Origin of the sequence: Fodinicurvata sp. EGI_FJ10296, assembly GCF_040712075.1 — a bacterium.
Taxonomy (GTDB): Bacteria; Pseudomonadota; Alphaproteobacteria; order DSM-16000; family Inquilinaceae; genus JBFCVL01.
On record NZ_JBFCVL010000003.1, the window covers coordinates 514,880 to 564,869 of the forward strand.

Annotated in this window: 46 protein-coding genes and 2 pseudogenes (1 of these 48 only partly in view); 26 read left to right on the top strand and 22 right to left on the bottom strand. The window is 61.2% G+C overall.

Annotation, left to right across the window (positions count from 1 at the left end; translation table 11 throughout):
* A protein-coding gene (locus ABZ728_RS08575) for an HTH domain-containing protein (protein ID WP_366655676.1) crosses the window boundary here: on the bottom strand, positions 1–1,209 show its 5' portion. 168 nt of this gene lie to the left of the window's left edge; the window shows 1,209 of its 1,377 coding nt (coding positions 1–1,209); the start codon lies at positions 1,207–1,209; the stop codon falls past the left edge of the window.
* A 305-nt stretch (positions 1,210–1,514) separates the two neighbouring features.
* Between ABZ728_RS08575 and ABZ728_RS08580 the strand changes: the two genes are divergently transcribed.
* Positions 1,515–3,506: an autotransporter outer membrane beta-barrel domain-containing protein gene (locus tag ABZ728_RS08580; protein ID WP_366655677.1), complete on the top strand. Its 1,992-nt coding sequence runs from the start codon at positions 1,515–1,517 to the stop codon at positions 3,504–3,506.
* A gap of 69 nt (positions 3,507–3,575) precedes the next feature.
* Here the strand turns inward: ABZ728_RS08580 and ABZ728_RS08585 are convergent, their stop codons facing one another.
* Positions 3,576–4,532: a hypothetical protein gene (locus tag ABZ728_RS08585; RefSeq protein ID WP_366655678.1), complete on the bottom strand. Its 957-nt coding sequence runs from the start codon at positions 4,530–4,532 to the stop codon at positions 3,576–3,578.
* Positions 4,533–4,754: 222 nt separating this feature from the next.
* Here ABZ728_RS08585 and ABZ728_RS08590 point away from each other — a divergent pair, with 222 nt between their 5' ends.
* Positions 4,755–6,044 (top strand): FAD-dependent oxidoreductase, encoded by a 1,290-nt coding sequence (locus ABZ728_RS08590; protein ID WP_366655679.1) that lies wholly within the window; start codon positions 4,755–4,757, stop codon positions 6,042–6,044.
* Here ABZ728_RS08590 and ABZ728_RS08595 read toward each other — a convergent pair.
* From ABZ728_RS08595 to ABZ728_RS08605, 3 genes are read right to left on the bottom strand one after another with little or no spacing between them, the layout of a single operon-like run.
* Positions 6,041–6,541, bottom strand: coding sequence for a TRAP transporter small permease (locus ABZ728_RS08595; RefSeq protein ID WP_366655680.1), 501 nt, complete (start codon positions 6,539–6,541; stop codon positions 6,041–6,043). The genes ABZ728_RS08590 and ABZ728_RS08595 overlap by 4 nt on opposite strands.
* Positions 6,542–6,575: 34 nt before the next feature.
* On the bottom strand, positions 6,576–7,562 hold the full coding sequence (locus tag ABZ728_RS08600) for a TRAP transporter substrate-binding protein (RefSeq protein WP_366655681.1): 987 nt from the start codon (positions 7,560–7,562) through the stop codon (positions 6,576–6,578).
* Between the two features lie 58 nt (positions 7,563–7,620).
* Positions 7,621–8,898: a TRAP transporter large permease gene (locus tag ABZ728_RS08605; RefSeq protein ID WP_366655682.1), complete on the bottom strand. Its 1,278-nt coding sequence runs from the start codon at positions 8,896–8,898 to the stop codon at positions 7,621–7,623.
* Positions 8,899–9,076: 178 nt separating this feature from the next.
* Between ABZ728_RS08605 and ABZ728_RS08610 the strand changes: the two genes are divergently transcribed.
* The 9 genes from ABZ728_RS08610 (at position 9,077) to ABZ728_RS08650 (ending at position 19,019) form a co-directional block, all read left to right on the top strand.
* A complete protein-coding gene (locus ABZ728_RS08610; protein WP_366655683.1) occupies positions 9,077–9,745 on the top strand; it encodes a GntR family transcriptional regulator in 669 nt (222 codons plus the stop codon).
* 69 nt (positions 9,746–9,814) lie between these two features.
* Positions 9,815–10,795: a sialic acid TRAP transporter substrate-binding protein SiaP gene (locus tag ABZ728_RS08615; RefSeq protein ID WP_366655684.1), complete on the top strand. Its 981-nt coding sequence runs from the start codon at positions 9,815–9,817 to the stop codon at positions 10,793–10,795.
* A 102-nt stretch (positions 10,796–10,897) separates the two neighbouring features.
* Positions 10,898–11,395: a TRAP transporter small permease gene (locus ABZ728_RS08620; protein WP_366655685.1), complete on the top strand. Its 498-nt coding sequence runs from the start codon at positions 10,898–10,900 to the stop codon at positions 11,393–11,395.
* A gap of 11 nt (positions 11,396–11,406) precedes the next feature.
* Positions 11,407–12,687 carry a TRAP transporter large permease gene (locus ABZ728_RS08625; protein ID WP_366655686.1) on the top strand — a complete coding sequence of 427 codons (1,281 nt, stop codon included), beginning with the start codon at positions 11,407–11,409 and terminating at the stop codon, positions 12,685–12,687.
* A 16-nt stretch (positions 12,688–12,703) separates the two neighbouring features.
* On the top strand, positions 12,704–13,375 hold the full coding sequence (locus tag ABZ728_RS08630; protein WP_366655687.1) for an RraA family protein: 672 nt from the start codon (positions 12,704–12,706) through the stop codon (positions 13,373–13,375).
* Positions 13,376–13,386: 11 nt separating this feature from the next.
* Positions 13,387–14,496, top strand: a complete 1,110-nt coding sequence (locus ABZ728_RS08635) for an enolase C-terminal domain-like protein (RefSeq protein ID WP_366655688.1) — start codon at positions 13,387–13,389, stop codon at positions 14,494–14,496.
* Between the two features lie 35 nt (positions 14,497–14,531).
* Positions 14,532–14,855, top strand: coding sequence for a UxaA family hydrolase (locus ABZ728_RS08640; RefSeq protein WP_366655689.1), 324 nt, complete (start codon positions 14,532–14,534; stop codon positions 14,853–14,855).
* A complete protein-coding gene (locus ABZ728_RS08645; protein WP_366655690.1) occupies positions 14,852–16,057 on the top strand; it encodes a UxaA family hydrolase in 1,206 nt (401 codons plus the stop codon). The genes ABZ728_RS08640 and ABZ728_RS08645 overlap by 4 nt, the downstream gene beginning before the upstream one ends.
* A 475-nt stretch (positions 16,058–16,532) precedes the next feature.
* Positions 16,533–19,019 (top strand): glycosyl hydrolase family 65 protein, encoded by a 2,487-nt coding sequence (locus ABZ728_RS08650; protein WP_366655691.1) that lies wholly within the window; start codon positions 16,533–16,535, stop codon positions 19,017–19,019.
* A 115-nt stretch (positions 19,020–19,134) separates the two neighbouring features.
* On the opposite strand, the gene ABZ728_RS08655 is transcribed toward ABZ728_RS08650, so the two are convergent.
* Positions 19,135–19,320, bottom strand: coding sequence for a transposase (locus ABZ728_RS08655; RefSeq protein ID WP_366655732.1), 186 nt, complete (start codon positions 19,318–19,320; stop codon positions 19,135–19,137).
* Positions 19,321–19,474: 154 nt separating this feature from the next.
* Positions 19,475–19,735: a hypothetical protein gene (locus ABZ728_RS08660; RefSeq protein WP_366655692.1), complete on the bottom strand. Its 261-nt coding sequence runs from the start codon at positions 19,733–19,735 to the stop codon at positions 19,475–19,477.
* A 436-nt stretch (positions 19,736–20,171) separates the two neighbouring features.
* Between ABZ728_RS08660 and ABZ728_RS08665 the strand changes: the two genes are divergently transcribed.
* Positions 20,172–20,903: a Crp/Fnr family transcriptional regulator gene (locus tag ABZ728_RS08665; protein ID WP_366655693.1), complete on the top strand. Its 732-nt coding sequence runs from the start codon at positions 20,172–20,174 to the stop codon at positions 20,901–20,903.
* A 700-nt stretch (positions 20,904–21,603) separates the two neighbouring features.
* A complete protein-coding gene (locus tag ABZ728_RS08670; RefSeq protein WP_366655694.1) occupies positions 21,604–22,584 on the top strand; it encodes a hypothetical protein in 981 nt (326 codons plus the stop codon).
* Between the two features lie 182 nt (positions 22,585–22,766).
* Here the strand turns inward: ABZ728_RS08670 and ABZ728_RS08675 are convergent.
* From ABZ728_RS08675 to ABZ728_RS08700, 6 genes and pseudogenes are all read right to left on the bottom strand, one after another.
* Positions 22,767–22,901: pseudogene (locus ABZ728_RS08675) on the bottom strand (Hsp20/alpha crystallin family protein); the annotation flags it as partial.
* Between the two features lie 208 nt (positions 22,902–23,109).
* Positions 23,110–23,419: pseudogene (locus ABZ728_RS08680) on the bottom strand (transposase); the annotation flags it as partial.
* Positions 23,420–23,862: 443 nt separating this feature from the next.
* On the bottom strand, positions 23,863–25,449 hold the full coding sequence (otsB, locus tag ABZ728_RS08685) for a trehalose-phosphatase (RefSeq protein WP_366655695.1): 1,587 nt from the start codon (positions 25,447–25,449) through the stop codon (positions 23,863–23,865).
* Positions 25,446–28,382 (bottom strand): cation-transporting P-type ATPase, encoded by a 2,937-nt coding sequence (locus ABZ728_RS08690; protein ID WP_366655696.1) that lies wholly within the window; start codon positions 28,380–28,382, stop codon positions 25,446–25,448. Before ABZ728_RS08690 ends, otsB begins: the two co-directional genes overlap by 4 nt.
* A 26-nt stretch (positions 28,383–28,408) precedes the next feature.
* Positions 28,409–28,804 carry a phosphoglycerate kinase gene (gene pgk, locus ABZ728_RS08695; protein ID WP_366655733.1) on the bottom strand — a complete coding sequence of 132 codons (396 nt, stop codon included), beginning with the start codon at positions 28,802–28,804 and terminating at the stop codon, positions 28,409–28,411.
* A 369-nt stretch (positions 28,805–29,173) separates the two neighbouring features.
* A complete protein-coding gene (locus ABZ728_RS08700) occupies positions 29,174–29,413 on the bottom strand; it encodes a hypothetical protein (protein WP_366655697.1) in 240 nt (79 codons plus the stop codon).
* Between the two features lie 100 nt (positions 29,414–29,513).
* On the opposite strand from ABZ728_RS08700, the gene ABZ728_RS08705 reads away from it, so the two are divergent.
* The gene (locus ABZ728_RS08705) at positions 29,514–30,008 is read left to right on the top strand and encodes a hypothetical protein (RefSeq protein WP_366655734.1); all 495 of its coding nucleotides are present in this window, start codon (positions 29,514–29,516) and stop codon (positions 30,006–30,008) included.
* Positions 30,009–30,116: 108 nt separating this feature from the next.
* On the top strand, positions 30,117–30,572 hold the full coding sequence (locus tag ABZ728_RS08710) for a hypothetical protein (protein ID WP_366655698.1): 456 nt from the start codon (positions 30,117–30,119) through the stop codon (positions 30,570–30,572).
* A 30-nt stretch (positions 30,573–30,602) separates the two neighbouring features.
* On the opposite strand, the gene ABZ728_RS08715 is transcribed toward ABZ728_RS08710, so the two are convergent.
* Positions 30,603–30,782: a hypothetical protein gene (locus ABZ728_RS08715; RefSeq protein ID WP_366655699.1), complete on the bottom strand. Its 180-nt coding sequence runs from the start codon at positions 30,780–30,782 to the stop codon at positions 30,603–30,605.
* A gap of 139 nt (positions 30,783–30,921) precedes the next feature.
* Complete coding sequence (locus tag ABZ728_RS08720; protein WP_366655700.1) at positions 30,922–32,367, bottom strand: ATP-binding protein; 1,446 nt, start codon at positions 32,365–32,367, stop codon at positions 30,922–30,924.
* Positions 32,368–32,737: 370 nt separating this feature from the next.
* Here ABZ728_RS08720 and ABZ728_RS08725 point away from each other — a divergent pair, with 370 nt between their 5' ends.
* The 5 genes from ABZ728_RS08725 (at position 32,738) to ABZ728_RS08745 (ending at position 37,912) form a co-directional block, all read left to right on the top strand.
* Positions 32,738–33,319, top strand: a complete 582-nt coding sequence (locus ABZ728_RS08725; protein WP_366655701.1) for a TetR/AcrR family transcriptional regulator — start codon at positions 32,738–32,740, stop codon at positions 33,317–33,319.
* Between the two features lie 74 nt (positions 33,320–33,393).
* Complete coding sequence (locus ABZ728_RS08730) at positions 33,394–33,969, top strand: carboxymuconolactone decarboxylase family protein (protein WP_366655702.1); 576 nt, start codon at positions 33,394–33,396, stop codon at positions 33,967–33,969.
* 388 nt (positions 33,970–34,357) lie between these two features.
* Entirely contained in the window at positions 34,358–35,431 is a 1,074-nt protein-coding gene (locus tag ABZ728_RS08735; protein ID WP_366655703.1) for a hypothetical protein, read from the top strand.
* Positions 35,432–35,544: 113 nt separating this feature from the next.
* Positions 35,545–35,877, top strand: coding sequence for a high-potential iron-sulfur protein (locus ABZ728_RS08740; RefSeq protein ID WP_366655704.1), 333 nt, complete (start codon positions 35,545–35,547; stop codon positions 35,875–35,877).
* 106 nt (positions 35,878–35,983) lie between these two features.
* Positions 35,984–37,912 carry a glycoside hydrolase family 15 protein gene (locus ABZ728_RS08745; protein ID WP_366655705.1) on the top strand — a complete coding sequence of 643 codons (1,929 nt, stop codon included), beginning with the start codon at positions 35,984–35,986 and terminating at the stop codon, positions 37,910–37,912.
* A gap of 67 nt (positions 37,913–37,979) precedes the next feature.
* On the opposite strand, the gene merA is transcribed toward ABZ728_RS08745, so the two are convergent.
* On the bottom strand, positions 37,980–39,410 hold the full coding sequence (gene merA / locus ABZ728_RS08750) for a mercury(II) reductase (RefSeq protein WP_366655706.1): 1,431 nt from the start codon (positions 39,408–39,410) through the stop codon (positions 37,980–37,982).
* A 1-nt stretch (position 39,411) separates the two neighbouring features.
* A complete protein-coding gene (gene merF / locus ABZ728_RS08755) occupies positions 39,412–39,660 on the bottom strand; it encodes a mercury resistance system transport protein MerF (protein WP_366655707.1) in 249 nt (82 codons plus the stop codon).
* A gap of 172 nt (positions 39,661–39,832) precedes the next feature.
* Here merF and ABZ728_RS08760 point away from each other — a divergent pair, with 172 nt between their 5' ends.
* From ABZ728_RS08760 to ABZ728_RS08785, 6 genes are all read left to right on the top strand, one after another.
* Positions 39,833–40,246 (top strand): helix-turn-helix domain-containing protein, encoded by a 414-nt coding sequence (locus tag ABZ728_RS08760; RefSeq protein WP_366655708.1) that lies wholly within the window; start codon positions 39,833–39,835, stop codon positions 40,244–40,246.
* 292 nt (positions 40,247–40,538) lie between these two features.
* Complete coding sequence (locus tag ABZ728_RS08765; RefSeq protein WP_366655709.1) at positions 40,539–41,009, top strand: DUF6789 family protein; 471 nt, start codon at positions 40,539–40,541, stop codon at positions 41,007–41,009.
* 329 nt (positions 41,010–41,338) lie between these two features.
* Positions 41,339–41,878 carry a peroxiredoxin-like family protein gene (locus tag ABZ728_RS08770; protein ID WP_366655710.1) on the top strand — a complete coding sequence of 180 codons (540 nt, stop codon included), beginning with the start codon at positions 41,339–41,341 and terminating at the stop codon, positions 41,876–41,878.
* Positions 41,879–42,033: 155 nt separating this feature from the next.
* On the top strand, positions 42,034–42,219 hold the full coding sequence (locus ABZ728_RS08775; RefSeq protein ID WP_366655711.1) for an SDR family oxidoreductase: 186 nt from the start codon (positions 42,034–42,036) through the stop codon (positions 42,217–42,219).
* Between the two features lie 90 nt (positions 42,220–42,309).
* Entirely contained in the window at positions 42,310–43,056 is a 747-nt protein-coding gene (locus ABZ728_RS08780; RefSeq protein ID WP_366655712.1) for a flavodoxin family protein, read from the top strand.
* 156 nt (positions 43,057–43,212) lie between these two features.
* On the top strand, positions 43,213–44,421 hold the full coding sequence (locus tag ABZ728_RS08785; protein WP_366655713.1) for a cation:proton antiporter: 1,209 nt from the start codon (positions 43,213–43,215) through the stop codon (positions 44,419–44,421).
* Positions 44,422–44,685: 264 nt separating this feature from the next.
* On the opposite strand, the gene ABZ728_RS08790 is transcribed toward ABZ728_RS08785, so the two are convergent.
* The 5 genes from ABZ728_RS08790 to ABZ728_RS08810 all read right to left on the bottom strand — a co-directional run bounded on the left by ABZ728_RS08790 (position 44,686) and on the right by ABZ728_RS08810 (position 49,697).
* The gene (locus ABZ728_RS08790; protein WP_366655714.1) at positions 44,686–45,261 is read right to left on the bottom strand and encodes a hypothetical protein; all 576 of its coding nucleotides are present in this window, start codon (positions 45,259–45,261) and stop codon (positions 44,686–44,688) included.
* Positions 45,262–45,541: 280 nt separating this feature from the next.
* Entirely contained in the window at positions 45,542–45,679 is a 138-nt protein-coding gene (locus tag ABZ728_RS08795; protein WP_366655715.1) for a hypothetical protein, read from the bottom strand.
* 103 nt (positions 45,680–45,782) lie between these two features.
* Positions 45,783–48,470 (bottom strand): Ig-like domain-containing protein, encoded by a 2,688-nt coding sequence (locus tag ABZ728_RS08800; protein WP_366655716.1) that lies wholly within the window; start codon positions 48,468–48,470, stop codon positions 45,783–45,785.
* 47 nt (positions 48,471–48,517) lie between these two features.
* Entirely contained in the window at positions 48,518–49,078 is a 561-nt protein-coding gene (locus ABZ728_RS08805) for a hypothetical protein (protein ID WP_366655717.1), read from the bottom strand.
* Between the two features lie 406 nt (positions 49,079–49,484).
* Entirely contained in the window at positions 49,485–49,697 is a 213-nt protein-coding gene (locus tag ABZ728_RS08810; protein ID WP_366655718.1) for a hypothetical protein, read from the bottom strand.
* Positions 49,698–49,990 lie beyond the last annotated feature (293 nt).

Sequence of the window (49,990 nt, forward strand, 5' to 3'; positions counted from 1 at the left end):
ATAGACATCGGCCGCACTGAAACTGTCGCCGGCAATGAAACGACGGCCTGAGACGGCCTGTGCCAGTGTGTTGACGACAGCGGGCACCGAGCCGTAGCCCACTCGCATTTCCTGTTCCTTCGTCGGCGTGACGCCGAGGCTCTGATCGCTCAGGGCCGCTTCCAGCGGCCCGGCGGCGAAAAACATCCAGCGGTAATAGGCGCCGCGCCGATCCAGTGGCGGGGCCAACCCGGCGTCAGGAAACGCGTCGGCGAGATAGGCGCAGATCGCCGCGGCTTCCGTCACCACGACGTCGCCGTGCTTGATGGCCGGCACCTTGCCCATCGGGTTGATCGCCAGATAGTCCGGCGCCTTCATGGTCGTGCCGTATTCCAGCACCTCGGTTCGATAGGGAGCGCCGACTTCCTCCAGCATCCAGTGGACGATGCCGCCGCGCGACCATGGGTTGGTATAAAAAACGATCTCTGCGCCCATCGGGGCCTCCCTGTGGCTTGGTGCAACCACCGAACAATGCGCCGCCGCACTGTCAGATTCTGGCAGCATGGTGCATTGCCATTCCTTCAACAGCGTATGCCGGCGGCGCGGGTATCGTTCGGCCGAAACCACGGCGTCGCGAATACGATCGGCGCGGAAATAGCGGAAATCCTGCCGCAATTCGCACCATCCAACGACCGTTCGCGCCGACTCGAAGAATGACAGCGCGAAAGGCCAGATCGTCCGCTTTGTTGTGCGGCCCCACTGGTCGCAATAGTCGATCCGCAACTTCCGCTCGTACCGCACGGCACGACGCAGCAGCCCAAGGTCGATGCCCGACGAGAGCGAATGGCCCGGCGGCACCAGCAACGCGGTCTCATCCAGCCGTTGGCGAAGATCGTCCGGCAGCACGGCGGCGATCTTGGTCATGGCGTCACGGGCGGCATCGGCCAGATCGGTGTCCGTTCGCCGGGACACCCATGCGGCGCCAAGCGCCAGCGCCTCGATCTCGTCCGGGGACAGCATCAGCGGCGGCAACATGAAGCCGGGTTTCAGCACATAGCCGACCCCCGGCTCGCCGCTGATCTCCGCACCGATCGCCTGCAACGCCGCGATGTCCCGATAGAGCGTTCGCAACGAGACGCCGGTTTCACGGGCCAGTTCGGCACCGCTGACCGGACGCCGGCGCCGTCGCAGCGCCTGCAGCAGATCGAAGAGACGGTTGGCGCGCGACATGCTCGGGAATTCCCATCGCTGCGGGTCGGGAAGCGTCGATATCGCTCCGATCTCAGTATCCGGCACCCGCCCGACATTGCAACCGCGAAGCGCATTCGCCGCAGCTCAGGAAAAGCTTTGACTCGAATGCTATTAATCATTTTTTAGCCTGTATGCGGGAAATTCGGGGCCTTGCGCCCAACCCAACCGCATCACTTTCTACTTTCTACTTTCTACCAGCGTACAAGTCATCGACGCCCAACGACCGGCGATGGGTCCATCGAGACAACGCCCTCACGCCATCCAGCAAACAAAGGAATTCAACAATGAGTCAGGATCGTCCGTCGGCCGCGAAAGGTCATGTACCAGGGCGCGACCGTGGTTCGCTGGTCAAGCTGGGGCTCTTTGCCTCGGTCGCGCTAGTCGCCTTGAACGGCACTCCGGCCCTTGCTCAGGAGACGACGAATTTCGAGCTGAATGCGGACAACAGCTCCATGAATGAATTCTCGACCAACTTTAGCAGCCTCAGCAAAAACAATTTCGGGCAATTTGATTCCGGGGACAAAGAATTTGAATCCGGAAGCAATACATTTAACTATGTCACAGAATTCTTCACACCTTCCGTTTCGGGAAACTACATATTCGGACAAACCGAGGCGCCTGTCGACACTGTGCTTATCGTATACAAAGGAAGTTTCGACCCGGCCAATCCGGCCCAGAATTTTGTTGCATTCAATGACGATAATACAAGTCACGAGACCGCTGGTTCGACGTGGGATGGCGACGTTCCAGACGGAATAACGGTCGTAACTTGCAGCGAAGGTGATACCCCACTGCCCCAGCGGTGCCCGATCGTCGGCGCCGATCTGGAAGAAGGCGAGCAATATCACGTCGTCATCTCCACCTTTAGCCGTGACAAGGACCTTCCCTTCCCGTTCGGCTTTTTTGTCTACGGCCCCGGCGGGGTGCTGGTCGGCGAACAGGAAGAAGTCGAAGAGGAAATCGAACAGATTTTGACCGGCCTGTTCGAGAAGCCTGTCACCGACCAGCCGCAGCAGCCGGGCGGTGCCTATTTCGACCAGATTGTCGAAATCACAGACCGCGACGGCGACATCTTTGCCGCGCTGGTGCCCTTTGCCGCGCTGAGCGAAGACGAACGCCGCGTCTTCGTGGAAAGCATGAGTTCGAACACCAGCCGGGCCGGGCTGCAGACGTCGAACCGCCAGATGACGCGTTCGACATTGGCAACGCTGGGCAGCCGCCTCAACCGCGCCGGCGGCGCCAGCACATCCACCGGCACCACCACCGCGACGCTGGCGGGCGAGCGCGTTCAGTTCGCGATGGCCGATATTGGCCGCAACGATGGATCGCCAAGCCTGGCAGACGCCCGCATCGGTGACGCCTCGGTCGGCTTCGACGGTCGCGATACGGGCGACCTAGCCGCGCTGGCATCCACCCTGTCGTTCCAGGACGGCTCGTCGGTCGGGCAGATCAGTTCCTGGGCCGAAGGCTATATCGGCCGGGGCGACGGCCCGTCCTTCGACTACGACCTGCACGGCGGTCTGGTCGGTGTCGACTACCGGGTCAGTGAGAACCTACTTGCCGGGGTCTTCTTCGGCATCGGCAGAAGCGTCGTGGAGGGCGGCGACGCAGCGGCCGCCGAAGTCGATACCGACACCACGTCTACTGGCCTGTATGCCGCCTGGTTCGAAGGTCCGGTCAGCCTGAACGCCAGCGTGATCGCCGGTTTCGGGCGCAACGAAAACAGCCGCACCATCGTTGGCGTAACCAACGAGATCGTCGAGGGCACCAACCAAAGCGAGGAGATTTCGATTTCCGCCGGCGGCCGCTATCGCTTCGACGTGACCGAGCAATGGGAAATTGCCCCCACGGTGCAGGCCACCCATAGCTGGGCCCGGCAATCCAGCTATACCGAGCGCGGCGACACACCGCTGGTCATGACCTATGGCAGCCAGAACCAGACCGTCTGGCAGACGAACCTCGGAATCGAAACAGCCTTCTCCGTGATCGACGACGCAGAGACCGCGCTCTCCCTGTTCGGCGGCGCGGGCTGGGGCATGACGGCGCAATCGGGCGGTTCGACCCGGGCCGCGCTGGCCGGCGACACGTCGGGCAACGGTTTTACGCTTCGTCCCGACAACGACACCCGGCACAGCCTTGAACTGAACGCCGGGCTGTCCTGGGAGCAGGCCCTGAACGCCGGCAGCAGCGTGGCGCTGCGCGCCGCTTACGAGGGATCGTTCGGCGAGGACGAGACCGGCCACACCGGGCGGCTCGCCGTCGCCTATCGCTGGTAGCAAATCACGTCCTCCCGGCCTTCGGGCCGGGAGAACGGATACGCCGCCTGAAACCGTTTTCGGCCGACGTTAAAAGGGGCTGAACTCGGAAACGTGGAGCGTCGCCGGCGCGGAACTGTTGTTGAATGTTCCGACCCAGATATCGTACCGGCCGGACATCGGCTGGTCGAATTGCACGGCCGGATCGACGCCGCGATAGTCGTCGTTGCAGTACCACCGGCCGTTCGGGGCATTGACCAGCAACGTCGTATCGGTATTGGACGTGACATAGAAACTGAGCGGCATCATACCCGCACTGTAATCAACCTGAAAATCAGGTGCCGTCGCCACGTAGCCGATGCAACCGGGGCCATACCCCAGGCGACTTGCGTCGTTGCCGCCACCGGCCGTCAGCGACTGGCGCCGGGGATCGTTGGCAAAGCCCGAGCGCAGCGAAAGGCTGCCATAAATCGGCGCAGCGCTCAGATCGAGCCCGCCGGCCCCATATCCACCGGATCCGCCGCTGTTCCCGTATCCGCCGCCACTCGACTCCATGCCGAAGGGCTCAAGCTCGGTAATATGAAGTCTTGCCGACGCGGAGATCTGACCGAAGGTTCCGACCCAGATATCGTATTGGCCGGATTGCGGCTGATTGAATCGGACGGCCGGATCGACGCCGCGCGTGTCGTCATTGCAGTACCACCGACCGTCCGGCGCGTTGACCACGAGCGTCGTGTCGGTGTTGGACGTGGCGTAAAAGCTGAGAGGCAGACCACCAGCAGAATAGTAGACGCGATAATCCGGCGAATTGGCGACATAGCCGGTGCAGGATCCACCGATCGTGTTGCGGACATTCACAGTACCGCCAGCCGTAAGATCGACGGTCCTTGGGTCGCCAGCAAAGGCAGCATTCAGGTTTGTTTGTCCGTAGATCGGCACCCCTGACACGTCCTGAGCGAAAGCCTGCGCCCCGGTCATGCCACCGGCGACGCCGGCCAATGCAACCCCGACGATCGCGCCCCAGAAACGCGAAACTGATTCGACCATTATTTTCTCCAGAAGATCATATGACGACATCCATGTGTTCGAAATTATTACGTCACAAAGTACAAACAGAATGCTAATTCGCCTTGCTGTCCGGCAAATTTGACGGACAGCAGTTGCGTCGTCTCCCGGGCCGGCGCACGGCCTGATGACGAAGCCGATTTCTGTCGATATGGTCGTCTGGACACGACAAATAGCCGGATCGATCACCGGGCGGAGCAGCACATGATATCACTGGAAGCCGACGTTCTGATTGTCGGCGGCGGAATGGCCGGCACCTGCGCCGCTATCGCGGCCGCCCGCAGCGGGTCGCAAACAATACTGGTCGAACGCAACGGCTTTCTGGGCGGGGCTGCGACCGCGGCGGCTGTCGGGCAGTTCGTCGGCTGGGAAACCGAAGCTGGACGGCGCGTCATCGCCGGGCTGGCCGAAGAGGTCGTTGCCCGACTGATCGACAATGACGGCGCTCACGGACACAGCCGTTTCGTCATGTCGACCGGCCATGTCATGGATCGCGTGCAGTACAATCCGGAAATTCTGAAATGCGTCCTGGATTCGCTGGTGGCCGAAGCCGGTGTCGACCTGCTTTTTCATGCCTGGCAGGCCGGTGCAGAGACGCACGGAGCACGGGTTTACGGCGCACGCTTCCTGACCAAGAGCGGTGAAATCAGTATTCGCGCGCGGCAGTTCATCGATGCCACCGGCGATCTCGACCTGCTGCAGGCCGTCAGCGCGCCGATGCTTCGGGCCGACCGGGACAGGCTGCAGCCGGGAACGTTGATGTTTGCCATTGGGCCAATCGACTTTGATCGGTTCGACGCGATCGAACTGGAAGAAAAGGGAGCACTTGCCCGGCGCGGTTTCGAGGAGGGTGCGCTCGCGCGGCCGGCACTGCACTGCAGCCGCGTGCCGGGCAGCGATCATGGCTGGTTCAACGTCACGCGCGTGACCGTAGACGGCAGCGACGCCCGATCGCTGAGCCAAGCAGAGATCGAAGGGCGGCGGCAGGCGCTGGCCGCCGCGCGCTATATCATCGATAAGGTTCCGGGCTGCGAAAATGCGCGCCTGTCGGCGTTCGCACCGCAACTGGGCATTCGCGAAACCCGTCGTGCGCTCGCCGATCATACGATTACCGTCGAAGATCTCGCGTCGGCGCGCCGCTTCGACGACACCATCGCCTGCGGGGCCTATCCGATCGATCTGCACAAGGCCAACAGCGGCGCGCTGACGATCGAGGGGTTCGGCGCCGATCACGCCTATTGCGTCCCGTTGAGGGCGCTGATCGTTCGCGATTTCGACAATCTGCAGGTGGCAGGGCGCGGCATTTCGGCCACCCAGGAAGCCCATGGCGCGTTGCGGGTCATGCCGCTGGCCATGGCGATGGGCCAGGCCGTCGGCACCGCCGCCGCCATGGCCGCAGGCGCGGGTAACGATCCGGCGGTGCGCGACATCGACATTTCCGCGCTGCGCGACCGGCTCTCCCGGGCCGGTGCGATCATCGATCCCGATGCCTAACGACGATCGACCTGCCCCGGACCGAGCAATGACCGGCCCAGATTGACCAGTTCCTGCAGGGCGATCGTTATCAGGCCAACCGCGATCCCCAGCAGGAAGACACCCCGGCTGATGCCCAGAACCGGTGTCGTCAATCGCTCGACAAAGGGCCAGACCGTCCCGATCTGGGCACATATGACAGCGACCAGCACAATCGTGCCCAGACTTACGAGGGATTCGGCAATTCTTCCGGCGATGCCTTCGAGCCGGTCGGAAAGGACGGATACGGTGATGTGGCGCCGGCGCCGGTGGAGAACCGCCGCCATGAGAAAGACCATCCAGATCATGGACAGCGTCGCCACCTCACCGGCCCAGACCATGGACAACGACGTCGCATAGCGAAGCACGGCCTGCGCCCCGATGACGACGACGAGCACGGCAAGCAGGCACTGCGCGCCCCAAAGATAGACACACGATACCCACCCCAACAGCCTGTCCGCCGACTCGATCAACGCCACAGCTCCATTCCCGATTGCACAGGCCTGACTGACCTCAGTTGCGAAGGTCGCGGATCTCCTGCAGCAGTCCGGGGCTCCACAGCCCTTCCTCGGCAAGCTGCTCGCCGGTTTCAGCCAACCGGTCGGCGAAGGCCTCTGTGTTCAGGTGGATCACATAGGCGCCATCGGCGGTGATCGTGTCGATGGTCTCCTGATGCAGTTCCTGAACACGATCGGCGATGAAGGCGTTCGTCGATTCCACAGCCGCCTCGAACGCAGCCTGCTGGTCGGCATCAAGACCGTCATAGCGCCCCTTGTTCATCGCCAGCGACAGAACGCTCTGAACGTGGTTGGTCAGGCTGACATAGGGCGCCGCCTCGTGGAAACCCTGTCCTGCAATCGTGTCGAACGGTGATTCCATCGCGTCCACCGTTCCCTGGCGCAACGCCAGATAGGCCTCGCCCCACGGCACCGATTGCGGATTGGCGCCAAGATTTTCCCATGTCGCGATGAAGGTCCGGATCTCCGGCACGCGGAACCGCAGACCGCCGAGATCCTCGACCGTAAAGATCGGTGTGCTGGAAACCACCGCGCGCGGCAGACGCTGCCATTCATAGGCCAGCAATTCGATGTTCTGATCGGCCAGTTCCGCGCGCATTTCGGCGTGGATGTCCGAGGTCAGGAACTGTTCGAGATGGGCGCGGTCGACGAAGGCGAAGCCCCAACCCAGAATGCCGTAATCGGTCACGAAATCGGAATAGTTGACCAGTTCCTCGACGACGAGATCGATCGATCCGGTCTGCATGCCCACGATCGCGTCACGACCCGTGCCCAACTGACCGGCGGGATGGACGTTCACTGTTACGTCGCCATCGGTGCGGTTCTGCACCTCGTCGGCAAAATGCTGCGCGGCCTGGCAGGTCGGCGTGTCGGCCGCACTGGGGCATGCCAGTCTCAGCGTCGTCTGGGCCGACGCGCCGGCACCGGCCATGGTCATCCCGGCCGTCAGCGCCATGCCGGCCATCAGTATCGCAATTCTCATTGTCGTTTCCTCCCGTAGTCGAAAATGGGGCCGCTCGTTGGCGCCCTTCAGGGTTCGGTCAATCAAAGAAGAAGTCCGCGAGGCCGGTCACCGTCCAGGGCACGTAGGTGATCAGGATCAGGACCGCGATCAGCGGAATCAGAAATGGCAGCACCGCCCGCACCGTTTCCTCGAAGCGGATCTCGGCGATCTCGGTGACGATGTAGAGGCACCAGCCCAGCGGCGGCGTCATCAATCCGATCGTCAGGTTAAGCACCATGACCACACCGATGTGAACCGGATCGATGCCCAGTGTCCCCGTCATCTCGATCAGCATCGGCGTCACGATGATCAGGATCGAAGTCAGCGACATGAAGCAGCCGAGGACGAGCAATACGACATTCAACAGGGCCAGAAACGCGTATTGGCCGAGACCGGTTTCCAGAAAATAGACCCCCAGAAGTTCCGGGATCCGCTCGGTGGTGATAAGCCATCCAAAGACGACCGAAAGCGCAAGGATGAACAGAATCTGTCCGGTAACGACCAGTGTGTTTTCCAGAATCTCCGGAATCATGCGCAGCGTCAAGCCGCCGTAGAGGAACGAGATGCCGGCGGCATAAATGGCCGTGAAGACACCGGCCTCGGTCGGCGTCACCACGCCGGCAACCAGGGCCGTCATTACCAGGACCGGCGTCAGCAGCGGTGGCAGATTGACGATTAGCGATCGCAGGATACCCCTTAGTGGTGTGCGGGGATCGACGGGAACACCCAGACCGCGGGCGACCACCGTCACGTAGATCATCATTGCCACCGCCAGCAGAAGGCCGGGCACCAATCCGCCGGCGAACAGCTTCCCGATCGAGACATCCGCCATGGTTCCATAAAGGACCAGCATGATCGATGGCGGGATTATGGGGCCGACCGCGCTGGAGGCGGCCGTCACCGCCGCGGCGAACGGCGCGGGATACGAGGCCTCGCGCATTGCCTTGATCTCGATCCGGCCCAGCCCGGCAGCGTCGGCGACGGCCGATCCCGAAATGCCGGCAAAGAACAGCGACGCCAGTATGTTCACATGCGCGAGCCCGCCGCGGACATGCCCCAGAAGCTTGCGCGCGAAATCGAAAATACGGTGCGTGATCCCGCCGGTGTTCATCAACTCGCCGGCCAGGACGAAAAACGGAATGGCGAGCAGCGGTACACTGTCAAGACTGGCGAGCAGCCGGAGCGCCAGAATTGAAAACTGGACCGAATCGGAGAACACGAGAAACCCGATGGCCCCCAGACCAAGGGCGACGGCAACCGGCGCACCGGCAAGCAGGAAAACGAAAAATACGGCGAACAGGGAAAGCAGTTCCAAGGATCGGCCCTATCATGCAGCCGGACAGGATGCGTCGGCGCGGGAGCGCCGGTTCGGCATTGGGATTAGCCCGATTGTGGCAGAACGTCGCTCAAACTCAATAGCCGCAGCCCTTGCCTTTGAAATTGACGCATCCAATAGAATGTGAAATATCAGATATTAGAAAGAAAAGGATGCAATGATTCTGGTCCGCGATTCACTTGCCGAACAAATCCGCATCGAACTGCGGACACGCATCCTTTCGGGCCGATATGCTCTGGGAGAACGGATCAATGTGGACCTGGTGGCCAGCGATCTGAATGTCAGCCAATCCCCAGTGAAGGAGGCACTGAAACAGCTCGAACGCGAGGGGTTGGTGGAAATTCGGCCGCGCAGCGGCACCATCGTGCGGCGGTTCACCCGTCAGGAATTGACCGACATCTATGGTACACGCCGGATCATCGAGCCGGCGGCGTCGGGCCTGGCCGTGACGCAAGGGGCGGTGACGCCCGACCTGCTGGCCCGGCTCGAACAGACGATGGATGCCCTGGCCGACGCCTCCAGCGGGCCGCAATTCATGCACCCGCTCGAGGTCACGGAAGCCGACAGCACTTTTCACCGCTTGATCGTGGATTCCGTCGGCAACGCGATCCTGACCGTCATGCACTCGTCCCTGATCGACCGCGCGCATCTCGTGCGCAACTTCGCCAGCCGGGGCCCCCGGGCTCGCGAAACCCTCGCCGAACATCGCCGGATCATAGACGCCCTTCGTGCCGGCGACGCGCAGGAGGCGCATGACGCTACGCTGGACCATCTGAAATCCGCCGAATTCGACATCAACCGGTCGATGGAGGCGCCGCCGCCCTGATGTGACGGGACGGCACGGAAACGACGACGATCACCAACGTACGAAATCACCAAAACCGGGAGGAACGACATGAATTACCTGAAAAGAACGGCGACTGCGGGTTGTGCCCTGGCGGCAATGCTGAGCGGCATGGCAGCGGCGTCCGCCGCAGACTGGCAGTTGGGCCACATTCTGCCACCGGATCACCCCGCCAACCGGGCCATGGAAGCCGCGGCGGAGGAAATTGCCGAGCGGACCGAGGGGCGGATCAACATCCAGGTATTCCCGGCCGGCCAGATCGGCAGCGCGCATGAGATCCTGACCGGCATGCAACTGGGAACGACCCAGATGGCGCTGGATGGGGCCGGCATCCTCAGTCAGTGGCTGGAGGCCATGTCGGTGCTGGAAGCGCCCTATCTTGCACGGGACTATGACCATCTGGTCCGGCTGGTCGAAAGCGACGCCGGCGCCGCACTGGTCGAGGAACTGCGCGAGACCGCCGGCCTGCGTCTGCTTGACGTCTGGTACTATGGCACCCGGCAGATGACCAACAATGTCCGTCCGATCGAGTCGGTCGAGGATGTTGCCGGTCTCAGGCTGCGCGTTCCGGAAGTCGATCTCAGTCTGCGCTTTGCCGAGGCGCTGGGCATGACCCCGACGCCGATGGCGTTCCCTGAACTCTATCTGGGGCTTCAGACAGGGGTCGTGGACGGTCAGGAAAACCCGCTGCCGACCATTGATTCCGCCAGCTTCTACGAGGTGCAGGATCATCTCACGCTGACCAACCATCTCGTGCAATTCGTCGGGCCGATCGTCTCGGAAACGGCATGGGCCGAAGCGTCGGCCGAAGATCAGGACATCGTCATCGAGGTCCTTCAGTCGCACGGAGCCGCTTACAGCGAGGCGGTGATCGAGTCCGAAGAAGCTCTGGTCGCGGAACTGGAGGACAAGGGCATGCAAGTGACCCGTCCCGATCTGGCGCCCTTCCGCGAAGCCATGACGCCGGTCTATGAAGCCTTCGAGGATATCTGGGGCGAAGGCGTCTACGCGGATCTGGCCGCCGTGGAATAACAGCGCCGGGCGAGCGTGCAGGTGTGTTCAAACGCCTGCACGCGGCCCCGCGACGGCCGCCCCCCCCTTAACCAGAGTGGCTGTGATGACCGAGTGGCTGCGATGACGATACAACGGACGATCGACCGGCTGGAGCGGGTCGAAGAGGCGCTCGTGGCCATACTGCTCACGGTCATGCTGGCGACCATCATTCTTCAGGTTCTGGCGCGCTACGTCTTCAATCTTCCGTTGGCGTGGACCGAGGAACTGGCGCGCTATCTGTTCATCTGGCTGATCTTTCTGGGATCGTCCCAGGCCATGCGCTGGGGCAACCATATCGCCATCGGCATGGTCGCGGACCGGCTTCCGGATATCCTGGCGCGAATTTCCGCATTGATCGTGCATCTGCTGATCGCGGCATTCCTGGTCGTCCTCATATTCATGGGCTGGCGCATCGCCATGACCGTCGCGCCCGTCATGTCAGTGGCAATGAAAATGCCCCTGATGATCGTCTATCTGCCCCTGCCGATAGCCGGCGCGGTCATGCTGGTGCGCACCTTGTGCACGATCGTCCGGATCATTCGCCACGGCGCGCCCGAAGTGGGCGTCAAGACCCTTTAAGAGGTTCCCCTATGGGTTGGCTTACCGGTATCTGGTTGACGATCATGCTGCTCGGCATGCCGATTGCCTTTACGCTCGGCGTCGCCGTCATGGTCTATATCGCCGCGAACGGCATGCCGATGGTCATCATACCGCAACGGATGATCGGCGGTGTGGACAGTTTCCCCTTGCTGGCCGTGCCGTTCTTCATCCTGGCGGCCAATCTGATGAACGCCGCCGGGATTACCGACCGGCTGTTCCATTTCGCCCGCGTTCTGGTCGGCCGGGTCCGCGGCGGACTGGCTCATGTGAACGTCCTCGCCAGCCTGATCTTTTCCGGCATGTCCGGATCGGCCGTCGCCGATGCCGGCGGTCTGGGATCGATGGAAATCAAGGCGATGCGCGAGGCCGGATACACGCCCGCCTATGCCGCCGCGATCACGGCGGCATCCTGCGTGATCGGGCCGATGGTGCCTCCGTCGATCCCGATGGTCATCTACGGCGTGCTGGCCGAAGCCTCGATCGGACGCCTGTTCCTGGGTGGCGTCGTGCCCGGACTGATGGCCGCCGGCTCGCTGATGATCATGATCGCGCTCACCGCCCGGCGCCGGGGCATGCCCGTGGCCGCCGAGATCCAGCCCCGGGAAACCATGCTCGCGACGCGCGGAGCCGTGCTGCCCCTGCTGACGCCGGTTATCATCATCGGCGGCATCCTCTTTGGCGTGTTCTCGCCGACGGAAGCATCCGCCATAGCCTGTCTCTATGCCCTCTTGCTTGGCGGACTGATCTATCGACGGTTTACGGTAAAGGGGCTGTGGAGCGTTCTGCAGGAGACCGGCCGCACCACGGCGAGCATCTGCCTGATCGTCGCCACGGCAACGGTCTTTGCCTGGCTGCTGACGACCCTGCGCGTGCCCCAGCATGCCGCCGGCTTTCTGGTCGGCTTGACGACCGATCCACTGCTGTTGTTGCTGATCATTTCTCTGGCAATCTTCGCGATCGGGTTCTTCATGGAAGGGCTGGCCGTGATGATCCTTGTGGTGCCGGTCATGCAGCCGACACTGCAGGCTGTGGGCATCGACCCGATCCATTTCGGGGTCGTGCTCGTGTTCAATCTCATGATCGGGCTCATGACGCCGCCGCTCGGCGTCGGGCTGTTCGTCGTGTCCAGCGTCTCCAACGTCAAACTGGAACCGATTATCCGCGAGGTGATTCCGATGCTTATCCCGCTGCTGATCGTTCTGCTGCTTATGATCATCTTCCCGTCCCTCGTCACGGCCCTGCCGAATTATGCCATGGGCGCCGCTCAATGATTAAACGGAGCTTGCTATGACCGCGACTGCTTCCACGCCCACCGATCAACTGTCCGATCGTCTTGAGAAATGCTATACCGGGGTTGTCCATGACGTGATGCGGGCCATGGGGATTCGCGATTTCACGCTGCCGGTGGAACTTCGCCCGCTTCTGCCGGAACGGGCCATGGCGGGGCCGGCATTTACGGTCGAAGGAAAAGCTGACACCAGCGCCGACGCCCACGAGACCCTGCTTGCCTGGACGGGCCTGTTGTCCAAAGCCAAGCCGGGCCACATATGGGTATCGCAACCCAACGACCGGATCGTGGCGCATATGGGCGAATTGTCCGCCGAGACCCTGAAGAACAAGGGGCTGCGCGGCTGCGTTGCCGATGGCTATATCCGCGACGTCAATTTCCTGATCGACATCGGGTTCCAGTCCTGGTCCCGGGGCTACACGCCGCGCGATATCGTCGGTCACTGGCTGCCGACGGGCAGCGACATCGATATCCGGATCGGCGATGTCGTCATCGAGCCCGGCGACTATCTGATCGGAGATCGTGACGGCCTGATCCGCGTGCCGCGCTCGCTGCTCGAAGACGTCATCGAGCAATCCGAGGCGGCGATGGCCACCGAAAGCAAGGTCCGGAAAGCCATTCTCGAAGGTGTCGATCCCCAGCAGGCGTATCTGCAGTTCGGGAAGTTCTGAAAGTCGGGCACATGAAGATCAGTTCCATTGAAGTCCGGGCCTGCCGGCGGGCGCCCGACGGGCTCACCGCAACGAGCCTGCGCAGCGACGATTTCCAGGGCTTCCAGTATACGGTCGTGACGATGAAGACCGACGATGGCCTGTCCGCGTCGATGCTGGGTTTCGCCGGTCGTTCGGCCCGGGGCGCCGCCATGCTTGCCGCCGACAGCCTCGCCGGCTTTTTTCTCGGGCGCAATCCACTCGACCGCGAACGGGCATGGCATGACTTCCGGATGGCGGACCGGTGGTGGGGGCACCTGCCAATCTATACCTACGGGCCGTTCGATGTCTGCCTTTGGCTCCTGTCCGCCCAGGCGGCCGACCAGCCATTGTTCCGCTATCTGGGCGCCTATCGCGATCGCATCCCGACCTATGGCAGTTCGATGATCCTGGATTCGATCGAGGATTACGGCCGGGAAGCGTCCCGCGCGAAGGCCGAGGGGCTGAAGGCCTACAAGCTTCACACGCCCGGGCGTGACTGGCGCGACGATCTGGCCGTTCACGCTCATGTGCGCGATGTCGTGGGCCCGGATTTCACCCTGATGTCGGACCCGGTTTCCTCCATGAACCTGGAAGAAGCGATCCGGTTCGGGCGGGCCCTGGAAAATCTGGACTATCACTGGCTGGAGGAACCGATCTTCGACGAGGATATGCACGCGCTGAAGGAACTGACGCGCATCCTCGACATTCCCGTCGTGGGCACCGAATACCTGGCCAAGCACCCTTACAGCGTCGCCGAAGTCATCTCGCGCCGCGTTGTCGACCGGGTCAGAGCCGACGTATCCTGGACCGGCGGCGTGACCGGCGTGATGAAAACCGCACGACTGGCGGAAAGTTTCGGCGTCAACTGCGAAGTTCACACCTCGATCTTCGCCCCGCTCGATCTGGTCAACATGCATTGCGCGGCGGCAATGCGAAATTGCGAGTTCTTCGAACTTCTGTACCCGCTGGAGAGTTTCAGTTTTGCACTGGCTGCCCCCCTGCCGATCACCGATGGCATGGCGCATCTGCCCGAAGCCCCGGGCCTGGGCATGGACCTCGACTGGGACGAAATCGACCGATCGACCATCGCCGTATTCTGAGCGCATCATCGCCAGACGAACTTGTGGAAACCATCATGACCGACTCCGATCCCCGGCTCCTGCTCCTGTCGCAGTGCGACAATGTCCTGGTCGCGCGAGAGCCGCTGGAAGCGGGGCTGACACTCACCATCGAAGGCCAGGACTGCACGCTCGACCGCTCGATCGGTATGGGCCACAAGATTGCACGGCAGCCCATCGAACCGGGCGAGAAGGTCGTCAAATACGGCGTGTCCATCGGCACCGCCACGGCCCGCATTCCGCAGGGGATGCACGCCCATGTTCACAACCTCAAAAGCGATTATACCGCCTCCCAGACGCTTGACGCGGCCCGGATCGCCAGTGGAGAAAACTCATCATGACAGCCCCCATCCAAGGCTATCTGCGCAGCGACGGGCGCATCGGCATCCGCAACGTGATGGTCGTCGTCTATCTGGTCGAATGCGCCCACCATGTCGCCCGAAAGATCGCCGCCCCGTTCGAGGATGACGGCGTTCACGTTCTGGGATTCCCGGGCTGCTATCCCAACGACTACGCCAACACGATCATGGAGAAACTGTGCACCCATCCCAATGTCGGCGGGGTCCTTCTGGTCTCGCTGGGCTGTGAAAGCTTCGATCGCTATACGCTGGCGCGCCATGTCCGCGACAGCGGCCGGCCGGTCAAGACCATCACCATCCAGCAGACCGGCGGCACCCGGACGTCGGTCGAAGAAGGCCGGCAATGGGTGCGCGAGACACTTCCGGCCCTGGCATCGGTGCCCCGCGCGCCGATGGACGTTTCGGATCTGATCGTCGGCACGATCTGCGGCGGGTCGGACGGCACCAGCGGCATCACGGCCAATCCGGCCATGGGACGGGCGTTCGATTTCCTGATCGAGAACGGCGCGCGGTGCATTTTCGAAGAAACCGGCGAGTTGATCGGCTGCGAGACGATCATGGCCGAACGGGCGGCGACGCCCGAACTGGGACATCTGCTGCGGGAGACGGTCGAAAAGGCGGCCCGGTACTACGCGACGCTCGGTTACGGCAGCTTCGCCGCCGGCAATGCCGATGGCGGGCTGACCACGATCGAGGAAAAATCGATGGGGGCTTATGCGAAATCGGGATCGAGCCCGATCGCCGGTATCATCAAGCCGGGCGACGTACCGCCGCGTGGAGGGCTCTATCTGCTCGACGTGGTACCGGACGGCGAGGTCCGCTTCGGCTTTCCCAATATCAACGACACGGCGGAAATCGTCGAAATGATCGCCTGCGGCTGTCACGTCATCCTGTTTTCCACGGGGCGCGGGTCGGTCGTGGGGTCGGCTATCTCGCCCGTGATAAAGGTCTGCGCCAACCCCGAAACCTTCCGCCGGATGAGCGGCGACATGGATGTCGATGCCGGCCGGATACTGGAGGGACGCGCGGATCTGGACGATGTCGGCCACGAGATCGAAGACCTCGTCCTTGCGGTCGCACGCGGCGGCCGCACAAAGTCCGAGGATCTGGGCCATCACGAGTTCGTGCTGACCTACAAGAGCTTCGAGCCGATCGGCCCGGGCTGCCTGCCGTCGCCAACCTGATCCTGGGGACTACAGTCGCATTTATTCGTTCGGTCCGATTCTGTGTTCGGGTTTCGAGGGAGGATCAGACAGGGACATCGATTGAATGAGCGTCGGCATTGGATGGGTTTGAGGCGGCGCAAATCGGAATCCCGGCCGGAATGAAATCGGAATAGGTGGCCGGTGATTGATTGGAATCAGCGGCCGCTTTGATTGTAATACGCAATACAGAATGACCCATAGTGTATCAAAACCGGCAGCAGCTGGCTTTACAGCACGGGGTTGAAGCCGATGCCAACGCCTCCGACAAACTCGTTGCGGTTCAGAATATGGCCGCACCGGCTGCTCGGAAGATCGCTTTGATGAAAACGAAATGCGCCCTCCGGGAGTTTGCTGTCGAGCCTTTGGCGTGTCGATGACGCAGGCGACGAGCGAGCTGATCCACGCCTGATAATGGGGACTGCGATCGCGATCGGAAGCATGAGAAGGGAAGTGCATGGTTGAGGATACGAACGCGTGGGTGGTGGTATACGAGGGCTTCGATGCCGGCAAGGAAGGCCTGCGGGAAGCCTTGTGCACGCTCGGCAACGGCTACTTCGCGACGCGGGGAGCCGCTGCCGATGCCTGCGACGACGAGGTGCATTATCCCGGCACCTACCTCGCCAGCGGCTACAACCGCCTCGAAAGCGAGGTATCCGGACGCACGATCCGGAACGAAGACCTCGTGAACATGCCGAACTGGCTTCCTCTGACCTTCCGCATCGAGGACGGACCGTGGTTCAGGCTCAATCAGGTCGAGCTTCTCCATTATCGGCAGGAACTCGATCTGCGTCACGGCCAATTGCGGCGTGACATCCGCTTTCGCGACGGCGAGGGTCGGATCACGCGCTGGGAGGAGCGGCGCATCGTCGGCATGTCGAACCCGCACCTCGCGGGGCTCGAAGTCTCGATTACGCCCGAGAACTGGTCGGGCGTCGTGACCTTCCGCTCCGAAATCGACGGCAGCGTGATCAACAACGGGGTCGCGCGCTATCGCCAGCTCGCGTCCCGCCACATCGACATCCTCGAATTGGATTATCCGGGCAGCCAGAGCATGTTCCTCCAATGTCGGACGAACCAGTCTCGCATTCAGGTGGCGATGGCGGCGCGCACGCGCCTTCTCGGTCGCGACGGCGTGACCGACGCGAGATGCGAAAACGGCAAATCCGAGACCAAGGTCTGGCAGGATCTGACCTGCACGGCAGACCAGGGCGTACGCATCACCGCCGAGAAGATCCTCGCGCTGCACGATTCGCGCAACTGTGCCATCGCCGAGGCCGGACTGGAGGCGAAGCGAACGCTCAGCCATGCGCGGGATTTCGAGAGCCTGCGAGAAGCGCACGAGATCGCCTGGTGTCATCTGTGGGACGACTGCGATATCGAACTGGCAGACGGCGTGGCTGCGGATACCGAGTTGAAGCTGCGGCTGCACATCTTCCACATCCTCCAGACGGCATCGCCGCATTCGATCGATCTCGACGCCGGGATCCCGGCGCGCGGCTGGCACGGAGAAGCCTATCGCGGACACATTTTCTGGGACGAGATCTTCGTCTTCCCGTTCCTCAGCCTGCGCCTGCCCACCCTGGCCCGCGCGCTGCTGCGCTACCGCTACCGGCGGCTGCCGGAGGCGCGGCGAGCGGCGAAGGTCGAGGGCTATGAGGGGGCCATGTTCCCCTGGCAGAGCGGCAGCAACGGAGAGGAGGAGACGCAGCACTTGCACCTCAATCCTCAATCCGGACGTTGGCTCCCCGACGATACGCATCGCCAGCGCCACATCAACGCGGCTATCGCCTTCAACATATGGCAGTACCACCAGGCCACCGACGACCATGAATTCCTCTACACCTTCGGGGCAGAAATGTTCTTCGAGATCGCGCGGTTCTGGGTCAGCATGACGACATACAACCCCGAGATCGACCGCTATGAGATCAAGGGCGTCATGGGGCCGGACGAATACCACACCGCCTATCCCGACGCGGACCACGAAGAGGGCGGCGGGCTCGACAACAACGCCTACACCAACGTCATGGTCTCGTGGATCCTGACGCGGGTGGAGGACATCATCGCGGTGCTGCCCAGAAGCCAGGCGGAGCGCATCTGCGAGCGCATCGGATTGCATCGCGACGATATGGACAAGTGGCACGAGATCAGCCGCAAGCTGCGGGTGCCGTTTCACGCCGACGGTGTCATCAGCCAGTTCGAAGGCTACGAGAAGCTGAAGGAGTTCGACTGGGACGGGTATCGCGAAAAGTACGACGACATCCACCGGCTCGATCGTCTCCTCGAAGCGGAGGGCGACGACGTTAACCGCTACAAGGCGTCGAAGCAGGCCGACGTGCTGATGCTGTTCTACCTGTTCTCGGCGGACGAACTCTACCTCATCTTCGAGCGTCTCGGATACCGCTTCCCGCCGTCCAACATCCGCAAGACGATCGACTATTATCTCGCCCGCACCTCACACGGCTCGACCTTGAGCGGGGTCGCGCATTCCTGGGTGCTGGCCCGCTCCGACCGTTCGCATTCCTGGCGGCTTTTCCAGTGGGCGCTCGACAGCGACTACTCCGACCTACAGGGCGGCACCACCCCCGAGGGCATCCATGTCGGCGCGATGGCGGGGACGATCGATCTCGTGCAGCGCTGCTATGTGGGGCTCGAAATGCGCGGGAACACGCTGCATTTCGATCCGGCGCTGCCGGAGGACCTGCACCGGATCAAGGTGCGCCTGCGTTATCGGCGGCAGGTGCTGGAGGTCGATGTCGATCACGACAAGCTGCACATCGCCAGCCGCTCCTTCAGCTCGACAGCCATCAGGATCGCCTATCGCGGCCACTACCGCGATCTCGCCGCCGGCGAAACCTGCGATTTCCGCCTGATCAAGCCGGAGGAGCGCAATCGCGACGAGAACTGCGCCGATGGGGATTGCAGCGACGCCCCAGTGCAATGAGGAGGATACCGGGCATGTGGGAACCGCTCTTGGACCAGGCATGGTGTGGCGGCCATAGCGTCAACCACGGGCGGAAGCATCGTCCCGGTGAGAGAGCAAATCTGAAACAGCAGCCTCAGGCTCGTCGGCTGGAAACGTGGTCCAGCCGGTTCGGCGTGCTCTTGCCGGCCAGCGACGCACAGCGTGCCCGGCGCGCCTCCAGCCGCTCAAGCACCGTGCGGATCACCGGGGCGCGGCGCAACTCGTCATGATCGTTCAGGTCCTCGTAGCCCAGCGCGATGCCGCACACGCGCTGGCCGATAGCCGACTGCGGACCGCTGCTCCGGCGCCGCGGTTATCCAGGCATGTCCTGGCCGGGGTAGGTTCCAGTAGGGGGCAGAATGATTCCTACCGGAACCCACCCAGACTGGGCTCCGAAACGATCTTGGCATAGCAACAAAATAAATGGCAGTCACCTATATATCTTTTTTTCCACTAATGATCTCCACCTGAGGTCGGGCTGCATCTTTGACCTTCCCAATGACTATGGCCGGTTCTGCGATAGCCCGCGCATGCTTTTTAATAGACCGATGAATAGAGTCCATATCCTCGAATATCTTACCGTCAAGGTCAACAAACTCGGCGCGTGTGGTGAAAAACATCATTTTGCGATCGATACTGACAGCGTCGCCAGCCACACCGTTATCGAGATAAACACGTTGGACAATCACTGACATACCTCACCTCCGTACAGCGCAAGCCTTCCATCAATTAAGAGTCTGCATCAAAGTTCTGGCAAGAACTCTATTATTTGTTCTACGCCATTCATCCCCTTCTCGTGCAACTGTGAAATTGGCACGTAAAGGCTACTGCGGCCGGGCTCACACTGCATTAACCGCGATCAATCGCTGAAGGTGAGAATACGAAAGATCAGTGGTCCGCGTGACCCATCGCCAGACGGCCTAGCGCCTCATACCATCTTGTGTTCTGTGTGCGCCTGCAGCATGCTGATTGCACCCGGGATGGCAGAGATCAATGCACGCAACTCAGGTGTCACGTATGCACGACCCAGACCACCCGATTCGCTCGCACCCGGGACAAGGTCGCGCAGACCGTTCGCAAGGCGCAAGAGGCAGCCGGGCCGGTGCCCGGACAAAGCCCGACAAGGAGGCCATGGACAGCCCGCCGCGAGGGCCGAGGAGCGCCGCTGCGACCGTAGAGCATTTGCGCAGCCAATCCCGCTCGCGGATCGGACCTTCCCTCGCTTCGCTTCTCGTGAAATTGGCCCGGCGCACGCGGCCCGGCTTGCTCTCTTTCGAAGGTGATGGTGTGCTTTTCCCGCTTGCCGGCTGGATCTCGCTTTTCAAGATGATGGAAAATGGCAACACGCAGATCATCGACTTCGCCCTACCAGGCGACATCGTACACTTGGCCACGGGCGACGGGATCACCATCGAAGTGCTGGAGGAAGGGTTCGTCGCTGTCATACCGTCCGCCCAATGGGAACAGTTGATGCAAGATGAGCCAGACGTTCTGCGCCTTGTATTGCGAGAGTCTGCCGCCGCCAGGTCTCGCATCGCAGAACGGATGCTGCGCCTCGGCAAGGGAAGCGCCGAGATGCGGCTGGCCTATGTTCTTCTGGAGCTATGCCTGCGCGTAACGGGCGGCAACCGAGCCACGTCAGCGCCTTTCCACGTGCCCCTGACACAGCAGCGAATTGGCGACTTCATCGGACTTACCTCGGTGCACATCTCGCGCACCACAAGGCGGCTGACGCGTTTGGGCGCGATCAGGATGACCGATCACCTGACCTTCGAGCTGACGGATGTCGATGCCCTGTGCGAAATTGCGGGCTTCGACATGGACACGCTGCGGCACAAGATCCTGTTGCCGATGGGCACCTGAGCACGCCTCAATTTCACCTGCATCGTGGTAACGGGACGGTTCATCCTGTGGATGCAGCCACCGCCGAAACGGATCTTAGCCAATCATCGCTGCAATAGCGCAGTGCACGTCGGACGCGATTGCTGTCAGCCGGCATCCGGCCAGTCCGGATATTGCTTAGTCCCGGATCGTGCTTAGTCAGTGTCCCGGCGGGGTATTGCCTTCCATGCCCTCGCGCATACAAACCTTCCTGCCTACGCGGGTGACCGGGGTGACCGGGGGTGAGTGTCTGCTGCGTCCTGTCTGCCTGCTCCGGGCGGCTACCGGAACTCGACGATCTCTCCCAACGTTTCGCCGGCCAAATGTTCGGAGTAATGCTCTGCAATATCGCCGACAGAGACTATGCCGGCCAGCCGTCCCGCGTCGTCGCATATTACCAGCCGGCGGGCCGAATTCTAGCTTTTGCCTCGCGCGATACCCTCCGCTATTCGTTCTATCAAGGATTGCAATCCCCTCAACAGGCAGTCTGCGCTTATCTGCACGATCCTGCCTTTACCTGCGTTGCCGCGCGCATATCAATTTGCATTTTCTGCGCCGGGATCCCCGCGGCAGGTTAATCGCTGTTAATGCGCTGTGCCCGCGAGCCGTGCGAAGAGTGGATCATCAAAATTCTGGCGCGGCCACCGGGAATAGGCCGCTCCCGAAACAGGGGGGTGCAGCAATGACCGAACGATGCACGACGGGCCGCTTTGCCAGCATTCCGCTCCTGGGTTCGGGCCGGGCCGGGAGACGGCACAGCATAACCCGCAAGCTGGGCAACATGCCGAATGTCGCGCTTCGTGCCATGCAAGACTACGGCCTCTCTGACCTGGACATCGCCCGCTACTACGGCCTGACGCTCGCTTCCGTCCGGCGTCTGTCTCAACTCTTTTCAGTCGCTCCGGGCAGGCCCGATTCCGGTTGTTGGATCGGTCGGCACAAGGTGGCAAGGCAAGCCCCTTCGGCGGCTGAGCAGGATCGAACCTACGAAGCGGACACCAATACGAGAAATGATCCATGCAAACCCGCGAGCATCGGCGAGATCGCGTCCGCAACCGAGATGAATACGGCCTTTCGCAGGATCCCGCAGCAGCGTCATCCATTTATCATTCCGGATGATCCCACAGCCAGTGAGCGCGTCGGAGATGTTTTTGCCGATAACGGCTTTCTGACCGAGCCGCGCAAGCGCGAATGCCACAACTGTGGCGACGCCTCCGAAGCCCTCGCGGCTTTCTTGCAGAGGCAATCTGGTCCCGGGACCGTACATGCCTTCGATGAGCGTGACTGCCACGATCACTATACGCTGGAAATGCCTTTCCTGACGGCGGCGAAGGGCCGCAGGATGCGCAAACCTGATACTAGGGGCGGACAGCAACGAAACGGCTGTCGACATGCAGATTTCCGACCAATGCGAAGGCACAAGGCGTCGCCCACCGAAATCATGCTGCTTCTGCCCAAGCTGCGGTTTGCCGCGCGGGTTATGACCGGAAGCGCGGAGAGGGGCGACCATTTGGTCGCGCAGACCCTCAAACGTGCCATCGCCGAGGCGGCGCGCAAGCCGTGGGAGGTTCCGCTGCTGGATTGGTTGAACGGGATAATGGACGAATACCTTGCTTCACGCATTTATCCGGATGACATTCGATGGATCCGCAGACTGCACTGACAGGCGGTTTCACCGACCGCAGGATGCGTGCGATTCCCCGAGGCACACCTGTCAGGGGCTCTGTCCAAGTGAACTGATGTCCGCTCTGGGTCGACCTCATGCCTAACTCACAAGCACCAAGCGTCAGGCGTCGCCCAATAACTGGCAATTTTCGCCTGACGTGCACGCTCAGAGCCGGGTGCTCACGTGATCGCGATTTTCTTTGAGCCGTCTGGGTCTTTCTTGGGCAAATTCAGCGTCAGAATCCCATTTTCGTATTTCGCCTTGACCTTGGTTTCGGACGCAGCGGCCGGGAGCGCAAAACTACGCTGAATCGATCTGAACCGCGCCGAGTTTGTCGGAGGCGGTTTTGTTGGAGTTACGCCGCCATGTCTGGCTGTTCCAGCTTGGCATCGTAGCGTGCCTCAGCTTCAGGAATCGCCCACACTGCCGACCGACGACTCTTTGCCGGCCCAGTCGTTCGGTGTATTTGATCGACAAATATTGGGCGGTCTCAACCGGTCGTCGCAACATGGTCAGTTCGGCATGACGGGCCATCTCGGCCCCCTGATTGCATGACAGGGACCGACGAAGATGCCATGGCAGATGGACGATGCTGCGCAGAATGGCATCTCGCACAGCTTCGGCCCCCATGACCTGCAAGAGGCGGCCCGTTCTTGAGGCGGGGCCCCGCGCCGTGCCCGGGCATCCGTGGAAGGTGAAGCAGCAGTGTGAAGCGCGTCTGGCGCTCGACAAGGGTGCCGATGGCGGAACGATTGAGCCCGATGATCAAGTCGGCTTCCCGGTGGCCGGGAACGGCGCGATTATCGGCTTCGGCAGCGCGCTCGCCGATCATGATTTCGGTCGGCGGTCGAGCTCCGCCCAAGCAAAATACGCCTGGCTTTCGGCAGGATCTCGTTGGCCTGCATAAGCTCCCGGTTCTCCCGCTCCAGCGCCTTCAACAGTTGGCCCCATCTCGCTCGTGACGCCGGTCTGTTCGCCGCTATCGACCTCAGACTTGCTGATCCACTTGTGCCGCGCGTTCGTCGAGCAACCGATCTTCTAGGAAACCGGTCGAATTGCCGCCCAACGGCTCTCGTGCTCTTCTTGATTGTCCAGAACCATGCGAACCGCACGCTCGCGGAATCAGCTTGCGGATCGTCTCGCCGAGCGATGCGTTCTTGCCCACGACGCGAGTGTTGTCATTGCGACTGAGTCGGCGAACCAGCATACGAGGGGGTCGCCGTCTTGGACCTTGTCCATCATTGCAATCACCTTCAGGAAAATATCAGTCGGTCGTCAGTTCCCGGAGGAGCCGTGCGTCGCAAGCCATTCCAGGAACCGTTCCACGTCTGCGGTATCGGCCAGCGCGTAACGGGCGGCCGTCGGCCGATCCTTTTCGTCGCGCACGACGAGGCCGATGCCGCGCCGGCTTATCGCGCGGAAGGCGTCCTCGTCGGTGGTGTCGTCGCCGAGATAGACCGGGACCACGTCCGGCTTGTCGAGCCCGCGCCTTTCGAGCAGCGCGGTCAGCGCCCGACCCTTGTGCCAGTCGGTTCTCGGCTTGACGTCGAAGATCTTCTTTCCCGCTGAGTGGCGCAGGCGCTCGAAGCGGGCCATGACCGCGTCGACAGCGTCCTCGACATCTGGCATGTCCGCCTTGTTCACCTTCCGGAAGTGCACGGCGAGGGAGAACGACTTGCGCTCCACGGATGCGCCTTCGATGTCCCGCAGCGCATCGCTCAACGCGCTCTCGGCGCGGTCGAGATCGGGCAGAAACGCCTTGCCCTGCTCGACATCTTCGCGCCAGCCGCCCGGACCCGCCATGGCGAAACCGTGACTGCCGGCGTAGAAGAGTCCGTCGAGCCCGACGAACGCGCGGACGTCGTCCAGATCGCGCCCGCTGACGATCGCCGTGGGAAGGCTCAATGCCAGGCGCTTGACGGCCTGCTTCATTCCGTCCGACAGGATCGCCTGCTTCGGATCCTCGACGATGGGCGTCAAGGTGCCGTCGTAATCGAGAAACACCACAGGCCGTTTGCCGGCGAGCCTTTCGCGCAGCTCGTCCTCGCGATCCCGGGCCAAGGGCAGATTGTGCAGCGTCTTGACGAACAGGCTCATTGTCGTCGGGTCGAAATCGAGTTCGCCGAGATCCGCCAGGACGATATCCGCGCCGGCATCCGCAAGCTCCGCCCGATGCCCTTCGCGGGCGACCCCGATTACCGGTGAGAAGCCGCCGCGCACGCCCGCCTCGACCCCCGACGACGCATCCTCAACGACGGCCGCCCCTTCGACCCGCGCGCCGAGGCGTTCAAGCGATTGCACCAGGATGGCGGGATCGGGCTTGCCGGGCAGGTCGAGTTCGGCCATGTCCTCGCCATCGACCTTGGCGTCGAACAGTTCGAGCACTCCGGCGGAGCGCAGCACCGCCGCTGCGTTCCTGCTCGACGAAAAGACGGCGAGCTTTACGCCGGCTGCTTTCAGCTTATCCATCAAGGCAAGTGTGCCGGGAAAAGCTTCGGTGCGGTTCTCTTCGAGCCAGGCGTTGAAGTAGCGGTTCTTGCGGTTCCCGAGCCCGCAGATCGTCTCGCGCCCCGGAGCATCGTCTTCGTCGCCACGGGGCAGCAAGATGCCGCGGGATTCGAGGAAGCTTCTCACACCGTCGTAGCGCAGCTTGCCATCAACGTATATACGATAATCGATCTCGGTGAACGGCTCGAATGCATCGCCCTCGGTCCGGCTGCGCAGATAGGCGTCGAAGAGCTGCTTCCAGGCCGCGAAGTGCGCCGTCGCGGTATCGGTGACGACGCCATCCATGTCGAACAGCACGGCCGAGATCCGGGTGCCCGGGGCCGCGTCGGCTCCGCTCGTCGCTGGCCGGCTCATTGGACGGCTCCCTTCTTTTCGCCACCGCGCTCGTCATGTCGCTTCTCTTTGCTCTCGTGCCGCTCCTCTGGGCGCTTCTCTGCCTTCCCGTCCTTTTCTTCTTTCTCGCCCATGGTCTTGTCCTTCCTATGCGGGCTCTTATTTCCACCGCGGCCCTCCTGCTCGCGACCACGTCCCGTTTCCCGCTGGTCCTCTTGGTCCCACGAGCGGATGCTGGCCGCCAGCGGATGCAGGTCCTTGCGCACGAAGATCTTTTCGATTTCGACGAGGATGAAGACCCCGAGGCCGACGCCGACGGGCCAGAGCCATCCGAGGGGATCGAGGGAAGCCGTGCCGAACAGCGAGTGCATGAACGGCGCGTAGGTGAAGACCAGCTGCAGCACGATACAGCCGCCGATCGCCATCAAGACGGTCCTGTTGCCGATCAGCCCGCTCACGGTGAACGCCGCGCCAGAGAAGAAACGGGTGTTCAGGAGATAGAAGATCTGCCCCATGACCAACGCATTCACGGCCATGGTTCGCGCGTATGCGAGGCTCGTGCCGTCGCGTTCCTGCTCCTGGAGAAAGACGTAAACCACGCCGAGCAGCAGCGCGGTTCCGACGAAACCGATGCGCCAGATCACGAATTTCGTGAGCAGCGGCTCGTCTGTAGGGTGCGGCGGGCGCTGCATGAGGTCGCCTTCCGCCTTTTCCCAAGCGAAGGCGATGCCGAGCGTAACCGCCGTGACCATGTTGACCCACAGGATCTGCACCGGCGTGATCGGAAGGGTCATGTTCAGCAGGATCGCGCTTACGATGATGAGCGCTTCTCCCGCATTTGTCGGCAGGATAAAGAGGATGGCCTTGCGCAGATTGTCGTAGACGGTGCGGCCCTGCTCGACGGCGCGTTCGATGGAAGCAAAGTTGTCGTCAGCCAGAACCATTTCGGAGGCCTCGCGCGCGGCTTCCGTACCCTTTTGGCCCATGGATATCCCGACATCCGCCCGCTTGAGGGCGGGCGCGTCGTTGACGCCGTCGCCGGTCATGGCGACGACCTCGTTCTCCTTCTGGAGAGCCTTCACCAGGCGCAGCTTGTGCTCTGGACTGGCGCGCGCGAAGACGTCGACATCCATCGCGACGTGCCGCAATTCATCGTCCCCGACCGCCTCGAGTTCCCGCCCGCTCATGGCGTTGCCCGAATTCCTCAGACCGAGGTCACGCGCCACGGCGCTCGCCGTGGCGACATGGTCGCCGGTGATCATCTTGACCCGTATGCCCGCGCTCTGGCAGGCGGCGACGGAATCGATGGCCTCTTCGCGAGGCGGATCGATCATGCCGTAGAGGCCGAGCAGGATCAGGTCACCTTCGACATCTTCCTCGCTCAGCTCCGACATCTCGCCGGCTTCCTTGCGCGCGGCCGCGAGCACGCGCTGACCGCGTCCCGCGATCTCCTCCGCGCGGCTGTACCAGGCATCGGCGTCGAGCGCCGCCACCGCGCCTCCGCGCATCTCGCCAGTGCACATCTCGATGACCCGCTCGGGGGCGCCCTTGACGTAGATGAAGCGGTTGCCTTCGTGATCGTGGTTGAGCGTCGCCATGTACCGGCGCTCGGAGGCGAAGGGAACGGCGTCGACGCGGGGAAAGTCGTCATTCTCGCGGGCGGGTTCCAGCCCTGCCTTGCGGCCGAGCACGATCAGTGCCGCCTCCGTCGGATCGCCCTCGGGCTTCCATTCGTCGTCCTGACGCTCGACCACCGAATCGTTGCAGAGAACGCCCGCGCGGACCACCTCGAAAGCGGTCTCATAATCCTCGATTTCGATGGATTTTCCGTCGAGCAGGAAGCCGCCATGCGGTTCGTAACCGACGCCCTCGGCCTCAATGTCGTGCTCTGCCGTGCGCACCGTCTTCGCCGTCATCTCGTTGCGGGTTAGCGTGCCCGTCTTGTCGGCGCAGATCGTGGTGACCGCGCCCAGTGTCTCGACGGCGGGAAGACGGCGGATGATGGCGTTTCGGCGGGCCATGCGCTGGACGCCGATGGCCAGGGTCACGGTCATCACGACGGGCAGGCCCTGAGGAATCGCCGCGACCGCGATAGAGACCGCCGCGAGGAACATCTCGGTCCATTCGCGTTCCCAGACAAACGTCCCGACGCCGAACGTGATGAGCGCAAGGACAATGATTATGACGGTCACGATCTTCGTGAATTCGTCGAGGCGCTGCATCAACGGCGTCTTCAGCTTCTCGACGTCCGACAGCATCTCGCTGATCCGGCCGATTTCCGTATCGTCGCCGATCGCGACGACGACTCCGGTTGCCTGTCCCGAGGTCACGACCGTGCCGGAATAGCCCATGCTAGACCGGTCGCCGAGCTCGGCATCTTTCTCGACCGCCTCGGTGCTCTTTTCCGAAGCGGTGGATTCTCCGGTCAGCGCCGCTTCCTGCGCCTGCAGGTTCCTCGTCTTGATCAGACGTACATCGGCGGGCACGCGGTCGCCCGCGTTGAGGACCACAATATCGCCGGGTACGAGTTCTTCCGAGGGGATTTCGTGCCGCTTGCCGTCGCGCCGCGCCCACGCCTTTTGCGAGAGGATTCCGCGGACGCTTTCCAGCGCGTGCTCCGCCTTTCCCTCCTGGATGAAGCCGATGAACCCAATGACCAAGACGACTGCGAAGATGACGCCGCTGTCGATCCACTCTCCCAAAGCCGCCGTGACCACCCCTGCAATCAGCAGGAGGTAGACGAAAAGGCTGTTGAACTGCGCGAGGAAACGCTGGAGCGTGCTTCGCTTCGAGCCCGGACTCAGCCGGTTTTCGCCGTGCTCTTCCCGGCGCTTCTCGACTTCGCTCTTGCTCAGCCCCTTTTCGCGACCGACGCCGAGCTTGTTGAGCGTCTCGTCCGGCGACATGGCGTGCCAGGCCGGACGTTTCCCGCCCTCGTTCGAATTTTCAGCCATTCTTCTTCCGCCTCCAGCCACTCTCTTTAGTCGTCGACCTTTTCGCCACCCCGTGTTTTAGCGGATATTGTCCAGCCGGGCATTGAATCCGCCTTGCCTTGGCCGGCGATAAGGAACGCGGCGGCGCCACTTCGTGGCCATGGTCTTCGCCTGGCGCACCATCTGCGCCGCATAGGCCCATTCGTTGTCGTACCAGGTCCGGATCTTGACGAGACCGCCATCGACCACGATCGTGCTGTCGAGATCGACGGGTCCCGCTCGCGCTTCGGTTTGCCGCGATGTGACATCACGACGGGCGTCCCGTCGCGCTCCACGATTTCCCTGATGGTCGGTGCCGCAGCTCGGATACACTGGTCTTCCGTCGCCTTCCCGTCCTTGACCGGAACGTTCAGATCGGCCCGCACCAGCGCACGCCGATCCATTGTCTGGAGATCGTCCGGGGTCCGCAGCACGTGATCCTCGCGCTCTCGATCGGCGGGTAGAATGCCCGCACGCCGACTGCCGCCAGCGATGATGTTGACTGTTTTTGAACTCGACGGCAAAGCGAATGTTTCCGACGCAAACGGATGAACCGAGATGCGGGCCGATGAAGAACTTCGACGTGATTTGCGCCTAACCGTTAACCGTGTGGGACGCTGCGATTCGCGCGGTCCACGTGCACACTGCGCCGAGGCGGAGGCCGGAACCGCCTCGGACGAGCCACTGGGCGGTGGTCGAACGATAGCCGAACCCGCCCGATCGAGTGGCGGCATTGCGCCGAACCTCTCGCGAAATGGTCAAGGCCCCCCGGCCTAGCAGATTGCTGAAAAGCTCTCCCGGACAGCGGTGAGTATGGCTTCGTCACCCTGGTCGAAGGTAAATTCGATCTCCAGGGCGCCATCGTCAAGCAGTTCGGCCGAGCCAGTGCCGGCGACCTCGTCCATCTCGTCGAGACCGCGCCAGGTTAAATGGATGATTGCCTGGCTGTAGCCGAGATCGAAGCCGGCTTGAAGCGCCCCGAAGGCGATCTCACTGCGTCCGTTCGCGGCCACGATAAAGGCCGCGGGTGATCTGCGAAGGTTACCGGATGGGCCACAGAGCTGGCTTTCGAGCCAATGCCACGTTCGACCTTGTTAAATCCGATAGAGTACGATCGAGGAAAAATCGATGGGAGCCTATGCGAAATCGGGATCGAGCCCGATCGCCGGTATCATCAAGCCGGGCGACGTGCCGCCGCGTGGAGGGCTCTATCTGCTCGACGTGGTACCGGACGGCGAGGTCCGCTACGGCTTTCCGAACATCAACGACACCGCGGAAATCGTCGAGATGATCGCCTGCGGCTGTCATGTCATCCTGTTCTCCACGGGGCGCGGATCCGTCGTCGGATCGGCCATCTCACCCGTGATAAAGGTCTGCGCCAATCCCGAAACCTTCCGCCGGATGAGCGGCGACATGGATGTCGATGCCGGCCGGATACTGGACGGACGCGCGGATCTGGACGATGTCGGCCACGAGATCGAAGACCTCGTCCTTGCGGTCGCACGCGGCGGCCGCACAAAGTCCGAGGATCTGGGCCATCACGAGTTCGTGCTGACCTACAAGAGCTTCGAGCCGATCGGCCCGGGCTGCCTGCCGTCGCCCACTTGAATGGGCGGCGCGCGGCAGCGTCGGTCGACCGGCGGTTAACCGGTTCTTAGGAAATGTCGGCAACAGAATCAGTGCTGATATTGATGCAGGCACCGTATGGAGGTTGACGTGACTATCTTCGCCCAACGCTGGTTTTCCGCCGTCGCCGTGTTTTTCGCGACGGCGCTGATCGCGGCATCGGCCACCGCCGACGAGCGGATCGCCGTTGTCGAATCGGTCTACGCTCATGACGGCAGCCGGGACACGCCGCCCGGCGGATACGAGATCTGGGCTGATGAGATCTCGGTCATCTGGGAAGATATGCTGGCGAGGGCTGCCGCCGCAGATGCCGAAACGCCGACTGTCTTTCCCCCCACCACAGGCGGCGACCTGTCGGTGGAGCTGATTACGGCAGCGGACTCCGAAGCCGCGGTCTCCGCCGTCTTCGACGACGGCAAGAGCAGTGCGGAAGTCACCTTCGGCCTGATCGAGGAAGATGGCGCGTGGAAGATCCGCGATGTATGGCGAGAAGGGCGCGACGGCAATCGCCAGTACATATCCGAGATGCTTCAGCAGATCCCATAAGGAACTGCTTTGCTGCCTCTGACATGGCAATCATTGAGCGGCTTGGCTGAAAGAGGAAAAGTCCAGACTTTCAGCCAACCGCCCTGATTGCGAGCGGATCGCGCTGGCTGTCGTAATCCCAAAGCGCTCACCGTGACTGCCGATCACGTCGATCTCAACGCTGGCGTTATCTTGTCCGAGAGAATGAAGGATCGACGAGGCAGCATCCACCGGGGCATCCCCGTGCGCCTTACAGTTGGTTCAGCTCCGAACTTAACCACGCCGGCCTTATCGGCGGCTGTTTGGCTCAAGCCAGCCGGCCATGGTCTGCTCCTGGAAGGGGTTGGTTCCTGGAAAGTCAGTTCTGGACTCATGACACAGTTGGCAATGTGACAGTGACCGTTGTTCCCTCACCAAGTTCGCTTTCAATTGATAGAGCGCCGCCATGAAGCCTCACCAGTCGGTCGGCAATCGGGAGTCCCAGGCCGACCCCTTCAAAACGCCGGCTCAAATCCGCATCCACCTGATAGAAAGGCTTCAGCACCTGGGAAACATGTTCAGCTGACATCCCGACACCCTGATCCCGAATTTCCACGGCAAAGCCGCCCGGCACGTGATGGCCCGAAATCTCTATCGATTGACCATAAGGCGAGAATTTTATAGCGTTGGCAATTATTTGACCAAAGATTTGACGCAGGCGCTGCTCATCGGCGCGCAACTGCACCCCTGCGTTAGCAAGGCTGTTTTGGATGGAGCCCATGGATTTTGGGCACCCCGTTTTCGGAGCATACGCGGTCGCCAAGTCGGCCGCGGCGTCCACGACGTTGCCAAGATCGACGATCTCGGACGATAGGGAGATGTGGTCCGCATCGATGCGCGAAAACTCAAGAATCTCGTTGATAATTCCCAAAAGATGTTCGCCACTTATCTTTATGTCCTGTGCATAGTCGGCGTATTTGGCATCTAGGGAACCAAGACGGCGCTGGGCAATAATCTCAGAAAAGCCAATGATTGCATTGAGCGGCGTCCTGAGTTCATGCCCCATAGTGGCCAAGAATTGTGATTTTGCCTTGTCAGCCTCTTCGGCACGCTGCTTGGCAACCATCAACTCACGCGCCAGGCGGGCATTGATCTGTGCGGTTTCGATCTGATGGGCCAGCAGATGCCGGGCTCGTGAGGCCGCCAAGGCGAGCACAAACGTCACGGCCAGTATGGCGATCACTTTCGCGATATCGACACCAAGCAATATGCTGTTCGACGTGAGGTACGTCACATAATTGTCCGTGCGCCCTGCTTCGGACGGCGCGGTCATCATGGCGAAAACAACGAGCAAGCTCCATCCTGCTGCGCTGAGCACGCCGCAGATTACCAGAAAACGTGGATCGAAATTTAAGACTCGCAACGATATGAATAAGAAAATAAATATAAATTCTGGTGATTTAAGATAAAATGACGCAGGTTGGCCGTATTGTAGGTGAAACGACCAAATCATGCCGAATAACAATACGATGTCTATGATGATAGATGAAAATAGATATGACTTCGGCAGGCTGTACCGGTGAGCTAAAAAAAGCCTGCCGGCAGTCAAAAAGAAGTATACAATGAGAAACCAAGGCACAGGCTCAGTAGACACGTCTTCCGGAAAAGCTTTTGGTCCGATGAAATATGCGAACGAAAAAACCGCAAGCAACGCCATCTGGACCCAGCCGACAAGCACCTCGCTACGATGCTGCTCTTTGTCGATCGCAGTTTGAACCGCTTCCGAAACTGACGGTTGCCGGATGATTCTCTCTTGGATCGCGTCGAAATATGCCAATTGACGCCTCAATGAATTCTGTAACCGTAGGGGGTTTTTCGTCGCGGACGTCTACAACCGGACGCCCACAAACGATACAGAGCTGAAAATAAAATTTAAATGCGCGTTACCCCTTAGCTCCGCTGTTTTATGACGCCATAGTCCATCGATGGGCCGTGGCCCTTTTCTCCGTACACCGTCTTCGCCGTGCAAGACGGCTCGAATGGGCGAGAGCATAGCTCAGTCGGTATGCCGACCCCGTTCTCGGCAACCGCAATCATTACCGCAACAACGGGCCACAATGGGTTTCGCGGGGCGTGCCGGGAATTTTCCGGCTCTTCTTGAATGAACGTTCCATACTAGCCACATATTGAGCTTGGAGACGATGAAAATGCCTTGGACGAAGAACTTTGACGTGACTGAGACGCTCGAAAAAGCCATGCAGGCATTCTGGGCGCATGGCTACGAAGCCACGTCGATGCAGGATCTGGTAGACTGCACGGGCGTCAACCGGGGTAGTCTTTATGCAACCTACGGCGACAAACGCGCCCTGTTCCTGGCGGCATTGCGCATGTACGACAGCAAAATGCGCCACAGTCTACTCGCTGATCTTGAAACTCGAAACTCACCACGCGACGCCATTCGTGGACTCTTTCAGGCCTTTATGACCGACATTGCAGATGGGGGCAGCAATCGCGGCTGCCTCCTGACAAATACGGCGCTGGAACTGTCCGCCCACGATCCGGAGGTTGCACAGATCGTCGCTCATGCGCAGGAGCAGATTGAAGCATTCTTCGCCCGCTTGATAACCGAAGGCAAGAAGCGGGGCGAGATTGGTGATCATATCAATGCCGGAGATGGTGCGCGTGGGCTCCTGGCCAGCTTGATCGGTCTTGTCGTGCTGGTGCGCAGCCGTCCCGATGGGACGCTTCTTCGGAGCATCGTTGACGATGCAATGCGGCGCCTCGACTGAAATTTCTTTTTGACTTTGTTTGGAACGTTCGTTCCAGACTGAACCGACGACAACTCACCCGAAAGGAGACGACCATGACTGCAGAATACCAGCTGACACTGCCGTTTCAGACCCTCGAAGACGCCGAACCGCAGACCAGAGAAGTATTGGAAAAAGCCAAGGCGCAGGTCGGATTCATCCCGAACATGTATGCCGGAATGGCAAATTCCGCCAGCCTACTGGAAACCTACCTCGACGGCTACGAACGGTTCCGGCAGCAATCGGGTTTCACGCCCGCAGAACAGGAGGTGGTGTTCCTGACCATCAGTCGTGGCAACGGATGCGACTACTGCATGGCGGCCCACAGCATGATCGCCGAAAAGATGTCCAATGTACCCGCCGAGGTGACAGCGGCGATCCGCGATGGACAACCGATCCCGGACATCAGATTGGCAGCGCTCGCCACATTGACCGAGACGCTCCGTGAAACCCGGGGACTGCCGTCAAAAACCGCAGTTCAGGCGTTCCTGGACGCAGGCTTCGAAGAACGCCATGTGCTGGAAATTATCCTGGCGCTTGCCGTCAAGACACTGAGCAATTACGCCAATCACCTTTTGCATACGCCGCTTGACGAAGCATTCGCCGGCCACGCGTGGGAAAAAGCGGCCTGACCGGTCCGCTGCGGCATCAAAAAACACGCCAACCTCTCCCGGGCAAGAGACCCTTGTCCGGGAAGAGATGCGCAGGTGAACAATATCAAATTTGGCGCTTGCTCAATTACCTGTTCCATCTGCCGGGCACCGCGCGAAATCAGCCCTCCTCAGGCCGGACGGAAACGGTCAACATGTCACTTTGAAAATTGATTCCAGTTTCCAGCCCGCAGCAGCGCGACGGTTGGCACCTTCTCGGTAATCCCGTATTTTCTCATTTACTGACTCAAATTATAATGCTCTTGCCAAGCACTTTCGACTGATTCGAATGAGTGCGTATTATTGGGCACTTGTCCCTTTTCCGCAATTCGTATTCGGTTTTTACTAATGAGCGATAAGGGAGGCCGCTATGAATATCATGGAAATGAATCGTCGGTCGGTATTGCGCGTTGGCGCCAGTGGGGTTGGCCTTTTGGCGCTCGGCGCGGCTGGCTGCCGTCCGACTGGGCAGATGCAGGTCGCTGAGGCGAGGTCGGCGATGGGGACCGTGATCGTTGACGACGTGATCGATCACGTCCTGACCACCGACTCGTGGCCTGGCGCCTTTGGATTCGTGACATTCCGGACTCATGACGCGCTGCATAACGGAAATCCGGTACGCTATATCCGCACCGACACTTCCGATTCGGGTTTCGCCGAACGCGAAGGGCTGGTTCACGTGCCACTTCTGAATTCGGCCCGCGGTCGTGGCATCAACAACGATTTCTTCGTTTTCGACAACGGCAGCCCGTCGGTCATACGTTATGCTCCCGGCAGCGAGCGCTTTACACCGCTTTTCGAAATCAAGCGCATCTCAGGCCAGGCCGCATTCGATTCGGCTGATGCGATTGATCGGGCACGCGATAACGGGCAGATCGAGGTCGAAGACACCGGCATCCTTGTCAATTATCCTTTGGTGCAATGGCCGGGTGGCGCGCTCACCGTCGACGCCGCCAAGGAAGACTATCTCGGCGGCGGCCAGCTTATCGAAGACATAAATACCAATCGTGATCGGGTCGCGCTGAAGCTGCATGAAGCCTTCCCTGGCAGCTATTACATCCTGACCGATGCGTCTCTGGCGGGGCCGGCGGGCAACATGAACGTCCCCGTCTCACCATCGACGTGGCAACTTAACGACTATCGCGCCACTGACCGTATCTGGGTATTCGCCAACGGCATCGAGGGGTCGGGGGCTATGGGGTTTCAGCCCGGCATATTCGGAAATCAGGCCGGGCACCCGGCGTGGAGCCCGTTCTGGGACCACTACACGCTGGAATGGCGGGACGAGAGCGAGGCCCGGCTTCTGACATCGGCTGAAGAGGCGCGCGAACTGCGCGATGCCGACGTCCTTCGCGAGTACAACGGGGTCCCGCCGACGCATCCCCAGGGCTTCGTCGTCAACTGCCCCGTGCCGGTCATCGGCGAGAACATGACCTCGGCCTAGGCTTCAATGGCAGGACCGTCCCACCCGACGACGGCGTATCGCGTCTTCGCCGCCGGTCGGGCTTGTGTCACCACGGTCAGCCCCGCTCCTTCTCACCTTGGGAGAGAAATCCAATGCACGATTTGAACAGCGATCGACGCCGGTTTTTGAAAACCTCTGCGACCGCGGTCGCGGCGATTTCTTTGGTGGCATTGTCGCGCACCGGAGGCCGCTCGGCCGAAGCCGCCGAAGATCTGCCGCGAGCAGAGCGCGGCCATGCCCTCGACTATGTGAACAATTCCGCCGAAGCCGCCAATCACGACCGCTATCAGCCCGGTGCGCGTTGCCAGGACTGCGCTTTCTGGGGTGGTCATGTCGATGCGCCGTGGGGGCGATGCAATCATCCGGATTTGAATGATGTTCTGATAAACGAGATTGGATGGTGCGAAGCCTTCGCGTCGGCGTGATCCTTCCGGCTTTTCCATGTTTTGGGTGTACCGCGCCATCCGTTTTCGATCCTTTTGACGATCGGCATCAGGGCAAGTTTTCAACCGACAAGGGCCGTTCAGGAACATGGATTACGCACCAATTCGCGACTATGCAGCCGTCGGCGATTGTCACGGCAGCGCCCTGGTTTCCCGTACGGGTTCGGTAGACTGGTGCAGCCTGGAGCGCTTTGACGCCGATCCAATTTTCTGCCGGCTCCTGGATAGCGACCAAGGCGGTTTTCTAGAGGTCGTGCCCTCGGAGATTCGGGCGGTCGCACGCGAATATGAAGCCGGCACCAACGTGCTAAACACTACGATATTCGCGGAAGACGGCGCCTTTACGCTCATCGATTTTATGCCGGTCGGCCGACAGCCGAGGGTGGGTGCCCATAACTATGTCGATCTCGATGCCCCGCATGTCTTCGCGCGCATTATCATCCAGGTCGAGGGCCGGCCGACAGTGACCATCCGGTACCGGCCAAGCGCTGCTTTCGGGCGCGTGCCGACACACCTGACCCTTACCACCGGTGCGGTCACCAGCGCCGACGGCCCCGTGCTCTATCATGACCTGAACGGCGTCAAAGGCAGCGGCGATAAGATCGTTGCCCGCATCCGACTCGCCCCTGGCGAGCGGCGCAATCTCATGGTCGCAGCACGGCCGCTTAACCAGACCAGGCCGCTTACCGCTCTTGATCAATTACTTTCCATCACCAGAGCATTCTGGCGGGAGTGGCTGGACTACAACCGCTATGACGGTCGGTATAAACACGCCGTCGACCGTAGCCTGCTAACCCTCAAACTCCTGACCTACGCTCCCACGGGTGCGATCGTGGCCGCCGCCACCTCGTCATTGCCCGAGGAAATCGGCGGTACGCGCAATTGGGATTATCGATACTGCTGGCTGAGAGACTCGGCCTTCACATTGGCGGCCCTGGCGACTGCCGGTTATGGCGGTGAAGCGGCGCGCTTCAGCGGCTTCCTCCAGCGTGCCTGCGCCGCCAGCTATCCGACACTCAACATCATGTATGGCATCGACGTCGAAACCGACCTGACGGAGTCCATCATCGACCATCTTGATGGCTACCAAGGCAGCCGGCCGGTGCGCAAAGGAAACGGTGCGCATGACCAGCGCCAAATGGATGTCTTCGGGGAAGTCATGGACTGGGCGCTGGTCTTCCAGCGCCTTGGCGGTACCGTTAACGCTAAGCAAAAGACAATGCTGCGCGGCATCGCAGACTATGTGGTCGCGGTCTGGGATCAGCCCGATCAGGGGTTGTGGGAAATGCGCGGCGAGCCCCGGCATCATGTCCATGGTAAAATCATGTGTTGGGTGGCACTGGATCGTGCGGCTCGGCTGCTGGGCGACCAGCCGACATGGGCGCGGGCGCGTGACGCCGCGCTTGCCGAAATCAAACAACGGGGTGTCGACACCGACCGCGATCATTTGATCCAGGCATACGACCATACAGGCGTCGATGCGGCGCTGCTGACTGTGCCGCTGCTTGGTTTTCCGGTTTCGGCCCGCTGTCTGGAACAAACAGTGCAAGCGGTCGAACGCGAATTGCGGTCCGGCGATTTCGTCTACCGCTATATTGGATCCGACGGTCTGGAAGGTGGGGAAGGCTGTTTCCTGATCTGCAGTTTCTGGCTGGTCGAGGCGTTGCTTGCGGTTGGTCGTATCGACGAGGGCCGGACGCTCTTCGAGCGTTTGATCGATCAGGCCAACGATGTCGGTCTTTATGCCGAGGAAATCGACCCGAACAGCGGCGCCTTTCTCGGCAACATGCCGCAGGCCTTCACCCACCTGTCTCTGGTGTCGGCCGCCTTCCATTTGGCCATGGCCGAAGAGGCGGGCGCCAGGGCTCTGGCCGGAAGTCATGCCGACCGAACCGGGCGCAGCGTCGGGGCGACATTCGGGATTCGCGGTTTGTTGTCGGCCTTCAGCACCACCCGTCGGGTTGGTCGACTGCTGCCATCCAGGAAGTCCGTGATGCCGCGCGCCCTGGCGCAATAGCCAACACACCCCTATACGCGGCCGGCGCGCGCGTGAAGCAATGCCGGTAATTCGTTCGAAAAAGAGCCTACCCCGCACAGCAGGAAAGCGTCGCCACGTTCTTGTCGAAGGCCAGTGCGGCAAGCTTCAGCCCTTCAACGGTCGTCAGATACGGGAATAGCATCTCGCCGAGCGCCTTCGCCGTCATGCCGGTCTTAAGGGCAACCGCCAGCGTCTGAACGCTATCGGCAGCTTCGGGTGCAAGGATCTGGCCGCCGAGCAGACGGTCGGTTCCGGCGTCCGCCACCAGTTTGATCAACCCGCGCGCATCACGCGCTGCAAGCGCCCGTGGCACTTGATCGAGCGGCAGGACCGAGGTCTTGACGTCGTAGCCCGCGTTTCTGGCCGTGGCCGCGCTCAGGCCGACGCCGGCCACCTGAGGATCGTTGAACACCACCCAGGGCATGGCGCTATTGTCATAGACAAGGCTGTCACCATTCAGAGCGTTGAGCGCGGCAACCTTGCCGCCGTAAGCGGCCATATACACAAACTGGTCGCGGCCAGTCACGTCACCGGCTGCATAGATGATCGGATTGGAGGTGCGCATCATCGCGTCGACCGAGATAGCGCCGCTGTCGGCGCGTTGCACACCGTTCTTATGAAGATCGAGCCCGCGCGTGTTGGGCGTTCGCCCCGTTGCAGCCAAAACCTGCTCCGCCCGAAGAGTTTCTTCGCGGCCATCGATCTCCACGATCAGGCCAACGCCGCGTTCATCCCGCGTGACCTGCCGATAGGCAAGGCCAACATGCACCATCAAGCCTTCGTCGCGCAGATACCCGGTCAGGGCTTCCGACACTTCCGGCTCTGCCTCTGGGAGAAGACGCGAACGGGCGACGATGGTCACACGCGTACCCATACGCGCAAACATCTGAGCGAGTTCGCAGCCGACATAGCCGCCGCCGATCACAATCAGCGAACGCGGCAGGTCGGTCAGCTCCAGCGCTGTGGTGCTGGTCAGCCACGGTACATCATCAAAGCCGGGAATGTCCGGTTGGCCCGGTGCCGCCCCGGTGGTAATGATCGTCTTTCCCGCCCGTACGATCCGTCCGCCAACGGCGACGCCCCCGGTCGTCAGGCATGCGGCCCCGTCGAAATAGGATATGCCGGGATAGGCCGACAGCAGATCGATGTATTTGCGCTGACGAAGCGTCGTCACCAGATCATCCTTCGCCGCAACGAGCGCGCCCCAATCCATTATATGGGCTTCGCCGGAGAGCCCGGGAAAGCGGCTGGCGGCGCGCGCACCATGCAGGACTTCGGCGGCGCGGATCATTGTCTTCGACGGCACGCAGCCGACATTGACGCAAGTGCCACCGATCGTGCCGTGCCCGACGAGGGCGACTTCGGCACCCTGTTCGGCGGCAGTTATGGCGGCAGAGAACCCGGCGGAACCGGCACCAACGACGGCGAGGTCGTAGGCGCCGTGGCTCTTTGGCTCCGGCATATAGCAATCCGTCATATCAGGTGTTTTCCTTTGTCGCTTTAGTGTCGGTTTCGCAGCAGGCGGCAACCCGCTGCCGCCGCCAAAGACCGAAGACCGCGATCCCGGCGAAAACCGCCAACGCCGGAAGAAGAACGTAATCGAGCCAGCCGAGCCATGCCGCGAGACCGGCGATGCCGAACAATATGACCAGAACCGGCGTGAAGCAGCAGATGGCGGCGATGACCGTGCCAATAGCGCCGGTCTTGATGATCGTGGCGTCTTTCATCCTCCCACCCTCACATTGATTTCAGCCGAGCGGGATCGCGCGCATTGGCTGGCGCGGTCGCGACAGCAGCGGGGCCGGTTGGCGCGTCACTCATGTCATTTCATCCTCGATCCCGCTAAGGGTTCAATGTAAGGTCTGTAGTCACTACAGGCTCAAGGAGTTTCTGCGGAGAATGAAACACGACACGCCGGAGAAGGGTTTGCACCGGGCAGCGCTTGCCCGCCGCACCGGCTGCAATCTGGAAACGATCCGCTATTACGAGAAAATCGGCATGATGCCCGAGCCGCCGCGCACGGATGCCGGGTATCGTCTATACGGCAGCGTCCATGTGGAACGGCTCCGCTTCATCCTGCGGGCACGCGAGTTGGGCTTTTCACTCGGCGATATCCGGGAGTTGCTCGCCCTCGTCGATCGCGGCGCACAGACCTGCGCCGAGGTAAAGGATCTTACCGAACGGCATCTTGCCGACGTGCGCGAGAAGATCGCCGATCTCATGCGCATCGAGCGGGTTCTGGCCGAAACGGCAGCGCAATGTTCCGGTGACCAGGTTCCAGAATGCCCGGTGCTCGATACGATCGGATCGTAAGGTCTTTACGGCCATCGATGTCACGTGCGCATCGTCGAGCAAAGCCTTTTTGCATTCCGAGCCAAACCGCGAAGTCGCAACGACGACGTAACAACGGCGAAGCATTCCCTCACGGTTTTCACGGATTGTTGAACGCGGCTTGCATCGGCAATGTCCGCGATTACGGATTTCGCTATGGACACGACCCCATTCCGAAATGGGGAATCTCCCATGCAGCATCGTCGTTGGCAACAGTATTGCGAGTTTGCAATACAGTCGGCCAGCGGCTGTTGAGCAGACGAAAGGATTATTGATGTCCAGCCTGGATCGCGTCGCGCCTACACCGCTAGGCGAGACCATTATCCATATTCTGGCGGCGGGCATCGCCGCGCAGATCGTATTTGAAATTCTCGCCCTGTTGATTGCGCCGTTGGTCCTTGGTTTGCCGATGCTGCCGGCGAATTTTGTTGTCGCGCTCACGGCCCTGGCGGGTCTGTCGCTGCCGATTTCCGCCGGATGGGCAGGCCATCTGCTGGCCGGGATCGTGGTATTCCCCGTTGGCTATATGCTGATGCGGCGTTTCCTGAACAACTGGGGCTGGGCACTTGCCGGTGCGCTATACGGTATCGTGTTATGGTTCATCGCCCAGGGCTTTCTGGCGCCACTCGTCGGGCGGCCGTTCATGCTGGGGTTTGTGAGCTATACATGGGTCTCGCTGGTCGCGCATCTGATATACGCCCTGACGATCGCCTATGTGATTGACCGGTTGCAGCGCCGGTTATGACCGTCCTGATGCCCGCCATGTTCGACCCGGCACTCAGCAAAGGAAACGGCCTGCTGCGCAGCGGTTCCTTGCCTGAGGCATGAAATACTCCGCAGGGAAGCAAGTGGTCCGATCTGCTCCAGTCGGTGGAACCTTTCGCGCCGCAGAACCTTCATCATGAACAACAGGTGGCTGCTGGGCCCGTCGGGCGCACGCGAACTGACTGCAACACCGGCCCGATAGCGATCCAGTGGCACGTTTTACCGTCGTTGGATGGCCCGGCAATCCGGCAATAACCACAACCGATCCCGCAGGCAATCTGCATGTGGCCAAACTCAAACAAGTGGAAATTGGAGACGGCGATGGCAAACAAACTCAAACCCGGAGACCACCTTCCCGATATCACCGTGCCGCAGATTGGTGGCGGTGAGTTGCGTCTCGGCATCCCTGTTGACGATCACGACTGGCAAATGGTCGTGATCTATCGCGGCAAGCATTGCCCGATCTGCAAGGCCTATCTGACTGAGCTTGAGCGTACCCTGCCCGATTTCGCTGCGGCCGGGGTCGATGTCATCGCCGTTTCCGGCGATCCCGAAGATCGTGCGCGCAGCTTCGCCGAAGAGATCGGCGTTACCTTCCCGGTTGGGCATGGCCTCACGGTGGATCAAATGAAGGCGCTCGGGCTTTATGTTTCAGAGCCGCGCTCGGAACAGGAAACCGACCGTCCCTTCCCGGAACCTGGCGTGTTCGTGATCAACGCCGACGGGCTGATACAGGTTGTGGACATCTCGAACGCGCCGTTCGCCCGGCCGGATCTTGCGAGCCTCGCCAAGGGGCTGAAGTTTATTCGTGACAACAACTATCCGATCCGCGGTCGTCTCGCGGCCTGAGACAGCCCCGCCGTCAGGAAGAGACGCGCTGGATCGGCAACAACTTCCTGGCGCGGCCTCGATCTGAAGCGAGTGGAATCGAACCTTCCCTGCCTTTCGAATGCCCCCTGTGAATGACAATTCATTGTTTCTCGTTCAAACAGGCAACACGGCCAATGAAACTCGACCGCAAGATCTGCGTCATAACAGGTGGTGCCGGCGGCATCGGCCTTGAAATCCCGAAATACCTTGCCGCTGCAGGCGCCAAGGTGGTGATCGTGTCGGATCGCTCGGTGGGCGAGCTCGCTGTCGGTCTCGATGCGCAGGTCTTGCCGCCGACCATTTATGCAATGCAGGATTAATATGATGGGGCAGCCAATCTACGCGGGGTTTCGCGGAAATGACAGAGAAGCGAAGCGATGACATCCTGAAGCTTTATAGGGAAACTGCTCATGACTTTAAGCGAAAAACAGGCATCACTTTGCGAGAAGAATGAAACTGACTTTTCCGATCTGCGTGCCGTATATTTCAATTGCACACTAAAGCATCCCGACCAAACGTCGCACACATCGCTGCTGTTGGGCACATCGGCCGAGATCATGCGCAAAAGTGGCGTCGTCGTGGAAGACATCCGGATGACCGCCCATACCGTCGCTTTCGGCGTACAGCCGGACATGCGTGAGCATGGCTGGGACCATGACGACTGGCCCGATCTATGGCGCAAGGTCGAGGCGGCGGACATACTCGTCATCGGCACGCCGATATGGCTGGGCGAACAATCCTCTGTCTGCCGGATTCTCATCGAACGTCTCTACGCCATGTCCGGGCTTCTGAATGACAAGGGGCAATCCATCTTCTATGGCAAGACCGGCGGCGTCGTGGTCACCGGTAACGAGGATGGGATCAAGCATGTGGCGATGAACGTTCTCTATTCTATGTCGCATCTTGGCTACACGATCCCGCCGCAGGCCGATTGCGGCTGGATCGGCGAGGCCGGGCCGGGTCCGAGCTACGGCGATGATGACGCGGGGTTCGACAACGAATTCACGCAGCGCAACACCACGATCATGACTTGGAACCTGATGCACATGGCGCGGATGCTGAAGGATGCCGGCGGTCTCCCCAACCATGGTAACGACCGCAAGGCGTGGTCGGCCGGATGCCGTTTCGATTTTGAAAACCCCGAACACAGAAGCTGAAAAAGGTATCAAGTCGGCAGGCTTTGACGTGCATCCCGATTTTCGGAGCATTCTGAGCTGGAACTTTCCAATAATTATCCCGATGAGAGGACAACATCTACGATGAACTTAAATTAATTTCCGCCCTTTACAATGCAATAAGACCAAAACATCGTCATGACTGAAACGCATGAAAGCTACGGGCAACTAATGCTCGTGTTCGGCGCGGTCGCGCTACTCGCCATTCCGCTCAGGAGTGCGCTGAGAAAGGTCGCCCTGCCCGCATTGATCGCCTTTATCGCTCTCGGTCTCGCCCTGTCCGCCGCCGACGAAAGTCTGGAGTTTATGACGCGCGACCTTCGCGACCAGACCGGGGTGTTGGCGCAGTTGGGCCTCGTGGCCCTGCTCTTCCGCGTGGGGCTGGAAAGCGATCCGGATCGACTTGCCGGACAACTTCGGCGCGCAGTCGTGATCTGGCTTCCAAACATGGCGGTTCCCGCGGCCCTCGCCTTCGCGCTGATCTGGGCATGGCCCGGCCTAGGGCCCATCCCGGCACTGCTCACAGCCATCGCAGCAAGCGCCACGAGCATCGGCATCTCCACCGCGCCCTGGGAAGAAGCCGGCGCATTGCAGAGCGATGACGGCGCGCTGATGCTCGACGTGGCTGAGCTTGACGATCTGTCGGCGGCGATCCTGCTCGGGATCGTTTTCGCCGTTGTGCCAAACCTGCATGAAGGCAACGGGACGATGGGCCAGGCGGCGTGGGCCGGTGCCGTGCAGATCGCCAAGATCACCCTTTTCTCTGCTGCTTGCTACGCATTCTCTCGTCTGGTTGAACCGAGGCTGTCGGCGATCTTTGCCGACCTTGATCCGCGCACTGGCCCGTTCGTCTTCGCGGCCGGGACCGTCTTTCTAATCGCCGCCACGGCCGACGCGCTTGGCTTTTCCATGGCGATCGGGGCAATCTTCGCCGGCCTTGCCTTCAGCCGCGATCCTGCAGAGCGTCAGATCGACGACGCCTTCGCCTCCATTCTGGCGCTCTTCAGCCCATTCTTCTTTCTATCCATAGGGCTGTCGGTCGAATTCGACCGTTTCGGGGCCACTCTCTCGCTTGCCGCGGCACTCTTTGTCGCGCTTGTTGCAGGCAAGGCGCTAGGCGCCGGCCTTCCGGCCTGGGCTGTTTCCGGACGCAGAACCGGCCAGATTATCGGCGCGAGCATGGTGCCCCGGGCCGAGATATTCCTGATCGTCATGGCACACGGCCTGTCGATGGGGGCCTGGGCGGTGCCGTCTGAACTCTACACGGCCTCCGTTCTTGCGGCGGTGGCGACCTGTATTGCCGGCCCCTTAGTGGTGGCGCAGCTTTTGGGGCGCACGAGACCGTAGGCGGAATGGCTGACATGACCGCCAGGCTCTTCACACTGACTGTTGTCGCCTCGGTGTGATTTATCTCCGGCTGCTTGCGCATCCCAATGAAGCCGGCGACCTGTGGGCGTCACCTGGGGAAAAGTTGATGTTTTTTCTGTATGCCGTTCGCGTCCAGTTTTGGTTGTTTCCGACCAGGCGACAAGACAAAACTTTGATACCATTGGTTCGACGTCAGCGGATACATCACATTTGAATTGAACCACCACCTTTTTTATCAAGCTACTAGCCTGTTTTTCGGCTCCGACCCGCGACAACCATTACGAAGCCAAAGATGAAGGTAACGGCCAGCCCGCCAACGATGCGAAAATTCCATACTGCGCTATTGGCCGTCAGCGTGACAGTAGCCGACTCAATATCGATCCCGTTGGATGCCGCAATGTTGGCGCGCACCAAATAACCAGCATCCAAAGGAACCTCGAAGGTACCCAGATTGATGTTGTGACCACGAACACGAATGGAGCGGCCGGACTCATCGCTCGAATCATTAGCAATACCGCTGTGGGTGAAGATGTCCTTAATTTCTGCCTCTTCATCGCCCCCGATCGCGACATCATAACGGGCAATACGTCTGCCGATCCGGCCTGAATATTCTAGACCCAGAACTGCACGCACCGGATTCATTGTGGGGTCCAGTGCGACAGGCAACTCCTCACTGCGACCTTGCGAAGCCAATTCGATCTGCGTGACCGTCTCGCCCGACCAGTAAATCACATAGAAGACATAGAATATCGCGCTCGCGATCGCGAGGATCGCAAGCAAACCGCCCAGCCGACTAACGACGCTCTGCTGTTTGGTCATGCCATGCTCCTTGTTTTGCGATTTGGCTGCAACTGTCGCGGTGATGACACCATTTTTAGCGTGCGCATAACAGCTTCGAAGCCAACCAAGCTGCGCGACCACCACCATCTGATGAGCGCAAAGCAATATGGCCGCCGGATTTAAACGTATGGATGAGTTATTTTCGGTCGATAAAACAAAAAATTTTCTCCGTTCAAATTGATATCAGCGTCAGAATCTCGTTCTAGTGCAGGGGTATTTCACTGTGGCCACGGTTCCTAACAGAAAAGCGCTCTTCATTTCACCAAATCGCCACAAGTTTGTTGCCGTAATATTTAAAGTGCGTCGTCATCGGGTCGATGGCGAGCAATTCCGGAGCATCATTCTGGGCATAGGCGCTGCCTCCGGCGAGAGCTGTCTCAAAAGCGGCTATGAACATTTTTATCGTCGATGACTCCGTTCTCGGCGTGCTGCTATGGGAGCCCATTGTCTGGCCGGTGTCCTGTAGTCTGCTTTATGCGCTTGGTGGCTTCCGGCTGGCTTCATGGAGAAGATCGGGAACCGATTTGCGTCATGTTGTCAATTAGCTGGGTATAGTGTTCACGGGTGATCCAGTACTCCGCGACCGCCCCCCCGCATGGGAGCATCAGCGGAAGGAGCTGCTCGCCGGATTGAGCGTTGCCTTCGATCGAGGACTTGTTGAACCCTGGATACCCGTCGCGTTCGATTCGAAACCCCTCGATGCCGGGATAGAGATCACCGGCCGCCGCGTCGCACACGGCGCGCCGGTGCTCTGTGTCGCGCGCATAAGGCTCGTGATCGAGACCATAGATATGGCCGAGTTCATGGGTAACCAACTGCATCGCCGAGGTGAGCGGCGTATCGCCCATGCCCTTAGTGATCGTCATCTGGATCGTGGGAAAGGCAAAGCGGATGTCGTCGTCGGTGGCATGAAGGGCGTCGTAATCCGCGCCAAGGTCCCATTCGGCCCTTCCGGCGACCTCCAGCCACGAAAAGGGCGTGAAGAGCAGCCACACATCGGCGTCTGTTTGGCGCGCCGCCGCGAGACGGTCATGGGTGCTGGCCATGAGGTAGTTGCGGACACCCCCGGCATTGCCGCGCGCCACTTCATCCTGCATCTCCTGGTGATCGGCCGGCGCGTAATGCATCGCGCCGGCGAAACGGAGATTGGTGTCGGTCACCGGAAAGGTTTGGGTCGTGAAATCGGCGGCCGTGCGCGCAACGCGCCGTGCCTCGTTCAAAGCCCAGCCTGGCACGCCGTCACGCCACGGCCCGACGCGCGCCATATAGTACGCAATCGTCAACTCGGTTTGCAGGTCGTTCCACTCGACATCCGCGTCCTCGACGAACACTTCCGGCTCGCCGCACTGGTCGACGGGTTCGACTTCAATACGCACCTCGAAGGTCTCGTCGACCTCTGCGGGCGTCCAACCATAGAGATTGACCGAATTGTGCGCCGCCCGACGATCCTCGGCATCGTAGAGATCGAGCCGCCGGACCCGAGCCCCACGGACCTCGTCGAACAGCGGCTGCTCTTCGTCGCCGATCCCGCGGACATGGGTGCGAAACTCTTCCACCTGCCAATCTTCGTGCACGTCGTCGTGCGGGCGCCATTTCATGTAGACACGCGCAGCAGTCGGCTTGCCCACGATCAGCGGTTCGTTCGCGCTCACCTGGTAGAGATTGGTTTCAATGCCTTCGGTCCAGTCCTGGACGAAATGCTGGTGTGGTGTGAAGCGCGTGCTCGATCCGGGCGCCGTGTAGATCATGTCCTCGTCGTCATTGAGGTTGACCATGGTGTAAAAGTCACTGGTATGCGCGCTGGACAGCGCCGCACCGCTTGCGCTGCGCACGCCGCTCGGTCTTGCCGTCAGCCGATACCGAACGCCGTCGCGAAGCCGGTCGGCTGTCACGACGGCGACTTCATCGGGGGCGGCAAGCGCCAGGCTAGCCTCGACCCGCTCCATATCGCCGCCGGCGTTGCGTGTGCTGAGTGTGATGGCGTCGGCGTTCAGCGAGTCCGGATCGACCGGCTCGGAGAAACGCAGCCGGATGTCGGGCGTCCACGAGACGTTGCGCCGATCCGGTTCCGGTGTCTGCGCCGCGACGGTGAAACCGGCGCCCGGCTCGGGATCGTTGCCGTCGACACGAGCGGCACGGTGCGGCCCGGCCATGCCGGTTGTGCGGACGTTCGGCGCCATAAAGCGCCCAGTGATCGTCATCGGGCCAGAGCGTTCCTCGGTTTCGGTCAGCCGCTCAGGGCGATGAGTCGAGATCGCGACCGTCGCGGGGCCTGAGAGATCGAAGCTTCCGACAACGCGATTCGCCGTGACCGCCTCGATCACGACCTCGCCACTGAGCGAGCCTTGCGTTACGCGTCGGCTGACCCCGTCGACGAGGCGCAGATGTGACTCGCACTCGTATGACCGATAGGCGCGGCCCATTGCATTCTCGAACGGCACACCGACCGCTTCAAGCATGTCGCGCATTCTTGCCATGGACCGCTCGCAGGCGCGCCGGTATTCCGGGTCCATCGGATCGGAGACGCGCCCAATGACGCCGTTCCAAGAGGTGATGAAGCCGCCAACGGTCTGCGCCCGCCCATCGCCGGACACATAGGCGCGCGCGGCATAGCTTTGGCCCGCCTCGATTTCCGAGGGTGGCGTCCCGGCCAATTCGACCACGACCTGAGCCGCGGCGTTCGCAGGCCAGCCGCCGACACCGCCGTGGCGCACCTCCAACGGTCCGGCCATGCCGCCGCCCCGCCAGACATTCAGGTTCGGACTGAACACGCGGAAAACGGTGCCTGCGCTTTCGGTGCCCTCGAACTCTTCGCCGGTATAGAGCTCCATTTGCGCCGCCATCTCGGGGCTTATACCCGACGCACCGCCCTCGGCGGCCACCGCGCCGAGATGGGAGGCGCAGGCAATGCCCGAGCCTGCGACCCCGCCCGACGCGTGCGATACCTGCAGGCGCGCCCGCCCAGGCAGAAGTTCGGCATTGGCGCCGTCGGCAAAGGCGTCAAGATTGACGTCGCCAACCGACTCGAAAGTGAACGGCGGGTTGATCGCCTGCGCCATCATCGCCGCTGAGCAGGTCGGCCAAGGGTCGACCGGCACGGGCTCGCATCGGTCCTGCGCGCTGGCTGTTGTCGTAACACCGACCGCACCGGCGACGAGCGCGGCTCGCAGTCTGGAGAATGCAGGCATGGCCGATGCCTTCTGTTGGAAATTCGATTCCGTAGCAGGACGCGGGGCTAGGGCGCCGATCCGAAAGCGCCCATCATATCGCCGATATTGGTCGGTTCGGCAGGCAACTCGAATTCAGAGGCGGGTCGTGACTCGTCGGTCAGGGATTCGACGACGAACGCCTGGCCGTAGCGCAAGATTCCGAGGCCGCGTTCGACGATCGCCGCCTGGCGCGGCTCGACCTCGCCGTTGGTTGCGGCGGCCATCGCCGCAAAGGCCTGGCCCATCTCGACGGCGAGCGGGTTGTCGGTGAGCACCATCTGATCGGTATGGTGCTCGCCCCCGCTATCGATCCAGCCAATCTCGTAGAGTTCGCCTTCGATGCCGGCGACCACTTCCTGACGGCCGGTCGCCTCAAGCCCGGTAACCTCCTCGGCGGTTTCGATCGTGATTTGAGGGCCGGTCTGGCCATCCGCACCGCCGGAGTCCGCACCCATCGAGCCCGCCATCTCACCAAGCGAGCTGAGGTCGACGACATGAACACCCATGCCGCCGGCTGTGGTCGCTGCGTAGAGCGTGCCGTCGCGCACGAGCATGTAGGTCCCGGGCGTACCGGGCGTGATACGCATCGTGCTCGGATCAAGCCAAGCCATCTCCATCGTTTTTACCCCTTCCGGGGTTGGTGAGGAAAATTGCGCGGTTCCAGCTGCGAATGCGGGCGCAAGTACGGGGGGTACTGCGATCAGGGCCAATCCCAATGCGAAAACAAGACGCGTCATCGCTTACTCCTGCAAGATTTCGGCGCGTAAACAGGCCGGATGTTCAAGCCGCCTGTGCTCAGACCCACGGTGACCGAGGCTGCCGACGCTGCGGCTGCGCGCCCCGGGCAGTACCGACCCGGGTGACCTCATCGTGCGATCTTCAAGTATGCTGGCGGAGCCTATCAAACCCGGCAAACAAACTCAAAGACGGTCTATGTGATACGCCCAACGGCACCCAGACTTCGTCCGGGCCGAGACCCGTTCGCCCACATGATTAAAAATCGGGCTCTACGGCAAGACGGAACCTGGCCTCCGGATCCCGTATTGAGAGGCGCAGACTCGTGCCGTCGATCACCGCGCGCAAACGGCTCACGCCATCGGTATCAAAGGCCCGGCGCAATTGCTCGATACGGTCGAAAAGCGCGGTCGGAAACCATGCCGCCGCGTCGGAGGCCAGTTCAGGGGCGTCGGCTGCGGCGGCAGGCACCGACCTCGGGAGGTCGGCGATCGCCCTGTACCTTTTAGCTGCGGTTTCTGGACATGCACGCCACGGGTCACGCGAAGTGAAGCCTAGCGGAACGTAGCGTGACCCGCGGGCGACGGCCCGAATTTGGCGTACCCTTCCAGAACCGAGCCGATTCGCCGGGAGCAACCAATTGCCCCCTGTGGCGCAGACCACCTGGGGGGGATGCGTGCCCCGTCGGATTGGCCGTGATCGATGCCCCGTGGGGAGTCCGCGCCGGACCTTCAATGCATTGTCCGAGCGCCAGTACAGGGATC

Excerpts from the sequence above, each read along its gene's own strand:
- ABZ728_RS08580 (WP_366655677.1), top strand. The coding sequence starts at position 1,515 with ATGAGTCAGGATCGTCCGTCGGCCGCGAAAGGTCATGTACCAGGGCGC.
- ABZ728_RS08585 (WP_366655678.1), bottom strand. The coding sequence starts at position 4,532 with ATGGTCGAATCAGTTTCGCGTTTCTGGGGCGCGATCGTCGGGGTTGCA.
- ABZ728_RS08590 (WP_366655679.1), top strand. The coding sequence starts at position 4,755 with ATGATATCACTGGAAGCCGACGTTCTGATTGTCGGCGGCGGAATGGCC.
- ABZ728_RS08600 (WP_366655681.1), bottom strand. The coding sequence starts at position 7,562 with ATGAGAATTGCGATACTGATGGCCGGCATGGCGCTGACGGCCGGGATG.
- ABZ728_RS08610 (WP_366655683.1), top strand. The coding sequence starts at position 9,077 with ATGATTCTGGTCCGCGATTCACTTGCCGAACAAATCCGCATCGAACTG.
- ABZ728_RS08615 (WP_366655684.1), top strand. The coding sequence starts at position 9,815 with ATGAATTACCTGAAAAGAACGGCGACTGCGGGTTGTGCCCTGGCGGCA.
- ABZ728_RS08620 (WP_366655685.1), top strand. The coding sequence starts at position 10,898 with ATGACGATACAACGGACGATCGACCGGCTGGAGCGGGTCGAAGAGGCG.
- ABZ728_RS08625 (WP_366655686.1), top strand. The coding sequence starts at position 11,407 with ATGGGTTGGCTTACCGGTATCTGGTTGACGATCATGCTGCTCGGCATG.
- ABZ728_RS08630 (WP_366655687.1), top strand. The coding sequence starts at position 12,704 with ATGACCGCGACTGCTTCCACGCCCACCGATCAACTGTCCGATCGTCTT.
- ABZ728_RS08635 (WP_366655688.1), top strand. The coding sequence starts at position 13,387 with ATGAAGATCAGTTCCATTGAAGTCCGGGCCTGCCGGCGGGCGCCCGAC.
- ABZ728_RS08640 (WP_366655689.1), top strand. The coding sequence starts at position 14,532 with ATGACCGACTCCGATCCCCGGCTCCTGCTCCTGTCGCAGTGCGACAAT.
- ABZ728_RS08645 (WP_366655690.1), top strand. The coding sequence starts at position 14,852 with ATGACAGCCCCCATCCAAGGCTATCTGCGCAGCGACGGGCGCATCGGC.
- ABZ728_RS08650 (WP_366655691.1), top strand. The coding sequence starts at position 16,533 with ATGGTTGAGGATACGAACGCGTGGGTGGTGGTATACGAGGGCTTCGAT.
- ABZ728_RS08660 (WP_366655692.1), bottom strand. The coding sequence starts at position 19,735 with ATGTCAGTGATTGTCCAACGTGTTTATCTCGATAACGGTGTGGCTGGC.
- ABZ728_RS08665 (WP_366655693.1), top strand. The coding sequence starts at position 20,172 with ATGGACAGCCCGCCGCGAGGGCCGAGGAGCGCCGCTGCGACCGTAGAG.
- ABZ728_RS08670 (WP_366655694.1), top strand. The coding sequence starts at position 21,604 with ATGACCGAACGATGCACGACGGGCCGCTTTGCCAGCATTCCGCTCCTG.
- otsB (WP_366655695.1), bottom strand. The coding sequence starts at position 25,449 with ATGAGCCGGCCAGCGACGAGCGGAGCCGACGCGGCCCCGGGCACCCGG.
- ABZ728_RS08690 (WP_366655696.1), bottom strand. The coding sequence starts at position 28,382 with ATGGCTGAAAATTCGAACGAGGGCGGGAAACGTCCGGCCTGGCACGCC.
- pgk (WP_366655733.1), bottom strand. The coding sequence starts at position 28,804 with ATGGATCGGCGTGCGCTGGTGCGGGCCGATCTGAACGTTCCGGTCAAG.
- ABZ728_RS08725 (WP_366655701.1), top strand. The coding sequence starts at position 32,738 with ATGCCTTGGACGAAGAACTTTGACGTGACTGAGACGCTCGAAAAAGCC.
- ABZ728_RS08730 (WP_366655702.1), top strand. The coding sequence starts at position 33,394 with ATGACTGCAGAATACCAGCTGACACTGCCGTTTCAGACCCTCGAAGAC.
- ABZ728_RS08735 (WP_366655703.1), top strand. The coding sequence starts at position 34,358 with ATGAATATCATGGAAATGAATCGTCGGTCGGTATTGCGCGTTGGCGCC.
- ABZ728_RS08740 (WP_366655704.1), top strand. The coding sequence starts at position 35,545 with ATGCACGATTTGAACAGCGATCGACGCCGGTTTTTGAAAACCTCTGCG.
- ABZ728_RS08745 (WP_366655705.1), top strand. The coding sequence starts at position 35,984 with ATGGATTACGCACCAATTCGCGACTATGCAGCCGTCGGCGATTGTCAC.
- merA (WP_366655706.1), bottom strand. The coding sequence starts at position 39,410 with ATGACGGATTGCTATATGCCGGAGCCAAAGAGCCACGGCGCCTACGAC.
- merF (WP_366655707.1), bottom strand. The coding sequence starts at position 39,660 with ATGAAAGACGCCACGATCATCAAGACCGGCGCTATTGGCACGGTCATC.
- ABZ728_RS08760 (WP_366655708.1), top strand. The coding sequence starts at position 39,833 with ATGAAACACGACACGCCGGAGAAGGGTTTGCACCGGGCAGCGCTTGCC.
- ABZ728_RS08765 (WP_366655709.1), top strand. The coding sequence starts at position 40,539 with ATGTCCAGCCTGGATCGCGTCGCGCCTACACCGCTAGGCGAGACCATT.
- ABZ728_RS08775 (WP_366655711.1), top strand. The coding sequence starts at position 42,034 with ATGAAACTCGACCGCAAGATCTGCGTCATAACAGGTGGTGCCGGCGGC.
- ABZ728_RS08780 (WP_366655712.1), top strand. The coding sequence starts at position 42,310 with ATGACTTTAAGCGAAAAACAGGCATCACTTTGCGAGAAGAATGAAACT.
- ABZ728_RS08785 (WP_366655713.1), top strand. The coding sequence starts at position 43,213 with ATGACTGAAACGCATGAAAGCTACGGGCAACTAATGCTCGTGTTCGGC.
- ABZ728_RS08790 (WP_366655714.1), bottom strand. The coding sequence starts at position 45,261 with ATGACCAAACAGCAGAGCGTCGTTAGTCGGCTGGGCGGTTTGCTTGCG.
- ABZ728_RS08795 (WP_366655715.1), bottom strand. The coding sequence starts at position 45,679 with ATGTTCATAGCCGCTTTTGAGACAGCTCTCGCCGGAGGCAGCGCCTAT.
- ABZ728_RS08800 (WP_366655716.1), bottom strand. The coding sequence starts at position 48,470 with ATGCCTGCATTCTCCAGACTGCGAGCCGCGCTCGTCGCCGGTGCGGTC.
- ABZ728_RS08805 (WP_366655717.1), bottom strand. The coding sequence starts at position 49,078 with ATGCGTATCACGCCCGGTACGCCCGGGACCTACATGCTCGTGCGCGAC.